This window comes from Candidatus Babeliales bacterium (assembly GCA_041660205.1).
GTDB lineage: Bacteria > Babelota > Babeliae > Babelales > Chromulinivoraceae > JACPFN01.
Genome location: JBAZWT010000005.1, coordinates 1 through 43,259, shown reverse-complemented (window position 1 = coordinate 43,259; position 43,259 = coordinate 1). Strand labels below are relative to the sequence as shown.

Annotated in this window: 43 protein-coding genes; 20 read left to right on the top strand and 23 right to left on the bottom strand. The window is 36.2% G+C overall.

Translation table 11 applies throughout. The features are described from left to right. Positions 1-209: 209 nt before the first annotated feature. A complete protein-coding gene (locus WC747_02590) occupies positions 210-1,229 on the top strand; it encodes an MBL fold metallo-hydrolase (protein MFA5998878.1) in 1,020 nt (339 codons plus the stop codon). Positions 1,230-1,286: 57 nt separating this feature from the next. Here the strand turns inward: WC747_02590 and WC747_02585 are convergent, their stop codons facing one another. The 6 genes from WC747_02585 to WC747_02560 all read right to left on the bottom strand — a co-directional run bounded on the left by WC747_02585 (position 1,287) and on the right by WC747_02560 (position 6,095). Continuing rightward, the gene (locus WC747_02585; GenBank protein MFA5998877.1) at positions 1,287-1,733 is read right to left on the bottom strand and encodes a hypothetical protein; all 447 of its coding nucleotides are present in this window, start codon (positions 1,731-1,733) and stop codon (positions 1,287-1,289) included. Positions 1,734-1,799: 66 nt separating this feature from the next. Further along, the gene (locus WC747_02580) at positions 1,800-2,714 is read right to left on the bottom strand and encodes a cysteine synthase family protein (GenBank protein MFA5998876.1); all 915 of its coding nucleotides are present in this window, start codon (positions 2,712-2,714) and stop codon (positions 1,800-1,802) included. A gap of 25 nt (positions 2,715-2,739) precedes the next feature. Then, on the bottom strand, positions 2,740-3,687 hold the full coding sequence (locus WC747_02575) for an ATP synthase F0 subunit C (protein ID MFA5998875.1): 948 nt from the start codon (positions 3,685-3,687) through the stop codon (positions 2,740-2,742). 6 nt (positions 3,688-3,693) lie between these two features. Further along, positions 3,694-4,452, bottom strand: a complete 759-nt coding sequence (gene atpB / locus WC747_02570; GenBank protein ID MFA5998874.1) for a F0F1 ATP synthase subunit A — start codon at positions 4,450-4,452, stop codon at positions 3,694-3,696. Positions 4,453-4,479: 27 nt separating this feature from the next. After that, on the bottom strand, positions 4,480-4,743 hold the full coding sequence (locus tag WC747_02565) for a hypothetical protein (protein ID MFA5998873.1): 264 nt from the start codon (positions 4,741-4,743) through the stop codon (positions 4,480-4,482). Continuing rightward, the gene (locus WC747_02560; protein ID MFA5998872.1) at positions 4,740-6,095 is read right to left on the bottom strand and encodes a hypothetical protein; all 1,356 of its coding nucleotides are present in this window, start codon (positions 6,093-6,095) and stop codon (positions 4,740-4,742) included. The genes WC747_02565 and WC747_02560 overlap by 4 nt, the downstream gene beginning before the upstream one ends. Positions 6,096-6,235: 140 nt before the next feature. Between WC747_02560 and WC747_02555 the strand changes: the two genes are divergently transcribed. Further along, the gene (locus WC747_02555) at positions 6,236-6,847 is read left to right on the top strand and encodes an L-threonylcarbamoyladenylate synthase (GenBank protein MFA5998871.1); all 612 of its coding nucleotides are present in this window, start codon (positions 6,236-6,238) and stop codon (positions 6,845-6,847) included. 131 nt (positions 6,848-6,978) lie between these two features. Then, positions 6,979-7,626: a hypothetical protein gene (locus WC747_02550; protein ID MFA5998870.1), complete on the top strand. Its 648-nt coding sequence runs from the start codon at positions 6,979-6,981 to the stop codon at positions 7,624-7,626. Between the two features lie 4 nt (positions 7,627-7,630). Here WC747_02550 and WC747_02545 read toward each other — a convergent pair whose 3' ends face one another. The 5 genes from WC747_02545 to WC747_02525 form a co-directional block, all read right to left on the bottom strand. Next, entirely contained in the window at positions 7,631-8,311 is a 681-nt protein-coding gene (locus tag WC747_02545) for a prepilin peptidase (GenBank protein MFA5998869.1), read from the bottom strand. A 3-nt stretch (positions 8,312-8,314) separates the two neighbouring features. Continuing rightward, positions 8,315-8,701 (bottom strand): ribosome-binding factor A, encoded by a 387-nt coding sequence (locus WC747_02540; protein ID MFA5998868.1) that lies wholly within the window; start codon positions 8,699-8,701, stop codon positions 8,315-8,317. After that, complete coding sequence (gene rpsU, locus WC747_02535) at positions 8,701-8,922, bottom strand: 30S ribosomal protein S21 (protein ID MFA5998867.1); 222 nt, start codon at positions 8,920-8,922, stop codon at positions 8,701-8,703. Before rpsU ends, WC747_02540 begins: the two co-directional genes overlap by 1 nt. A 127-nt stretch (positions 8,923-9,049) precedes the next feature. Continuing rightward, positions 9,050-10,789: a hypothetical protein gene (locus WC747_02530; protein ID MFA5998866.1), complete on the bottom strand. Its 1,740-nt coding sequence runs from the start codon at positions 10,787-10,789 to the stop codon at positions 9,050-9,052. A 15-nt stretch (positions 10,790-10,804) separates the two neighbouring features. Continuing rightward, positions 10,805-12,007, bottom strand: coding sequence for an amino acid permease (locus WC747_02525; GenBank protein MFA5998865.1), 1,203 nt, complete (start codon positions 12,005-12,007; stop codon positions 10,805-10,807). Positions 12,008-12,130: 123 nt separating this feature from the next. On the opposite strand from WC747_02525, the gene WC747_02520 reads away from it, so the two are divergent. Beyond that, positions 12,131-12,382, top strand: a complete 252-nt coding sequence (locus tag WC747_02520; protein MFA5998864.1) for a hypothetical protein — start codon at positions 12,131-12,133, stop codon at positions 12,380-12,382. A 77-nt stretch (positions 12,383-12,459) separates the two neighbouring features. After that, on the top strand, positions 12,460-13,263 hold the full coding sequence (locus tag WC747_02515) for a hypothetical protein (GenBank protein MFA5998863.1): 804 nt from the start codon (positions 12,460-12,462) through the stop codon (positions 13,261-13,263). A 29-nt stretch (positions 13,264-13,292) separates the two neighbouring features. On the opposite strand, the gene gltX is transcribed toward WC747_02515, so the two are convergent. Beyond that, on the bottom strand, positions 13,293-14,714 hold the full coding sequence (gene gltX, locus WC747_02510) for a glutamate--tRNA ligase (GenBank protein MFA5998862.1): 1,422 nt from the start codon (positions 14,712-14,714) through the stop codon (positions 13,293-13,295). Between the two features lie 330 nt (positions 14,715-15,044). Between gltX and WC747_02505 the strand changes: the two genes are divergently transcribed. The 7 genes from WC747_02505 to metG all read left to right on the top strand — a co-directional run bounded on the left by WC747_02505 (position 15,045) and on the right by metG (position 24,649). Next, positions 15,045-18,002 carry a BamA/TamA family outer membrane protein gene (locus WC747_02505; protein ID MFA5998861.1) on the top strand — a complete coding sequence of 986 codons (2,958 nt, stop codon included), beginning with the start codon at positions 15,045-15,047 and terminating at the stop codon, positions 18,000-18,002. A gap of 124 nt (positions 18,003-18,126) precedes the next feature. Next, a complete protein-coding gene (locus WC747_02500; GenBank protein MFA5998860.1) occupies positions 18,127-18,873 on the top strand; it encodes a hypothetical protein in 747 nt (248 codons plus the stop codon). Next, positions 18,870-19,961 carry an ABC transporter ATP-binding protein gene (locus WC747_02495; protein MFA5998859.1) on the top strand — a complete coding sequence of 364 codons (1,092 nt, stop codon included), beginning with the start codon at positions 18,870-18,872 and terminating at the stop codon, positions 19,959-19,961. The genes WC747_02500 and WC747_02495 overlap by 4 nt, the downstream gene beginning before the upstream one ends. A 21-nt stretch (positions 19,962-19,982) precedes the next feature. Beyond that, positions 19,983-20,837, top strand: coding sequence for an ABC transporter permease (locus WC747_02490; GenBank protein ID MFA5998858.1), 855 nt, complete (start codon positions 19,983-19,985; stop codon positions 20,835-20,837). Positions 20,838-20,839: 2 nt separating this feature from the next. After that, the gene (locus WC747_02485; protein MFA5998857.1) at positions 20,840-21,619 is read left to right on the top strand and encodes an ABC transporter permease; all 780 of its coding nucleotides are present in this window, start codon (positions 20,840-20,842) and stop codon (positions 21,617-21,619) included. Positions 21,620-21,633: 14 nt separating this feature from the next. Further along, the gene (locus tag WC747_02480) at positions 21,634-22,707 is read left to right on the top strand and encodes an extracellular solute-binding protein (GenBank protein ID MFA5998856.1); all 1,074 of its coding nucleotides are present in this window, start codon (positions 21,634-21,636) and stop codon (positions 22,705-22,707) included. A 10-nt stretch (positions 22,708-22,717) separates the two neighbouring features. Next, positions 22,718-24,649 (top strand): methionine--tRNA ligase, encoded by a 1,932-nt coding sequence (gene metG, locus WC747_02475; GenBank protein MFA5998855.1) that lies wholly within the window; start codon positions 22,718-22,720, stop codon positions 24,647-24,649. Between the two features lie 65 nt (positions 24,650-24,714). On the opposite strand, the gene WC747_02470 is transcribed toward metG, so the two are convergent. The 7 genes from WC747_02470 to topA all read right to left on the bottom strand — a co-directional run bounded on the left by WC747_02470 (position 24,715) and on the right by topA (position 31,481). Beyond that, positions 24,715-25,143: a hypothetical protein gene (locus WC747_02470; protein MFA5998854.1), complete on the bottom strand. Its 429-nt coding sequence runs from the start codon at positions 25,141-25,143 to the stop codon at positions 24,715-24,717. After that, positions 25,118-25,303 carry a hypothetical protein gene (locus WC747_02465; GenBank protein ID MFA5998853.1) on the bottom strand — a complete coding sequence of 62 codons (186 nt, stop codon included), beginning with the start codon at positions 25,301-25,303 and terminating at the stop codon, positions 25,118-25,120. Before WC747_02465 ends, WC747_02470 begins: the two co-directional genes overlap by 26 nt. Positions 25,304-25,338: 35 nt before the next feature. Continuing rightward, positions 25,339-26,721 carry an Npt1/Npt2 family nucleotide transporter gene (locus WC747_02460; protein ID MFA5998852.1) on the bottom strand — a complete coding sequence of 461 codons (1,383 nt, stop codon included), beginning with the start codon at positions 26,719-26,721 and terminating at the stop codon, positions 25,339-25,341. Between the two features lie 103 nt (positions 26,722-26,824). Continuing rightward, entirely contained in the window at positions 26,825-28,207 is a 1,383-nt protein-coding gene (locus WC747_02455) for an Npt1/Npt2 family nucleotide transporter (protein MFA5998851.1), read from the bottom strand. Between the two features lie 136 nt (positions 28,208-28,343). Continuing rightward, positions 28,344-28,859 carry a type I DNA topoisomerase gene (locus tag WC747_02450; protein MFA5998850.1) on the bottom strand — a complete coding sequence of 172 codons (516 nt, stop codon included), beginning with the start codon at positions 28,857-28,859 and terminating at the stop codon, positions 28,344-28,346. A gap of 6 nt (positions 28,860-28,865) precedes the next feature. After that, on the bottom strand, positions 28,866-29,201 hold the full coding sequence (locus WC747_02445; protein ID MFA5998849.1) for a hypothetical protein: 336 nt from the start codon (positions 29,199-29,201) through the stop codon (positions 28,866-28,868). Positions 29,202-29,216: 15 nt separating this feature from the next. After that, complete coding sequence (gene topA / locus WC747_02440; protein ID MFA5998848.1) at positions 29,217-31,481, bottom strand: type I DNA topoisomerase; 2,265 nt, start codon at positions 31,479-31,481, stop codon at positions 29,217-29,219. Positions 31,482-31,793: 312 nt separating this feature from the next. On the opposite strand from topA, the gene WC747_02435 reads away from it, so the two are divergent. From WC747_02435 to WC747_02415, 5 genes are read left to right on the top strand one after another with little or no spacing between them, the layout of a single operon-like run. Next, complete coding sequence (locus WC747_02435; GenBank protein ID MFA5998847.1) at positions 31,794-32,753, top strand: VWA domain-containing protein; 960 nt, start codon at positions 31,794-31,796, stop codon at positions 32,751-32,753. 15 nt (positions 32,754-32,768) lie between these two features. Beyond that, positions 32,769-33,767 carry a VWA domain-containing protein gene (locus WC747_02430; GenBank protein MFA5998846.1) on the top strand — a complete coding sequence of 333 codons (999 nt, stop codon included), beginning with the start codon at positions 32,769-32,771 and terminating at the stop codon, positions 33,765-33,767. After that, a complete protein-coding gene (locus WC747_02425) occupies positions 33,764-34,822 on the top strand; it encodes a tetratricopeptide repeat protein (GenBank protein ID MFA5998845.1) in 1,059 nt (352 codons plus the stop codon). The genes WC747_02430 and WC747_02425 overlap by 4 nt, the downstream gene beginning before the upstream one ends. Beyond that, on the top strand, positions 34,803-36,647 hold the full coding sequence (locus WC747_02420) for a BatD family protein (GenBank protein ID MFA5998844.1): 1,845 nt from the start codon (positions 34,803-34,805) through the stop codon (positions 36,645-36,647). The genes WC747_02425 and WC747_02420 overlap by 20 nt, the downstream gene beginning before the upstream one ends. 25 nt (positions 36,648-36,672) lie before the next feature. Next, a complete protein-coding gene (locus WC747_02415; protein MFA5998843.1) occupies positions 36,673-38,004 on the top strand; it encodes an amino acid carrier protein in 1,332 nt (443 codons plus the stop codon). 54 nt (positions 38,005-38,058) lie between these two features. On the opposite strand, the gene WC747_02410 is transcribed toward WC747_02415, so the two are convergent. After that, positions 38,059-38,829 (bottom strand): pseudouridine synthase, encoded by a 771-nt coding sequence (locus WC747_02410; protein ID MFA5998842.1) that lies wholly within the window; start codon positions 38,827-38,829, stop codon positions 38,059-38,061. Positions 38,830-39,033: 204 nt separating this feature from the next. Between WC747_02410 and WC747_02405 the strand changes: the two genes are divergently transcribed. Then, the gene (locus WC747_02405; GenBank protein ID MFA5998841.1) at positions 39,034-39,561 is read left to right on the top strand and encodes a hypothetical protein; all 528 of its coding nucleotides are present in this window, start codon (positions 39,034-39,036) and stop codon (positions 39,559-39,561) included. Between the two features lie 28 nt (positions 39,562-39,589). Continuing rightward, positions 39,590-40,024 carry a hypothetical protein gene (locus WC747_02400; protein ID MFA5998840.1) on the top strand — a complete coding sequence of 145 codons (435 nt, stop codon included), beginning with the start codon at positions 39,590-39,592 and terminating at the stop codon, positions 40,022-40,024. On the opposite strand, the gene WC747_02395 is transcribed toward WC747_02400, so the two are convergent. Further along, entirely contained in the window at positions 40,021-40,467 is a 447-nt protein-coding gene (locus WC747_02395; GenBank protein MFA5998839.1) for an EVE domain-containing protein, read from the bottom strand. The genes WC747_02400 and WC747_02395 overlap by 4 nt on opposite strands. 146 nt (positions 40,468-40,613) lie before the next feature. Here WC747_02395 and WC747_02390 point away from each other — a divergent pair, with 146 nt between their 5' ends. Further along, positions 40,614-40,832: a hypothetical protein gene (locus WC747_02390; protein ID MFA5998838.1), complete on the top strand. Its 219-nt coding sequence runs from the start codon at positions 40,614-40,616 to the stop codon at positions 40,830-40,832. A gap of 97 nt (positions 40,833-40,929) precedes the next feature. Here the strand turns inward: WC747_02390 and WC747_02385 are convergent, their stop codons facing one another. Next, on the bottom strand, positions 40,930-41,727 hold the full coding sequence (locus WC747_02385) for an ABC transporter permease (GenBank protein ID MFA5998837.1): 798 nt from the start codon (positions 41,725-41,727) through the stop codon (positions 40,930-40,932). A gap of 178 nt (positions 41,728-41,905) precedes the next feature. Beyond that, entirely contained in the window at positions 41,906-42,604 is a 699-nt protein-coding gene (thyX, locus tag WC747_02380; GenBank protein MFA5998836.1) for an FAD-dependent thymidylate synthase, read from the bottom strand. Positions 42,605-43,259 lie beyond the last annotated feature (655 nt).

Below are 43,259 nucleotides of genomic sequence, written 5' to 3'. Positions count from 1 at the left end.
GTAATTAACTATAATTCCGATGATAAATCTAACGACAAAAGTGCCTAGGATAAAAATTAAATTTGATTTTCGATATGTATTTGTTTACTCTTAAAGAGTTCATTTGTTTAAATTATTTTAGAAATTAAGCGTAACCTCCATTTCCCCTATCCGTGATATTTATATCTGGGTGGGGGGTTTTATTTCACTCCCCAATTAAAGGCCTTTTGATGAAACGAATGTATCCAGAGCGTAGTTATGGAAAGTTTGTTTGCTCTGATGGATTGAATCATGAATGGTTTATACCTGTCCTTAAAACGCTTGTTCATTCGATTAAAGTTTGTTTTTTTAATCAAGAACTTACGCAAGATTTAAAAAAAATCGTATTAACTCCTTCATTTCAATCACGCAGTCAAGAACCAGTGGTCACATGGCTGGGCCACTCAACTTTTCTTATCCAGGTTGGTGGAAAAAATATTTTAACTGATCCTATTTTCGGATCTCTTTCTTTAGTGTTTCGTCGCATCGTTCCATCGGTAGTTCAGATCCAAGATTTACCACAAATTGACTATGTACTTATTTCGCACAATCACTTTGATCATATGGACAGTCAAGCTCTGTGCGATTTAAAAAGTAGATTTCCAGACATGAAAGTTTTGGCACCAATGGGTGATAAAGAATGGTTTGATAAACACCAGTTTTTGTATGCTTCTGAGCATATGTGGTGGGATGAAATTATTGATGACCTTAATCCAAATGTTAAATTTACTTTTTTGCCCGCAAATCATTGGTCTCAGCGAACTTTATTTGATAAAAACAGATCGTTGTGGGGCAGTTGGATGGTGCAGGCAGAAGACTTTAAAATTTATTTTGCAGGTGACTCGAGTTGGGGTTCTCATTTTGAACAAATTGGCAAAGAATTTAAAGATATCGATGTAGCACTTTTACCCATTGCTCCTGGTGAGCCTCGTTCATGGATGAAAAGTTCACACATTAATGCTCGTGAAGCTGTTGAGGCTTTTGTTAAGTTAAAAGCAAAAACATTTATTCCAATGCATTGGGGCACATTTCATTTAGGATTTGATGATTTTCATACTCCTATATCTCTCTTAAAGCAGTCATGGCATGAGTTTCGCGCTGAGCTAAAAGATAAAAACTTAAACGTCATGAAGTTTGGTGAAATGCTTACAGGTCTTAAGCAACGCATTGTCTTCACAGTGCAGCAAAGTATCAAAGAAATTTCTTTATAATCCATTTTTAAAAAATCTTATAAAGTCTGCAAGTTGTGCGAGACTTTTTAATGTAATTTATTGAATTGAGCAGCAACAGCAGCATGAGTCTGATGATTTTTTAATCTTATTCATAAGTTCAATAAAATCTGGATAAGCAATCTGTTTTACTATGCATATGTTTTGATTTTGCTCGGCATAGGCATTAGCAAAAGTTATATTTACGTTAACCATGCAATGGTTGTCATTTGCTTGTTCTGTTTGTGTAATAACAACGGTATCTTTATCTTGAGAAGCTTTTGATCGAGATTTTATTAATTCTGCAGTTAGATAATTAGAGCCAAAATGTTGCTGACAGAGATACTCTTTAAGTTTAACTTTTTCTCTATCTAAAATTCTTGAATTTATATCTTCAAAAAAGGTCGTCTCATCGCCTAAAAGTCTTGAGTTTTCATTGTTGTTTTTCATTGCTTGTGTATTTGTACTCAGAAAACATAGGCTTATTATAAAAAACAAACACTTCATACCAAACTCCTTTTTTAGATTTTGAACGTATTTTTGAATTTCTTAAGAAGTAATAACACAAACTTATTATTTAGCGTAAAAGCCTTTAGATAAATAAGCGCGGCCTGAATCACCAAAAATAATGACAGCAACATCAGTTGGCTTCAGTCTTGGAGCGTAGGTGTAAGCTGCATAAGCAACAGCGCCACTGCTTGGCCCAACTAAAAATCCATGCTCATGAGCTAATTTTTTCATCATATCCATGCCCTGTTCATCTGTTACTTCGATAAATTCATCAATAACTGAATTATCAAGAACTAAAGATTCAGAGTCAACGCCCATGCCTTCAAGTTTGTAAGGTTTTGGATTACCCTTCGTTGATCGGTATGAATTTGCCGCATCAACACCAATCACTTGAATATTTGGATTCATTTCTTTTAAATATTTTCCAGCGCCACTCACTGTTCCGCCAGTTCCCGCAGCTGCAATTAAATGTGTAATTTTTCCTTCTGTTTGTTTCCAAATTTCAGGACCAACGCCATAGTAATGTGCTGTTGCGTTTAAAGGGTTGCAATATTGATTTGGCATATGAGAATTCGGTGTTTCTTTTTGAAGTTTCACTGCTTGGGAGTGGTAACTATTTGGATCTTCAAGAGATGGTCCAGAAGGAAACGTGAGGACTGTTGCGCCATACGCTCTGATAGTATCCATTTTTTCTTTGCTGTGCTTGTCTGTTGAGCAAATGATAACAGGATATCCTTTGATAGCTCCAATGAGCGCCAAAGCAATTCCATGATTGCCTGATGAGGCATCAATAATGGTTGTGCCTGGTTTTAAAAGTCCTTGCTTTTCTGCCCACTCTATCATGTACAAAGCAGATCTGTCTTTGATGCTGCCACCTGGATTTAAATATTCTAATTTTGCATAAATTGAACCTGGAGAATTTTCAAATATTTTAACCAGTAACGTATCGCCGATAGATTGAAGTAGAGAATTTTTCATGTGGACCTTTATGCAGAGTAGTTTATTAATAAATCAACATCATAATTGAGATCAGGAGACCGTAAATAGCAAATGAATCAATCATTGCCAGAGCGAGCATCGTAAGCTTTGAAAGAGCTGGATACTGTTCAAGACGCAATGCAATTTGGCTGCATGCGGTAGCTCCAGTTCTTCCAGAGTTTATACCAGGAAATAAAGTGCTCAGTCCCATACAGAGTGCGGCAGCAAAAAATTGCCAGCCTTGAAGCGGTGACAGAGGAACTATTTCTTGGGTCAAAATCATCAATGAAATAAGAAGTGAAAAAATTACGGGTGTTTCAATAATTGCTTCGCTAATGAAGGTAAAAGTTATTATTTTTCCGTAAGCTTTTTTGTTAACGCCAAGAGCACTTACTGCGGCAAATGCAAACAAACTAAGTCCAATGGATGGCCCAACGCATCCAAGTCCAATACTTAGTCCGCCAGAAAAAAGCTGCATAGCCTCATTAAAAGTCGTTATTATTGGTAGTTTTGCCTTAATCATAAAAGCTACCAGAACACCGAATATGTTTGGTGTCATGATCAGTGTTTGAGTAATGAGCATGATGTTTAATATTTTGGTTTGAGCGAATGGTTGCCGCGCTAGACTTGAGCATGCTGCAATCGCTGGAAATGCTGATGCTATACCGGCACACAGTCCCGAAATTCCTACAGCAAGTGCGATGCCTGCTACGCCAAAGTTAGTAAAATATGGGTCAAGCATTGGAGTTGAGTTATTTATTAAAAGAAGTGACATTAAAAATCCCATCAACGCAGCAGTTTCAGTTACCGCTGTGCCGATGATGCATATTTTTGTAATATGGTTAGCCGATGATGGTTGCATCTGCATTGCGCGCAATGCTTGCCGACCAATAAGTCCTTGGCCAATGCTAGTACCAATGGATGAAAGTATCAACGGGATAATAGAAAATAAAAAGTAAAGTATGTTTGTCATAGTTTTTTACGGAATTATATCGAGATTTGTAGCATCTTGCTCTTCATGAAGAATTTCCATTGATAGGTACGTTGTCGTCAGCATGGTAAATACAAATGCCTGGATCAAGCCTTCAAAAATTCCAAAAAGTAAAAGCATTATGATGTTTGCCCCTGAAACAAGCCCAATTGTTTGCAGTAAAGCTGATCCGGAAAGTATTCCTGAATACAATGAGCTGATGATAAATCCTCCATAAATATTTCCATACAATCGAAACGATAAAGAAATAAGTGAAGAAAAAAGTCCAATGACATGAAGTGGAAACATGAGGAAGAATGGATCAAAATAACCCAAAATGTAATGTTTTATTCCTTTTGCTTTGATTGCATTGAAATGAACATACAGCAGGGCAATAATGCTAAGGGCAAATGTTGTATTTAAGTCTTTAGTTGGTTCTTCGCACCAAGGAATTATCTGTATCGTGTTACACAGAAAGATAAAAGTGAACAGTGATCCAATGAAAGAAAGATGCCCAATCGGGCAAGATCTAATTGATTGAATGAGTAAATCTTGAAATGCTTTTACGTACTGCAAGACTGCATATCTGACAAGACTATTTTCGTTTTTTAAGCATCGAGAAATATAAAAACCTGCAATCATGATCAAGCTAAGAATAATCCAGGTGTCGATTAAAATTTCTGATTTTAAAGTCCAAAAATCTCCATGAAGACCAAATTGAGAAAATGGCTTCCATGAATGGTCAGGTAAAGCATTATGATTATGCATGATTATCTCTTTAAATGGTTCGCAGAGCTACATTTTGTATGCTAATATTCCTACGCTGCATAGGTAAGATGATACAAACAATATAGTCAGAAGTATAGAGTTGCTTGCAACAAATGTTGAGATCGTATAAAAAAATAAAATTAACAGTGAAAAACGCAGCAGAGTAAAGATAAAATCATATGTTGGCTTGTTGTAGGTAAGTACGTATTTTTTCCCGACAAATAGCAGAGAGCCATAGATAATTCCGCTCAAAATCGTTGCGATACTCATAAAAAAAATATTTGAAATCATAAATTATTGCCTTGTGCAAGCTTTAAGTACTCAGAAATAATTGCTTGAGATCCTGCAATGACGAGCAGATCATTTTTATCTGTTAATTCTGCAGAGATTTCTTGAAATGCTAGTTGAAAGTTGTGATGTTGAGCTGTTTTTATTTTGTTGTATTGTGCCAAACTTACGAGATGGGCAATATCCCAAGGTGTGCCCATTTTTTCGCCAACAATAGTTGGAGTGCTGTAAAAGCTAATGGTCCCTGAGAATTTTTTAAAACATGAATGAAATAGTTTTATAAATTCATTCTCATCACATTGCTCTTTGGTGCTTCCTACAACAAAAAAGATATTTTTAAACGAGTGTTGATAGTTTAAGAGTCGTATGCCTAAAAATAAATTGCTAAAGGCATCCAGGTTGCTTGCATTGTCGAGCAAAATAGTTTTTTCTTTTTCGTGAATTATTTGAAATGTGTTTGGGATTTCATTATTAATTGATTGCCAAAATTGGCTGGAAGAGAGATGTAAGCTTTTTATGTTTTTAAGGTCTATCGAAGTTGTCGTTGAGCCAGTTGCCTGATTTACCGAGATCTTTTCTAAATATATTTGAATGATTCGATCTGCCAGTGCAGCGCTTCTGCCAAACAATTGTTCAAATGGATAAGCGAGTGGAGCGACTTTTCTTATAGGCATAACCCAAACACCATTTTTTTGTATGGTTCTTTGTTCCATGGTAAGTAAAGACAAGGTGCTTTGATTTGCGGAAATAACATGAGTTTGATGCGATATATGATCAATAATGCTATCAATTTTTTGATGTACAGACTCTTGTGAGTTTTGCACAATGCGAGAAATTCCCAAAATAAATGGAGTGCAGATCGTGACAGGATCACGGTCAAGCATGTCTTCTTGTTCAAAAATAGCGAGATCAACTTTTTGATCGTCAAAGTAAATTAAAGCCATGGCAGTTAAAATATCTTTACTTGAAGCATTAATTTTTAATTCACGAGCAAGATTAATAACTTGGTTTGCGAGATCTGTAAATGTTTCATTTGAAATCTTAGTGCTATTTACAGCAAAACGTTCGTTATAATGCATAAAATGTGGAGACGAAAAAGTTCCAATTTTTATATTTTTCGTTTTTGATATCTTTTCAAGATAATGAATGGTGGTACTTTTGCCGCTTGTTCCAGCAATGATTACAGAGGTTAATTTTTTAGAAATATTGCCCAACGCTTGGTCTAATTTCTGCATGACGCTATGAGGACTTTTTTTCCAGTTAGCATTGAAATATGCAATGACTTCGTTATATGTTTTTTGGGGGTAAAGTAAGAGACCTATTTTTGTGTGAGATATTGGATTAATCTGAGACATTGTTTAGATTCTCCGTCAGGTGAAGTTTTTGCAAATTCTATAAAAAACACAAAACTAATTATTTCTATACACTATAAATTTGCGTGCTTAAAAGTCAATCTTGAATCTTGAAAGCGCTTTTAATATAAGGAATTTATAACATGATCCATTGGAACGATAAAGAAAGTTTAACGACTATTCAAACGGCGTTGGACCAAGATAAAATTGTACTAGCTTCAGGCGATACGGTACTTGGTTTATGGGGTAAACTGACTCAAAAATCTTTTGAGGTTCTTAACGAGTTAAAGCAACGATCTGACAAACCGTATTTGATAGTTGTCGGATCAGCTCAAAAAATAAAATTATTTATCGATCAGCCTTTGTCTGAAAAATTAGAAACATTGATAGCAACGTGTTGGCCTGGTCCTGTGACTTTGATTTTTAAAGCTCGATCAGATCTGCCGTCATGGATGGTAAGTCAAGATAGAACAATTGCTCTTCGGGTACCTGATCATGCAGGGTTGTTACATCTTTTAAAACATTGTGATGGTTTGTTTTCCACGAGTGCCAATGTGCATGGTCTCCCTGTGCCAGAATCGATAAGTGCTGTTGACCAGTCATTGATTGATAAAGTTGCTGTTGTTTGTTTGGACAGAGATCATGAAACCTATGGCCAAAGCCCTTCAACTATTCTTGATTGCTCAACAGGAGACATTCGTGTTGTGCGACCAGGAGCTTTTTCGATTGATGTTTTACATAACCTTATTGGCTAATTTTCTTTTATTTAAAATGAAAACTGTTGAAATTGCTCATCTTTTAAGTGTAATCTTATGGCAATGATTAGCTTTGATACGTCATTGCCAGGCTTTACTGACCAGGCACTACTGAAAAATGAGGGGGAATTGTGGGGTTACGAAAAGGGTTACATTTAAGCTTACTGCTCTTTGTCGGTGTTGACATTGCAGCAGCTCCAATGGTTCAGAAAATAGTTAATAATACCAATGTTGGGTTTTTAATTGTGGAGCATAGTGACACGTCAAGCTGCTCACTGCAGGGCCGTCGTAAAGTAATTGCGGCTCGCAGTACCTTTACCGATTCTTTTTTACTTGAACCAGGCAAGCCAAGCTTAGTACTAAGGCCTATTTATTATTTGGATACAAAAACAAATAAACCACTATTTTTTGCCGATGTTGATCGTCAGGAAATTCCTATAAAACTGCAGGCTGCTTATGATATTTGGAAGATGGAAAAAAATAGCAGTAACAAAGTTAAAAGTCCAAAAGCATGGCTGCATGATTGGATAGGACTTGATCTTTCAGTTACGCCACACGAGGTTGAAATTTTAGGGTATTTGGTTAACTTGTCTCGCGTTCGCGTTGAAAACAACAAAAAATCACACGTGCAATGGTTGAGCTTTTCCAAAGGAATCTTTTCAAAGCTTGTTCTAGAACTTGATATTAAGCAGCATCATCTCAAGGGAATTTCTGCAACAATTAAAGTACTTCATGGCGAAGGTGGTTTTTGTTCAGATGGCGTTGTGCTTCCATCATAAATCCTTAGACGATACTTGCCAAAATCCATTGTTCAAACAAAACAAAAAGCATAGCGCCGACAGCTAAAAATGGCCCGAATGGAAGCATTGATATTGTTTTACGTGACCAGAGCATGTAACTACATCCTGCCAGTGTGCCGAGCATTGAACTAAAAAGTATTGTGAACCAACATCCAAGCAGTCCTGCAAAAGAGGCTATGAATGCAAAAAGTTCTAAATCTCCTTGTCCTAGTCCGTCATGTTTTTTGATCAGATAAAAGATTTTATTGATTGAAAATAGAAAAAGATAAGCAGCTGCAGCACTTACAGCGCTTTCAAAAGGCGAGATCGGCAGGTAGCCCGCGTAACTTAAATATATCCCGACTGGTACTGCATACAGCGATACAAAGCGTGAAATAAGCATGTGTTGTATGTCTGTGTAAATAGAAATAGTTAAAGCGGAAAAAAAGAAAAAATATACAGGAAAAGAAAAAGAGTTGTTGAGCCAGAGTTGCATAAAAAAGGACATAGCCAAGCAATCAATCCAATAATAATTGAATGGTGGTTGTTTGTTTATAAAAGAAGAAAAAGATATTTGGGAGCGAGGTCCGCAAACAAGTTTGTGAGCAATAATTCTAAGAATTGCTGTCCAAGGCCATAAAAAAAGTATAAACACATAAAAATTCCACGAAGGAAATAGATACATGACCTATTCCTGCGTGGAATTTTTATTAAAATCTTTTTTGACTTGTTCTATGATCGTCTCAATGCGCTGTTGCTTGTCAAATTGCTCATCGAATGCAAATTTTAGCTCAGGTGTGTAACGAGCGTCTAGCGCTTGCGCGATACCTTTGCGAAGGGACGGTTTGTATAAAATCAAACGTTTGTTTTTTTCTTTAAAAGATTCGATACCGTTTGGATCGTAAAAGTATATAAAACACATACCTTTATTCTTTGAAAGTTCAACGCGGTTAACAAAAAGTCCACCAAGTTCAGTATCTTCTAAGGATAACTGATGCAGCAGTCTAGATATTTCTCTGAGAAGCAACGACTCTTTTTGAGAGCGTTTAATTTTTGAAACGTTTGTTCGATCCATTATCTTTTGATGATCAACTCGCCACGACTAGCAAGTAGCATGAGGTTTTGTTTGATCGCTCTGATAAGACGTTTACGTTTTTTTTGTGTCGGAGATTCAAAGTACACAACACGTTTCATATCTCGAACAACGCCTTCGCGTTCAATTTTCTTTTTAAGCTGACGTAACGCTCGATCAATGTTACTGGTAACCAGAACTTTAATGTTTGCCTTTTTTGCCATGTGAAACAGCCGCCTTACGATTTTTATGATGAAACTTATTGTTTTAGGATACGTGGTTTTCTGTGAAATGTCTAGACTTAAAAAGCTGCGCTTGCAAAGCAACGCTTGCCCTGGAAATCCTTCTTTTTTAAAACAGGAAGTTTACAGAGCCAATCAGCCCAACAGGGTAGTAAGCATTTCGAGGTGTAATTGGTTGTTGCCATGCGAAACTTAGCTGCATTCCTGGCTGAATATCGAAAGAAAGACCAGCGTTAAAAAATTGAGCCCGCCAGTCAGATTTACACTCTAAAATTTCAGGTATAAAATATTGCGCTTTAGCTGAGTCGCAGACCGTAAAGCAATCTTGACGATGTTCGATAATTTCATACACAAACCAAAAGTTAACATGTGGTAAAAATTGATAAGCATCCATCATTGCTTTGAAGTGTCCGTTTAAGCCAGGCTGAGTGCGCACATTGGTTGAAAATGGGTATAAAACTCGTTGTAATTTGTGTGTTGGGAAAGGCTTATTACATTCTGTTCTTGGGAAGAAATAAGTTACTCCGCCTTCAAATCCCACTTCTATAGATTCTACAAAGTCAAAAGTCATTCCGCCAGCACCACAAATAGAAGCGTGGCCATTGTTACCAAAAGGAAGACTGAGTAGATTTGTATAATCAATTTTTTTTGCTACAGGAGCTGTTCCAGCTACATAAGCATACGGTGTAAAGATCATATCTGGCCACTGATTTCCATCAATGTCTTTGGTGTAAGCGTTTCTGTCGTAAGGATATTTTACGGTTAAGAAAAATCGGACATCTTCTACGCTGTACTCATCGAAAGAGCAGATGCCTTGGTTGTGTCCACATGTTGGATTTAAAATATTTTCAAGGTTATTAGAAATTTGAGAATCGAATAAGGCTTGGGCGTCTGTGTTTGGAAGTGATGAAACTGCAGCATTAGCGACGTTTAATGAACTATACAAAGATGAAAGTGGGGTCCCTGTGCCAGTTGCAGGTATGTTTGGAACTGCTGATAGACTGTAGGGGCCAAAATTGGTTTGTCCTACTCCAGAAGTCTGAGTTGTGTAAGCCGTTAAAAATTTTTGTTTTATGTTTGCAACGCCTGATTGAATGGTAAGTCCAATACAGTCACCCCAATTAAAGTTTAATTCCCATCGAAATCCTTGTTTTCTATATTGAATAGGCATAGAAAATGCACCAAAGTACATAGTATCTCGAGCCAGTGAAGCTTCATTAAAAATACTAGGACAACATGCAGCGCTTGTGCTGTTGTTGAATATAAGAGCAGGTTGTGTAGCACAAGTAGGAGTAGTTGTTGTACAAGTATCAGGTGTGCATTGTGCAGCATTTCCAGAAAGTACCATAGCTATATCTTCTAAGCATTCTGGTAATCCAAAGTTTGTAATTGACAGACAGGTGATATTAGTTGGAAGACCATCTTCTGGATCAGTTCCGGTGACTGTTGGAGGGTTGGCCCAGATGCTATTTCCATTGTTTGGATTTTTTCCTAAAAAGAGTCCCATGGCGTACATCGTTCCACGGAAATCACCCATTTCAAAACCATTCTGAGGTGTGCCGCATTCAGAGCCGTAGGTATTACATCCAGCATATCCATAAGCTGTGTTAGCACCCTGGATAAATCCACTAAAGTTTAACCCAAAGGATCGCCGTTTAGATGGAGTTTCATTTTTCATGCGTGCTTGTTTTAAATCAAGAAACTGACTGTTGGGTGGCATCATGCTGTCGTTTGCAGAAAAAATAGGTGCCGGATCCCAATGTTGTAGGGTTGTTAGTCCGTACATTGTAGAAATAGAAAAAAAGCTAAGAGCAATGATGGAATATTGCAGCGTCCGTTTCGTGATCATATGAGCTCATCCTTTTTAATGGAACCACGTTATAAGATTTTTTACGAGTGCTTCTCCAGCTACTGCAAAAATAATTAAAGCGGAGATCAGGCCCAATACTGTAATATAATTTTGCCCTGATTTCCATTCACTTTTAAGTTTGAGCAGAGGAATGATAGTAGTAATAAATGCAAAAAGTATAAAGGTATCAGTTAAACTAAAAAATGTTTTAATGTCTGTAATTGTTAAGCACATAAACAGAATAATAGATCCACCGATAATAACGCATGTTTTTGAAGTAGGTTTGAGGCGATTGATACTCTTGTTATTTAAAACTTTAAAATAAGACAACATAAACTGGCTTGAAGACCAGAGCATAGCGTGGATGGTGCCTAAAATTGCAAAAAGAATTGAAACGCCAATTGATCTAATGATCCATGGATGATTTGGAAAAACTTGGATGAGTGTTTGTGGAATGGTGATATCTGGAAGAAGAAGGAACACCTCTTGTGGAATTCCTATTAAAATAGATCCAATAAAAACAAAATAGATTATACCAACAAAAAGTATTGTCAGGCGTAATGCTTTTGGAACATTTTGCTCAGGATTTTTCATAATATTAAACAGTGAAGCGATGCTTTCAAATCCGAAAAGGCCAAATACTGCAACTTTAGTTCCTGCTAGTACGCTACCAAAGCCGTATGGCATAAATGGAAAAAGATGAGCTGTATTAAAATTGCTCAGGCATAAAGCGCTTGTCATGGTGATCGCGTAGAGCGTGAGCGATAGTAAAAAATAAATCCCCATGCTTGAAAGTTTCATGCCAAAAACGTTGAGCGCAATGAGTAACCCAACTGTTAAAAGATTTATCATTGTTAAAGATATTTCTGGAAAAAATGCTTGTATGTACATTCCAGCTATTTTAGTTAAAAGACCCATAGCAATTAAAAGACCAATGAGATATGCGCCAGCTGCCATAAGGCCGAGTGTATGACCGCCAGCTTGTTTGGCATAGTTATAAAAAGAACCTTCTTGAGGGTAAAGATATGCAACTCGAGCAAATGATTGAGCGATAAACCAAACAGCAGCGAATGCTAAAAGATAAGCCAGAATTCCTGCTGGACCAATTTTTGAACCAAGCAAAGAAGTCGTGCTAAAGATTCCAGCGCCGATCATTGATTTCATTCCAATGGTGACAGCGGTATTGATGCCTATTTTGCCTTCGTTGCTTGTGGTCATGTAGTTTCCTTTTCATACAAAACTAACTTAAAATTCTACAAATTTGAGTTGATATGGTAAGGTTATAACATTGTAGTATGCTACAAACAAGTTTTAAACCAAGTTCTTAAAAAAAAATAACTTATGCAATATTCTTTATACTTTCAAGCACATGTTAAAAAAGAGTTATGCTGGATCGTTAGCTCAACGCTAAGGTTTACAGAGTATGTAGCCTTTGATCGTACCCTGGACAAAGATCAAAGCCTCTTTGAGTTTTTTGTAGCACCAGATTTGCTAGATGTTTTTTTAGATGTTATGCATAAACTTATTGAGCAAGGTATTGTTTTTGATCTACAGCAATTGCCCAATCGCTTCATAACTGGTCAAAAAAAATAACAACTCTTCCAAATAAAATATAAAATTTCATACATTAACGCTTAGAACTAAAAAGCTAAAACAGAGGAGCATATTTAATGTTAAAAGTTAATATCTCAATGGTTCTTGTTATTTTTTCAAGTATGCAAAATAATGTACATGCATCACTGGTAGCTTTAAACTCCGCAAATCCTCGTGAGCTAGGCTTTAGACATGATATTACTCTTGAAGAGCTTGAAGAATTAGATTTAGCCCTTGCTGAAATTTCTCAAGAAACGCATGATTCAGGATTCAAACAGTCTTATCGATATTCAGAATTCAAACAGTCTTGTCGGAGCCTTGAGCTTGATGATTGCAATGTAACTTCTGATAAGTTTAAACAAGCTTACATTTATGCCATAGCAAATAAGAAGATAGATAAGTCATTGTTGAAATTGCCATGGCACAGATATGTACAAACAGAAAAGGTGATTAATCTTTATAACGATATAGATAGGGCTCAACTATATTTTATTAATTTTTTTACACAGCAAAGTAAACTTGTTAAAAAACTGAGATGTATCAATGAGCAGAGAGTGCATGGGCGCGAAATTTCTAGAGAAGATGAGATTGTGCTTTCTCAAACACTAAGAACTGTACCGCCAGAGGCATTAGCATTGATTGAAGATGATCTTTTTAACACGTTGACCCCTGATAACATTCGTTGGTTAACGATAGATCAGCTTTGTATGTTATCTAAAAAGAAAATTGAATCAATAACAGGTGATTTAAGCAAAAGAGCAAGCTTAAGTGATTATCAATTTCAAGTGTTGCAATCTAATCCACATTATAGTGGTAGCAAAATATCAGCTCCTGTTCTGACTATGCTCCAGCTGGAAGTGATCAAATTCTTTGAGTCATAAGTGTTAAAATAATTACAGACGAAAAGTAATTATAACTGCTGCTTAATTCGTGCAAAAAATTCTTTTGCTCCCAGGCAGATAAACAAATCATTAATTTGCATACCCTTTGGGCTGCCTGTCAGCAATGTTCGAACTGTGCCAAACATCTCTTTATCAGCGACTCCAGCTTCTTTGCTCTTTGGTTTGATGTTTGATAAGAATTGATCCCACGTCGTAGTTACAGGCTCACTTTTTAAAATATTGCATAATGAATCGATTTTTTGCGATTCTATGATGCCACTGAGTGTTTCGCGTGTGACGTTCGGTTTTTCAAAATAAAATTTCAACAGCTCAACACTATCGAGAAGCGTTTGTAGATCGTTTTGAACTAATTTAATCAAAAGAGTTAATTGCTCATCTGAAATTTTTGAAAGATCATATTGTTTTGCTAAAAATGGTTTGCATAGTTGAACTAATTTGTCCAAGTCATAACCAGCAATCCATTTGTGATTCATCCATTTTAATTTTTCAACATCATACTTGATTTGGCTCGCGCCATGAAGATGATCGAATTTATAGGTTTTTGCCAATTCTTCCAGAGACATGATTTCTTGCTGGAATGACGCACCTAAAATACCAAGATAGTTGCATACTGCTTCTGGTAAAAATCCTTGATTTTCAACGTCGTCTAAAGAAAAGCCTTTGTCCCGTTTAGAAAGTTTTTTACCTTCTTGGTTGCACAAAATCGGCAAATGCCAAAAAGTAGGAAGTTTGTAATCTAATGCTTGATACAAAACGGTTTGGCTTACGGTGTTTGATAAATGTTCTTCACCTCGGAAGACATGAGTCATTTCCATTTCACAATCATCAATGCAGTTTGCAAAAATGAAGGTAAATGTTCCATCTTCACGAGTTAAAGGGAAGTCTGAAAAGTGTTGTAGGTCAAATTCTAAGATGCCACGAGCAAGATCCTTAAAAGATACTTTTTTGGAACTATCTACTTTCATACGCCAGATGTACGAAGTTTTATCGTTAAGCTTTTGTGCAGCTTCTTCTTTTGTCAGTTTTAAACAAGTGCCTTCGTAACGAGGAGCTCGTTTCATAGCAATTTGACGATTTCTACGTATCTCAAGTTCTTCAGGGGTACAAAAACAACGATAAACGAAATCTTTTTCATAAAGCTTGTCTAAGTGTTTTTGATAAGTATCAGATCGTTGTGATTGAAAGTAAGGACCAAAGTCTCCACCAACTTCTGGGCCTTCAGTGTACGTAAGTCCGAGCCAGTTTAAATGTCTTATGATGTGATGCGTTCCGAGTTCAATGTTTCTTTGTTGGTCAGTATCTTCGATACGTAAAACAAATGTTCCATTGTTTTGCTTGGCAAAAAGATAGTTGAAAAGCGCTGCTCTGACATTTCCAATATGCATAATGCCTGTTGGAGAAGGGGCGAATCGGGTTCTTACTGAGTTCATAACACCATACATTTTAAGGTTTACACATTATTTTTTTAGCATAACAGAATTTATATGAATGTTGAGAGCAATATTGTTTTTATCCCTCGATACATCCGACTTCGCCAAGGCTACGACGGATACTCGGGACGAACGACTAGGGAAGAAATATTACACACTTTCACCATCCAGTCGTTTGTCCCGATCCATTCTACGCATGCTTTTTCCCACTCGTCGTTCGTCCCGAGTGTTTTGCTTTAGCAAAAAGTATCGAGGGATATAAAAAGCTTCCAAAACATGGTATTCTGGTTACAAGTCAAATAAATATACGAGCTACGTGGAATCATTTTTGTGTACAATTTTCTTTTTTTCTTCCTCTTCTTTTTTAGTTCATTGCAAGCATCAGATCAGGCAGGTTGTAAAGATCCATTCAATGAGATTGGCGATTTTGTTTGCTCAATTGACGGTTTATCAGACCTCTTTCGCCGTGACATTGATCAATGTTTGCCCGATGAAATATTTGTTCAATCTATAAAATATTGTATCGATACCAGGTGTGATTTTGATGAGCTGGCGTCAGTGTCCGGACTAAAGAGTCATGCAGTTATGACTAAAAAAGATATAGCTGTGGCCCTTTTTTACCTCAAGCAGATGGGCACGTTTAAAGATATTAATTTGAAAATATATCGTAAGGACGCAACTAGTTATCATTTTGAGCTTTATTTGGTGAAGCATTTTACGCTATCTCGTTTAAACGTTTCTGGTTTGTTGCATGGAAAAGATCGTTATAAAAACGCGTATTTAATTGATATCGGTGACCATTTTGATCAGCAAAAGCACTATCATTCCATAGAGGCTATGAGAAAAATATTTCATGAGTTGGGTTATTTTCATGCGCAGCTGGTAGACAATGTTGTAAAGCATGAAAAAGAAGCTTGCGTCTCTGTCGATATCTATTTAAAAAAAGGACCAAGGTTTAGTGTTGATAAAGTTACTTTTAAAGTTGATGGTGCTGCCCGTATCACTCAGCTTGAAACTGAAAAAATATATCAAAAAATTACGAATGTATGCTGTGACAAAATACGCTTAAAGTCTTACTCGCAAAGTCTTGTTAAAAATATGTGCAGTAAGATTAAAATCTTGCTTGAAAATCAAGGTTTTATGGTTCTTGATATAGGCGTGCAAGAAAAATTGCATATGGATAAAAAAGCGGTAGACGTTGAATTTGTTATAACGATAGATAGAAAAAAAGAATTTGTTTTTGTGGGTAATTCTTTTTACAATCACCAGCAGCTTTTAGATCATTTACTGCTGTATGGAAAATCGGCATGGCATTTTCCTAGCTCTGTAATCAGTGATGAAATCGTGCAGCTTTACAAAAGCAAAGGCTTTTGGACTGTGCGTGTTTCTGTCCGCGAGGAGAAAGACAAGGTTTTTTGTATTATTAACGAAGGTAGCAGGATTCTTATTTCATCTGCTTATCTTAAAAACAATGGTAATTCTTCTGCCGCATCTTTAATTAAAGCTGCTTATTTTCAACCGTTAAAGGCAAAGTTCTTTGATAAAGAAGTTGTGAAAAAAACTTTAGAGCAGCTTGTTAAAATCTACAGACAAGCAGGATATTGGGATGCAAAAATTGTTAAAGAAGATTATATAAAAGGCAAAAAAGATCATACTCGTGATTTAGTTTTGACCATTGACGAAGGTCGCAAACGGGTGATGGGAGACGCCAATATTCCTGGATACCCAGACATAGAGCAGCAATTTCTTTTGGTTTGGCTCTGTCAGTATCATAAAGGATTTGATAGTTCTTTACTTCTCGAACAAAAACAATGGCTTACTCGGCATTTACGAAACAAAGGTTTTCTTAAGGTTTCTGTAAGCTACGTCTTGCACAATTGCATTTTGGATGACGATCAGTGCGTAGTTGATGTTACGTGGAACATATCGCTTCAAGAGTCTGAGGTGAAATTTGGTAAAACAATAATTCTTGGAAATAGCACAGTTCCGTACACTTCAATTATGAGGGAAGTTTGTTATGAGCCTGGTGAAAATTGGGATAAGCAAAAAATTGAACAAACGTTAAAGAATCTTAGGGCGCTGCATATTTTTGAGTCAGTTCAAATATATCCTAGCAAGGACGTTGACGAATTTTTGTGCAAACCGATATTTATGAAATTAATTCATGCTGATCGATATGAGATTCGCACTCGTTTTGGTATGCAGCAAGTAGGAAGAAACTTACAACTTTCAAGAGGTTTTACGTACAAACTTGGCGGAAGTCTGTGTGTGAAAAATCTTTTTAACATAGCGGATCAATGTACTTTGGCTGTGGATGTTACTAAGTTTTATAGAAATACGACAGCTTGCTATGAATTTCCATGGTTATTTGAAAGAAGGATTCGTTGCCAATTTAAGATGTATGATTCTTTTTATGAGCAGCCTGTGTACATAGGAAGTAAAAATTCATTGTACGGCGCCACTCAGCAAGGATTTTTATGGAATATGACTCATGCTTTTTCAGCGTTCACCGTAAGCGGATCAACGGGACTTGAATTCATGGGAATTAAGCAAGCCGATCAACCTTGCTTGGGCAGCATCATTGATTATGATCCTGAGTTGCTCGGTAAAAAACCAGCCTACATATTTTTTGAGCCAAATATAGTTTGGCAAAAGTTAGACGCAGTCATGAATCCTCGTAGCGGACATTTATCATTTATTTCTTGCAAAGGTATGTTTGATTTAGATACAAAAACAAGCTTTTGCAAATTACTCGTAGAACACTCTCAGTATTTTTCTTTTTTTGATAAAGCTGTACTGGCCTTACGGCTGCGAGGTGGTCATGTATTTAATCGTTGTTTTAATCAGATCATACCCATTGAAAGATTTTATTTAGGTGGTCAGTCTTCAATTCGAGGATATGAGCGTGATTATTGTCCACCGTTTGGACTTTTGACTGAGCCCATCTATGATCAGCACGCAGGACTTCCAGCGTGTGCAAATAATATTTGGCGTTATGCTCCGCAAGGGGGCAGGACCATGTTTAACATAAATACTGAGGTGCGATTTGGAATTTATAAAAATTTAGGCGGAGCTATTTTTAACGATATGGGAGCTTTGTTTAAATATAGCGTGAGTGATGAACTACGAAGTGGACCGGATAATTTCTTTGCCGGCTCTGGATTTGGGCTTCGTTATGAAACACCCATTGGCCCACTTCGTTTTGATGTCGCTTTCAAATGGAAACGCACATGTCCAGACTTTGAATCACTCTGCGTTTGGTACTTAACTCTAGGCCAGGCATTTTAGGAATATTTTCTTTTTTTTTAAAATCCAGTACAGTTTTTGAGCAATGATTTTTTATAGCCAAAAGCTATCATGTTGTTATACTAAAAAAACAGTAATATGATCAATTTTTTATGGGGACAGATCGATGTCATTGGAAGTCAACAATAGCTGTTTAGATGCTAAAAATATTTCGAAAAAATCAATTTGGGACATCTTTTCCCATGAGTTAATGCACCACCTCCCGTACGGGACTCTTTCAGTTGCGTGTGCCTTAATGCTTTTGAGCATGATTCATGTGTTTTTTACAGCAAGCATGGCAAACGCATTACCTCACATGCATGATCACCTACATGATCACTCAGGGTCATGTGGCATGAGTTCAGGCCTTGATATTTTATTTCATAGCTTTCACTTTACGCATATTTTATTTGCTGCAAGCGGTTCTATGGTAACATTTTACCGATATTCAAAAAACATTATGGCAGGTGTATTTATCGGTGTTGTTTCTTCATCGATTTTTTGTACGCTTTCTGACGTTTTGCTACCATATTTGGCGGGTGAATTGATGGGGGTCCATATGGATCTTCATATTTGCTTTAGAACAGAACTAGCAAATATTTTACCGTTCTTGTTTGTCGGTGTAATCAACGGGTTAATTGTTTCAAGATGGAAAGATGAACATTCTGAAAGTCACTCTGTGTCTCTTCATTTTTTCCATACGTTTATTAGTGCTATGGCTGCAATCTTTTATGCAATCGGCCATGGACTTGCTGGGTTCCATGAGTTTTTTGGTATATTTTTTATTCTAATGCTTATAGCCGTTGTCATACCATGCACTCTTTCTGATGTGGTATTTCCAATCTTATGGGCACGAATGGTGCAAAAAAAATGAAGGGTATTATTTTACAAGGAATTACCAAGTCTTTTGGAGACGAAGTAATTTTAGATAATATTAATTTAAAGATTCCAGGCGGCAAATTTTTTGCCCTTATTGGACCAAGTGGTTGTGGGAAAACAACTATTTTGCGCATGATTGCTGGTCTTGAAATCCCTGATCGCGGATCAGTTTTTTTAGGTGATCAAGACATTACTCATGTGCCGGTCAACAAGCGTAGCGTGAATACCGTATTTCAAAGCTATGCTCTTTTTCCTCATTTAAATGTATTTGATAATATTGCGTACAGTTTGCGCGTAAGAAATTTTTCTGCTGATTCGATTTTGCAAAAAGTTGAAAAAGTTATTCGCATGTTTCATCTTGAGCCTCATTTGTACAAGCAGATCAGTCAGCTTTCTGGTGGACAGCAGCAACGCGTTGCAATAGCTCGCGCTGTGATTAATGAGCCAGAAGTACTTTTGTTTGATGAACCACTTGCTGCGCTCGATTTGCGTTTGAGAGAAAAAGTTTTATTAGAACTTATTGAGCTGCAAGATCATTTGGGTACGACGTTTGTCTACATTACTCATGATCAGACAGAGGCTTTAACGGTTGCAGATCAGATGGCTGTGATGAATCAAAATGGAAAAATTGATCAAGTTGGAACTCCAAAAGAAATTTATGAACATCCAAAATCAGTTTTTGTTGCAAACTTTGTAGGTACAACAAACATCATTCAGGGTGTGATGGTACAGCATGGCGAGCAATGGTACTTAGATGTGGACAAAATGATTTGTATTTCTATTAAAGTACCAGAAGGCATGGAAGATATTAAGGTTGGAGACGATGCTTGTATTGGCGTGCGTCCCGAAAAAATAATGATTAGCAAATCAAGTTTAGAAGGATTCTCCAATAACTTATCTGGAATTGTTCAATCGATTGTCTATCAAGGGCGATTTACGCAATATAACGTCCGTCTACAAAATGGATATATGCTTCAAGTGTTTGAACAAAACGAAGAACATTTTGCCCGCGAGGTTATCGATTATGATGATCATGTGTATTTGTACTGGCAAAAAGATAATGTTGTGTTGTTGAAAAAATAACTTAAGAAATAAAGGGGCAAGGTGCGATTTTTAAAAAAAATAAGTAAGAGTGACAAGTCATTCTTTTTTATGGCTCCTGCGATAGCTTGGCAAATCTGTTTTTTCTTTTTACCGCTTTTGTTTGTTGTACAGTTAAGCTTTTGTTCAGATTTGTTTCAAAATGTTTCGCTTGAATATTTTGCTCAGGTTATAAAAACATCACACTTTTTTGTTATATTTAGATCTTTGCTGCTTGCAAGTATTACGGCGAGTTGCTGCCTGCTCATTGGGTATCCAGTTGCATACTATGTTGCTTTATGTGCTCCAGCTCGTATGAAATCAAAATTAATGTTTTTAATTGTTTTGCCATTCTTAACCAATTTGTTGGTGCAAGTATACGCTTGGTTTTTTATCTTAGAAAAGCATGGCGTTTTAAATAAATTTTTAAATTTTGTCGGCATTGACGTCGGTCATTTATTAAATAGTCAGTTTGCTATGTATTTAGTTATGTTTCATGTCTATTTACCCTTTATCATTATGCCGCTTTATTCTACTTTGGAAAAAATTAACATTCGGCTGATTGAATCCTCATTAGATTTGGGCGCTTCTTATTTTCAAACGTTTTGTAGAGTTGTTTTGCCATTGTCACTGCATGGTATTAAAACAGGATTTTTCTTAGTCTATGTCACATCATTTGGGGAATATGTTATTCCTTCACTTATTGCAGGACAAAAAAAATATTTTGTTGGTACGCTCATTTCGGAATATTTTTTCATTGGAAAAGATTGGCATGTTGGTGCCGCTTTTACCTGCTTAAGTTCAGCAACGTTTATAGTATCAATTTTAATCTGGCAAGTTGCTTTGCACAGGCTAGTTGATCGATTGCAAAGGGCATGAACATGTTTCATTCTATAAATTTTTCAAAAACGATGCTCGCAGTCTTTGTTGCATCTGTGTACATTTTTTTATACACCCCGATTATGGTTTTAGTATTGTATTCATTTAATCAAGGCGGCTTTCCTGATGCCTGGCAAGGTTTTTCGTTGCATTGGTATCAAGATTTATTCCAGTCAGAAGAAATTTGGCGAGCATTTCTCAATTCAGTTATTGTTGCATGCGTTTCGTCATTTTTAAGCGTGAGTATGTCGATACTTTTAGTGCATGGTGTTCGTCATTATAAACGCAACGTAGTTCCTTTGTTTTATGTTAATGCTTTAATTCCAGATATTGTGCTTGCAGTTGGAATGCTTTCATTGTTTTCATATTTGACGGTGCCTTTGGGGCTAACAACATTGATAGCTGGCCATACATTGCTTGGTCTTGGATTTTCTATGCCGATCATTAAAGGTCGATATGATGAATTGGACAAAAGTTTGATTGAAGCGTCTTTAGATCTTGGTGCTTCGATGCGATATACTTTTATTCATGTCATTGTTCCGTTTTTATATCCAGCAATATTAGTAGCTTTTTTGCTATCAATTATTATATCTTTTGATGATTTTTTAATTTCGTTTTTTTGTTCTGGTTCATCGGTTCAAACGCTTTCTTTGTATATTTTTTCTATGATTCGTTCTGGAATTTCTCCTGTGGTCAATGCGTTATCAACACTACTTTTGATAGGTAGTTGTTTTATGTTGTTTATTATGATGATGCTTCAGAGAAATTTATTTAGAGACTAAAAGGGTGGTGCGACGTGTTTTTAAAAAATTTATATCGATTACTCGCAGTTTGTTCGTGGATAGCAATTATTTACGGATTTTTAATGCTGCCGTATCTTTTTAAGGACTTAGAATCTAAGGAAAAGTCTTTACGAGTTTACACATGGGCGCACAGAATTGATGAATCAATATTGCGTGATTTTGAGAAAAAAACCGGTATCAAGGTTTACTTAAATTATTATGAAAGTAGCGAAGAGCTTCTGACTAAGCTTGAAATGATGCCAACAGCTGATTGTGATATCATGTTGCCATCGGGTTATATTATTGAGCCAATGATTAAAGCTGGACTGGTTAAAAAATTAGATAAATCTCGCTGTAGATTTATGAAAAAAATATATCCTGAATTTTTAAACATGTACTACGATCTTGAAAATGAATATAGCTTGCCTTTGTACTGGGATGTGTTTGGGATTGGTTATAATAAAAATATTGTTGATGACAGCACTATTTCGCTCGATATGATTTTTGACCTTAAACATGTTATCGGTGGTGAAATTGCAATGACTGAAGATGCTCGTGAGGCAATATTTTTAGCTGCAAGTTATCTAGGCTTGCCTTTAACTCATTTCTCAGATGATCAGCTTGAGCAGATATACCAATTATTGCACAAGCAAAAATCATGGGTTGGTTCATACACTGACTCGCAACAGGGATACTTTTTATCATCAAATACTTTTGCAGTCGTCGTTTCTGATCGGGAAACAATTTGCCGAAAAATGTTAACCAGTGATTTTATTAAATTTAGTCTTTTACCTACTGGATCGATGCTACGAACTGACAGTGTCGTCATTAGTGCTCAGACTCAAAAAGAAGATCTTGTGTATCAATTTTTAGAGTTTCTTTTTTCCTCGCAAGTTTTGCAGCATCATTGCCAAAAATATTGCATTTTACCAACGACGCGAGAAGTTTTAAAATCTTTGGACCAAAAATATATTGGCGTGGATAATTTATATCCTGGAACTGATGAATTTAAAAAACTTGTTGTGTTTAACCATGGACTCACTCAAAAAGAAATTAATGATTTTTGGATTAGATTTAAAGCTTCGTAAGAGACTTAATATGAAAACAAATAAATTTTATGTAACAACCCCTATTTATTATGTTACCGCTGCTCCTCACTTGGGATCGCTGTATTCAACACTTCTAGCAGATGTTGCAGCGCGTTACCATCGAATGATGGGTCAAGAGGTGTTTTTTTTAACAGGTACCGATGAGCATGGACAAAAAGTAGCTGAAGCTGCAAAAAAAGCTGATAAAAATCCAAAAGAATTTGTTGATGGATTTATTGAATCATACACTTCAATGTGGAAGCTGTATGAAATTGAATATACAAAATTTATAAGAACAACAGACCAGTACCATGTGCATGCGGTACAAACATGGATTTCTCGTCTGCTCAAACAAGGTGACATTTATAAAGGCGCGTACACTGGTTGGTACTGCACTCCTTGTGAAACGTTTGTAACTGAAAAAGATCAGAAAGATCAGAACCCGGGCTCCGCACAAGGCTTCGCCGAGGCAAGAGAAGTTACCTGTCCGTCATGCCTGCGACCAACGAATCAAATTTCAGAAGAATGTTACTTTTTTAGACTCTCGGCATATCAAGATAAGCTACTTCAATTCTTTGAGCAGCATTCTGATTTTATTACTCCTAAAGAGCGGTTGCATGAAGTCATATCTTTTGTAAAAGATGGCTTAAAAGATTTAAGTATTTCTCGAACTACTGTTTCATGGGGGATTCCATTTCCTGGCGATAGTAAACACGTTACGTATGTGTGGGCTGATGCTTTAAATAATTATATTACAGCTATTGGCTATGGCAGACCTGAAACTGAAAAAGACTTACATTTTTGGTGGCCTGCTGATTTGCAAATTTTGGGTAAAGACATTGTCAGATTTCATGCGATTTACTGGCCAGCATTCTTGATGGCATCAGGGCTTGAAATGCCTAAAAAACTTTTAGTTCATGGTTGGATTAAAGTTGGTGACGCCAAAATGTCGAAATCTTTGGGCAACGCAGTTGATCCTCGTAGCTTGGCTGCTTTGTATGGAGTTGATCAAATTCGTTATTATTTAACGCGTAAAATGGCTATCACTCAAGACTCAGAGTTTAGCATTGCCGATATTGAGCAATGCATTAATTCAGAATTGGCTGATGATTTAGGAAATTTACTCAATCGTTGTTCAACGCTTGCTGAAAAATATAGTTATACTACTATTCAAGGTTCGGCCTCATGGTCCCCTGAAAGCAAAAAGCTGCAAGAGCAATGTGCAAAAATGATTCAAGAATCTCTTTCTTTAATCGAGCAAGGATTTTTCTATCGTGCTGTTAATCATGTATGGGAATTTATTAATCATGTAAATTCTTATTTTCATGCGTCTGAGCCATGGAAGTTAGCTGCAGGCAATCCGGCAAAATTCCAAGAAACTATTGCAGCCACCGTGTACAGCCTGAGAGCTATTGCCGTTATGCTTTGGCCAGTGATGCCACAAAAAATGGAAATGCTTCTTGAAAGTATTGGGTACACATTGCCAGAAGATAAAGCAATGATAAGCGTCATTGAAAACGTGAATTGGAATGACTCTTTAACGATAAAAAAAATTGAAACACTCTTTAAAAAATACGAAAAAATTATGGAAGAAAAAACAATCCCAGCAGCTCCACAAGTTGAAGTAAATTATGCATCTATCGAAGATTTTGCAAAAATCGATCTTCGAGTTGGTATGATTTTCCAGTGTGAAATCGTTGAAAAATCAGACAAGCTGCTCAAGCTTCAAGTTGATTTTGGTGATTTTGGCAAACGACAAATTTTTTCTGGCATGAGAAAATATTTTACACCAGAAGATTTAATCGGTAAGCAAGCAGTCTTTGTAGTGAACTTTAAGCCGCGTATGATGATGGGTATGCCATCAGAAGGTATGATGCTTACAGCTGACGGTGCCTTGGTTACTGTTTCAAGCAGCATCCCTAACGGTGCTCAAGTTCGATAAATTGTAAATTATGTATATAAAAAAAATACCGTACTTTTTAATGAGTGCGGTATTTTTTTATAAAATTATTGAGGTAGTAAGTCGAGAAGTATGTTTGCTTTTTGAATTTGTGCAGTAACGCTATCTTGTGTGTTACTTATTTCTGCTGAAAGATTATATAAAATGCGATCGGTAGGATTATTTTTCCAATTTTGCAGTCGTGTTTGCATGATTGGAATTTGTGATGCAAAAAGTTCTGATTGGAGCTCTAATTCTTGTAATGTAGATTTTTCTATAGAATTCAATTTTAGTACATAGGCACCACGAATGCTCTGCGTGAGTACTTCTAATGTTTCTCTCAAGGAAATACCATTTTCTATATGTTGTATTATGATTTGATGCCGTACTTCGGGTTGATTTTCTGATGGCGACACAGAGCTACAAGAAATCAAAATAACAAACAACCTAAATAATATTTGAACATAAATATTATTTGTTAAGTTTTTTTTGAACATGTTGCGTTGTTGAATGTTGTAAGTGCTGAAAGTTAGATTTAATAAAGAATGAGTTTTTCATAAAATCATCTTTTTCTGCTTGATAATTATTGGTAGATGGTGCAGATGCAAAACTATATAATTCAACAAATAGGCAGCAGAATAATATTTTTTTAACCATGATAAACTCCTTTTTTAAGTTTTGCGATAATCTTTTTATTCTATGATTTCTTTATTTTCAATCAATTTAGCATTTTGAGCACCAACATAAATAGCTGCAACAATCCAAAATCCAATAACTCCAAGGCTGATGAGTGAACCATACATCATCAAATTTTGAATTGAAAGTACTGGATTATTTTCTACATTAAGCCAGCCGCCAATTTGCGCACCAGACATTTTTGCAGATCGTGACCCGAACATATCGATGATGCCTTTTGTTTTGAATTTAGCATCTTTGCTTGTTGGAATATACATCATTTCTTTTACAGGGTTATTGACTGCATAAGCTACAGCTTTTACAACGAGCATAGCACCAAACGTTGCCCATAATAAATGTATGGCTGATGGATGTGTAAGGTTGTAAAAACTATATAAACCAATGAGTGCAGCTGCAAAAGCTACTGGGTAAATTAAAAGACAAATTCGTGTTCCAAATTTTTTAATAGCATAGCTCGTGCCAAGTAGCGCAATGAAGAAAGCTAAAGTATTGATCGAAACACCATAAACACCCTTGAACCATTTAAACGTGATGTGATCAAAAATGACAGATGCTTGAGAATTCATTTGATATTCAACAATGGTTCCAGCAATTTCATAAAATGTTGAAACGATTAAAATGCCCATAAGGTATGGTTTGGTACATAAAAGTTTTAAACCACTTAAAACGTTATGAACTTTTGGTTTTTCAACAACGTCACTTTTCATTTCACTAGCAGGAACTGTTTTCATGAGATAATAAATCGTTGTGATAAAAAGACCTAAGCACACAACTACGATTGCGTAAAAAGGCCAGATCACTGTTGTTTTGATAAGTAAGAGCGATGATCCACCAATGGCACCAAATTGGCCTGCTGCAATAATGAAAGGGAATCCGCGCTTTGCTTGATCTGATGTTGAAGAACTTACGGTAAAAGACCAAAAAAGAGCAACTACTAAAGAACCAAAGCTTTCAGTAAACAAATATCCTAAGATACCGCTTGTTGCTAAAATAGTTCTGCCTAAATATGCATCACCATACATATGTTTGAAAAATAAAATTCCAGTCATGATGGAAAAAAAGATCATGTAAAAAGATGCAATGATGTACATCAATTTATGTTTTTCAACCATATCAACAAGTTTGCTGTAGATCATAACAAGAACGAGAACAAAAAGAGGAGAAATAGTTTTTAGGGTAGGGATCCACAAACGTCCAGCATCGTCAGCCCATCCAAGTGATGGCGGAAAAGCAAGTTTGTATAAAACAAGATCTTTAAGGAGCCTCATGAGCCAATATGTGCCGATAGTAAATATGAAAGCTAGCGCTAAGAAGCTGAACTTTCTCATTTCTTCGCGTTTGATGTCTGGATAAAAAAATTGGATAAATGTGGTAAACATGAATTAAAGCCCCTTAAATAAATTCCCTAACAAGAAAAACTCCGACATAAAGTATGCCGGAGTTTTTCGATACGTATCAAGTTTTGGATACAAACAAAGGATGTTATCCGATGATTTCGCCACTTTTAACAAGTTTTTGATTTTTGCTACCAACGTAAAAAGCAGCTAAGATCCATACACCAATAATACCAAGGCTGATAAGTGAACCATAAAGCATAAGGTTTTGAATTGATGCTAAAGGATTTCCTTTAACGTTCAAGAAACCACCGATTTGAGCACCAGAAGCTTTTGCTGATCGTCCACCAAGCATATCAATGATACCTTTAGCTTTGAATTTAGCATCTTTACTTGTTGGAATGTACATCATTTCTTTTACTGGATTGTTAACAGCGTATGAAACACCTTTAACAACCATCATAACGCCAAATGTTGCCCAGAAAAGAGTCATCGCTGTTGACAGACCACTTTGGTAGAATGCGTACAATGCAATGATACTAACTGCGCAGCTTACAGGATAAATTTGTAAACAAACACGAACACCAAATCTTTTGATAACAGCGCTTGTTCCTAAAAGAGCAAGAGCAAAAGCTAAGCCGTTTGAAGCAACACCAAAGATTCCCAAGAACCATTTGAATGTTGATTCATCAAAAAGAAATGACGCTTGTGATTTCATTTGGTAATCCATGATTGTTCCAGAAATTTCATAGAATGTTGAAACAACTAAAACACCAAGTAGATATGGTTGTGTAAATAAAAGTTTAATACCACCAAACATGTCTGGTTTAGATTTTTTTTCTTCTTTATCAGATCTCATTTGATCTGCAGGAGTTGTCGCTACTAAATAACGAATTGAAGCCATTAAACCAATTAAGCAACAAACAGCAACAGCAAATAGCGGCCATGTTGGAAGAGTTTTAATAAGCATTAAAGATGAACCGGTGATTGAACCGATTTGTCCAAGAGCAACGATGAAAGGGAAAGCTCTTTTTGCTTGTTCAGCTGTTGAAATACTAACAGTAAATGACCAGAAAAGTGCAACTAAAACAGAACCCAAAGATTCAGTTAAAAGGTAGTTGCAAATACCTGTGTATTTTAAAATTGTAGCACCAACAAACTCAGAACCATGAGCTTGCTGTAGATATAAAACAGTTCCGATTACTGCAAAGCAAACTGTATAAAAAGTTGCAATGATGTAGAACAATTTTTGTTTTTCAAACATATCGACAAGTTTTGTGTAGATCATAACTACGCCAAGAACTACGAAAGGTGAAATTGCTTTTGTTATAGGAGCCCATTGACGGCCTTCGTCTGCGTTGTAACCAAGAGAAACTGGGAACGCTAGTTTGTATAAAACTAAGTCTTTTAGAAGTCGTAGCAACCAGTAAGCACCGATTGTGAACAAGAACGCTACAGCTAACAATGAATATTTTTTTATCTCATCTTTTTTAATGTCTGGATAAAAGAACTGAACAACACCTGTGATCATAGAAAATTACCTTTCTTATGTAATTATTAAATTTTTATTTCTTATATTTGGAGAGGTGTAAATATTGACTATTTTTCCTATAAATAAAATAATAGTCCAAAAAATAGAATAACGAAAAATCTTAGAAAGTATAGTTTTAAGGCTTACTTTCATCTGTTCGAGCAAACTTTTTGCAGTTTTCGTTTGGGCATGAGAGCGTTATATTTCCATCTTTATCAGTTTTTTTAAGCATGTAGGGAAATTTGTCGCACTCGCTGCATGGACTATCTTGGATGTCTGAAAAAATTGCATAACGACATTCTGGGTATTTGTTGCAGCCCCATAAAGTTCCGCCACTCCATTTTCGTTCTTCTATGTACCCCGCGCACTGCGGGCAACAAAATGAAGCTTTTTTGCGCTGAATGTAGGTGCACTCTGGATAACCTGAGCATCCTACAAAATCGCCAAAACGACCATGTACTTTGCGCAGAGGCTTGTCACACTTTTCACATGATCCAAGAGGGCAGCGTTCTTTTTTTTGAGCAGATTTTTCAGAAGGCGTAGTTGTTTTTGCAATCGTAGGACTAACGCGCCAACAAACAATGCTTAAAATAGCCAGCGCTATGATTGCGACAACTGACCATACAAATGTTGCTGATTTTTTTATAAACATAATTTTTTATTTATGGGATCGAGCTGCGCCGCCTGTTATCAAGCCTATACAAAATATAAGAAAATAATTAACTCCGTTATCTTCTATATGTGATTTTATTTCATCCATATCTTCTTGATGCATTCTTGTTTCAGAACGCTTAGTCTCATTTGTTTTTTTTGGAGTTTCACTTGCTTGAGCAGTTTCTTGTGGCTTTTCAGGACTAGTTGAACAATTTCTTAAAGCTATGAATGGTAACGTGCTGATCTGTGGTCGAGTTGCTCTGAACATGCTGTAGCTGTTTGCAGATGAAAAAACTAGAAAAGAGAAAAGTGCGAAAAATTTGAAATTCTTTTTGTTCATGAATGTTCCTAAGGATTAATTTTGTTCTTCCAATGTCACGGTGTGCTTACAATCATCTTGTGGACAGATCAGCGTTGTTTTTCCAGTGCGATCTGTTTTTTTGATCATGTAGACACTTTTGTTACATTTTGGACATGGAGTTTGCTCAATGTCTGAGAAAATCGAGAATTTACATTTAGGATAGTTTTGGCAACCCCATAATTTTCCACCGCGCCATTTGCGTTCAGCGATAGTTCCACCGCACAAAGGACATGGAAACGATGCAATGTTTTGTTTGATGTTTTTGCATTCTGGATATCCTGAGCATGCAATAAATTCGCCGAATCGGCCTTTCATTTTACGCATAGGTTTGCTGCATTTGCTGCAAGCTTCATCTAAAAGCGTTGGACCTTCTGTGTCCTCAGAAAGAACGATTGAACCATCATCTTTGCGTTCAAATTTACTTGTAAAAGTACATTTTGGAAAACCAGGGCATCCAAGGAAACTGCCATTTTTTCCAAGTCGTACAACTAATTTTCTTTCTTTGCATGTTGGGCATTCAATTTCAGTTTCTTCTAAAGTTTTTTTACCAAGCTTGCTTGTTTGACCTTTGAATTTTTCTAAATCTTTTTCGAAAGAGCCCCAAAATTCTTTTAGCAAAACATCACGCTCAAGTTGGCCTGTTGCAATTTTATCAAGATCTTCTTCCATGTGTGCTGTAAATTTAAGATCCATAATCTTAGGAAGATTTTCATCAAGCATTTCAGTTACTTTCATACCAAGGTCAGTTGGTATAAAACGTTTTTTATCGAGCTCGACATATTTTCGTGCCTGAATCGTGCTTAAAATAGTTGCATAGGTACTTGGTCTGCCAATTCCTTGTTTTTCAAGTTCTTTGACAAGCGTCGCTTCAGAAAATTTTGCTGGTGGTTGAGTAAAATGTTGCTTAGGGTCTAGCTTTTCAAGAGCTAATGGATCTTTTTCAGCAAGCCCATTTGGCAATTTAACAACTTTGTCGTCATCTTCTTCTTCTGTTTGATACGCTTTTAAAAATCCGTCAAACGTTAATGTTGACCCAGTAACTCTGAAGGTATATTTTCCAGCGTTAATGATAACTTGGCGTTGCGCATAGATGGCAGGTTTCATTTGTGATGCAACAGCTCGTGACCAGATAAGCTGGTATAATTTATAAATTTCTGCTGAAACATAAGGCCGTATGTCATCTGGTTTTAAACTCATGTCAATTGGTCTGATTGCTTCGTGAGCGTCTTGAGCACCTTCTTTTTTGCCATATAAATTTGGCTTTGAAGGTAAATAGGTTTTTCCCCACTCAGCCATGATAAATTCTCTGGCACCATCAATTGCAGTTTGAGATAGTCGCGTTGAATCAGTTCTCATGTAGGTAATAAGCGCTGTTGGAGCTTTTGGATCTTCAAGCGGAACACCTTCATACATGCTTTGAGCAAGTGTCATAGTTTTTTTAACTGAAAAGCCAAGCTTGTTAACAGCTGCTTGTTGCAAACTACTTGTGATAAATGGCGCTACAGGATTTTTGATACGCTCTTTATCAACAATGCTTTCAATGAAATAATTTGTATTTTTTAAATCGTTGACCACTTTAGTTGTTTCAGCTTCGCTTTTGAGCTCAGCAGCTTTTTTATTGATATGAGTCAACATTGCGTTGAAACTATTTTTTCCGTGATTGAAAGCACCTTCGAGAGACCAATATTCTTCAGCCTTAAAAGCTCTAATCTCTTTTTCGCGCTGACAAACTATTTTAAGAGCTACCGATTGAACTCGTCCTGCTGAAAGTCCTTTAGCTAGTTTTCTCCATAGAATCGGAGATACTTCGTAACCAACCCAGCGATCTAAAACTCGACGCGCTTGTTGTGCAAACACTTTAGGAAGGTCAACTTTTGAAGGATGTTTAATTGCGTCAACAATTGCTGACTTAGTGATTTCGTTAAAAGTGATACGGTGAATTTTATCTTCGGGAACAAACTTTTTAATTTCTTGCTCCACGTGCCATGCAATGATCTCCCCTTCACGGTCAGGATCTGGCGCAAGATAGACTTCATCAGATGATTTAGCTGCTTTGACAATTTCACTGATGACTTTTTCTTTATCTTTAATTGTAACGTACTCGAGTTGAATACCATCATTTTCCATGGTGATTCCAAGACCTTTTGAAGGAAGATCTTTAATGTGTCCAACGGTGGACATCACTTTAAATTCATTATCAAGAAATTTTGTAATGGTTTTGATTTTTCCAGGTGATTCAACAATGAGCAGTTTTTTCATATCGTTCTAGTTAAAAAGTGAAGAGAGATTTGATGTGTGCTTTGACGTAGTTATTTGTATAGATAAAGGATTTTGTCTGATAAGTCAAATCTCAGGCTTAAATTTTTATTTTCTTTGTGATACTTTTAAACAAAATTTGAATATAGATTTAACAGATCTCCTTTGGAACTATGAGAGTTTAGCTTTTTGAAGTAATTTTGCTCACTTAGGTGTTAATTTTATCAGCAAGCTGAGGTTTCATAAGAAGTATAAAAAATAAGGATTGTTGCCGTGGCTACCTTTTTTCAATTCGCTTACCAGGTGCCTTTGATTGTGAGCCTTGCGTTCTTAGCGTTCATAATTTTTATTCGTTATAAATGGTATCAACCTACGCTTTATGTTTATCCACTTGCTGATTTTTTACAAAAGCGCGGACTTCAGGCTTCATCACTACCTGCAAAGTTTTTCTTTTGGATTCGCTTGATCAGTTTAGTGCTGATGGCAATTTTGATAGGTAAGCCGCAATTTGTTGACTCGAAATCCAAAATTACTGTTGATGGAATAGATATTGTTCTTGTACTTGATGTCTCAGGAAGTATGAATTTCTTTGATGATATTAAAGATCGTCGGTCTCGTTTATCGGTTGCAAAGCAAGAAGCATTAAACTTTATAGATAAAAGACAAAATGATGCAATAGGACTTGTTATTTTTGGTCGGTATGCAATCGCTCGATGTCCGTTAACGCTTGATAAAAATATTTTAAAAGAGATTGTCAGTGATTTAGAAATTGGGCAGCCAAGCCGTGATATGGCCGATGGCACCATGCTTTCCCAGGGACTTGTAACTGCAGTTCGAAGACTGCAAACAACAAAATCAAAAAGTAAAATCATCGTGCTGCTTACTGACGGTGAACCGTCACCTGGAGATCTTGATCCTAAAGATGCCTTACTCGTTGCTAAAAATATTGGTGTAAAAGTTTATACGATTGGCATTGGTGGTGACCAAGGAGGACTTATCGATGATCCTGTTTTTGGAGTTCGGGTTGCTGGAATGCCGCTTAATAAGTCTTTGCTCCAAAAAGTTGCACAAGAAACGGGTGGACAGTTTTTTGAAGCAAAAAAACCACAAGATTTAAAAATGATTTATGACAAAATTGATAAACTCGAAAAAAAATCATACGAGACTGAATTGTATAATAAATATCACGATTATTTTATGCCTATTTTGTGGTGGGTGATAATGTTGATAAGTTTTGAATTGTTTGTAGCAACATGGGTTTGGTTTATTGTATAAGAGGATAAGTAGAACATGCAAAATATTCATTGGGCTGGCTTACAAAATATTTCTCTGGCCATTGTTTTAACATCTATCGTTTTAATATTTTTACTCATTCGTTGGTTTAAGACTATGCGAGCACTTGATCGTTTAGCTTTAAAAAAATGGCGAGATCTTTTGGTGAAAAATGCATCACTCACGCGTCGCGTGATTAAAACAGCACTATTTTTTATAGGCTTTTGTTTTTTAATGCTTGCTTTGCTGCGACCACAGTGGAATAAAAAAGATGAGATTGTTGAGCAAGAAGGTCGTGATCTTTTAATAGCAGTTGATATTTCTCGCAGCATGCTTGCCCAAGATGCCAAACCGAATCGATTAGAATTCGTTAAAAAAAAGATTAAAAAACTACTTTGTAATTTATCATGTGAGCGAGTGGGCTTACTTCTTTTCTCTGGTGAAACAGTACTGCAATGTCCGTTAACTACTGACTACTCAGCGTTTTTTATGTTTTTAGATGGGCTTGATGTTGAAACAATTTCTTCGGGCACGACAACCATTGAAGGAGCTTTGTCCCGAGCTATTTCGGTATTTGAGTCGATGCCAACAAAAAAAACAAAATTAGTGTGTCTTTTTACAGATGGTGAAGATTTTTCAACAAATCTTGCAGGGGTAAAAAGCAAAGCTGAAGAGCAAGGTTTGTCTGTTTTTACCTTTGGAGTTGGAACGTCTCGCGGGGCACCTATTCCGATAGTTAATCATAAGGGTGCGTGCATTGGATTTGAAAAAGATGACAAGGGTGCCATTGTTATGTCGAAATTAAATGAAGAAGTTTTAAAAAACTTGTCAGAGCAAACCGGTGGAAAATATATCCGCATGGTCGAGTCTGATGATGATATTAAGCAGTTTATTTCAATTGTTCAGTCTTTTGAAAAAGACAGTTTAGAGGGAAGGTCTGTTTCGAGATTTCAAGAGCAGTATCCCTATTTTATTGCGGTAAGTTTTATATGTTGTGCTGTGGAATGGTTATTATGAAAAGATCTATTATTTTTGCAACGTTGTTAAATTCATGTTTTATTCATTCAAATTTTATTGTTGATAGTTTATCGAACTATCGTGGTAATCATGCTTTTGCCAAAAAAGATTTTAAACGTGCTCAAGCGGAATACAGCAAAATTCTTGAGAGCAGTCCATACGATCCTGAGGCAAATTATAACGTTGGCTTATCTTTATATAAACAAAATCGATTTGAAGATGCTCAGCATTATTTCGATCGCGCAGAGCAGTCTGCTGGTAAAAACAATGTACTGCTAGAGCAAGCATTATTTAATGAAGGTAATGCATACGTGCAGCTTAAAAAACTTGAGAATGCATTGAAATCGTATGAAAAAGTTTTGGAAGTAAATCCGAAAAATCAGCAAGCTCAGCAGAATATAGATATTGTTAAAAAAATGATGCAGCAACCACCAGACCAGCAAGATCAAGATAATGGATCCGATGATCAAAAAGATGAAAATCAAAAAAATAAAGACGGAAAACAGAAAAAAAATAAAAAGGATCAGCGATCGAACGATCAGCGATCGAATGATCAACAATCAGATGATCAAGACTCAAGTGATCAAGATTCTGACGATCTAGACCAGAAAGAAAAGCAAAAACAGGAAAGCAGCAAGCAGAAAAAACAGCAGGGTAAAAATAACAAAGGGGATGAGCAAGATAATCAAGCTGATCAGCAAGCTGATGAAAATGATACTCAGGAAAATAAAGATCAGCAGCTTGAAAAGTCCAAGAAGCAAACAAGAGATGGAAAGCAAACACAAAAAGAAAAACAACAAGAACAGTCCTTACAAAAATCACAAGAGCAACAAGATCAGTTTAATGACCAAGATGAAAAAGGCAATGCTGCAGAGCTGCAAGATGAACTTGCAGAGCAGGTGGAAGCAAAGCCTGAAGATGATGATCGCTTAGATAAACGTAGTGCACTTGTGATGCAGAAAATGTCTGAGCATGAAGATAATTTGCAAAAACAAATATTGAAAATGAATGTTTCAAAATCGGGAGCGGCAAAATATGGACAAAAAAATTGGTAAAGCGCTAGCATACTCGTCACTTTTTTACGTACTAGTTTTATGTGGAGAGCTTTTTGGGCATGATAAAAAGATACATATACAGATGTATGACATGCAAAAAAATTTGGTTAACCAAGTAGAAGCTGGTGTACCATTTTATCTTTACGTGAAAGCAGAGAATTTTGAAAATGCTCAGGAACCAAAAAATCTTTCTGAGTTCCAACATTTTCCTATGTCACCATGCGGCACTCAGCAAGAAATTTCATTTATTAATGGACAACAAAGTAAAAAAATTACGTTTATGTATGTTGTAACTCCTGAAAAAAAAGGCTCATTTTCTTTAGGGCCTATAGAAATTCAAGACGGTAATGGCGACAGCGTTTTTTCAGAAAAAATAAAAATAGAAGTTGGTGACGGGACAACTATTACTCCTGCTAAGCATCATAAACAGCCATACGTGCTACACGCAGCTATTGATAATAAGTCGGTGTATGTTGGACAAAAAGTAAAACTGCTCATTCGTTTTTGCTACCAAGATCAGTATCAACAATTAATGCTTTCTGATTCACAGCTTAATAATTTTCATCGTGGATTTGTTTCCGAAAGTTCGCAAAAAGGATCTACTAAAATAGGTAATGAGCAGTATGACCATGAGCAGTGGATGATGGAACTGTATCCGGAAAAAACTGGTACGTTAACAATTCCTATGTTTCAAGCTGCGTTTATTCCTGCTTTAAAATATCAAAGTGGTTTTGGTTCAGTGTTTGGATTTAGTATGCAAAGCGCTGTTCGATCAAATCCAAAAACGCTAGAAGTTAAACCATTGCCCCGTAGTAAAGAATTTAAAGACGTGACTGCAATTGGAACTTTTGACAGTTGCGTTTTTGAATTGCAGCAAAAAAAGGGAGCGGTTGGGCAAGGTTTGGTTGCAACTATGGTTATCCGTGGAGATGGAAATCTTGAAATCATAAAAGCACCTGAATTAAAACTTCCTGATGGTCTGAATAGCTACCAAGGTAATAGCACAACAGAGCGTTTAAGCGATGAGCAGTCTAGTAAAAAATTTGAATGGATTATTCAAGGTGATAACGATGGAACATTTACTATTGAGCCTCAGAAGTTTGCGTATTTCGATCTTAGCTCACAAACATATAAAACCCTTAAAAGTGATAAAGCGTTACTGACAATTACTGCTGCAGCGCCAGTGGTATCGGATACAGTGCCGTCAGATAAAAAAGAGCAGGCGTCTGGCATCGTAAAAAAATCTAACGTAGAGCAACCGTATGTTTTTAAAGATCATGAAATTAATTTTATTAACCAAATTTATTTGAACCAAATGAGTTTGAATCAAACGAGTTTAGGTAACATGAGCTTGAATCAAAAGGTCGGGTTGCAATCTTTAATCTATCGGCTGCTGACATGGATAATTATATTGATGGCAATACTAGCTATCTTAGTAGGAGCGTTCTGGTTTTCTGAACCTTATGTACGCAACTGCTTTTGGATGCAATCTTTATATTTTAAATATTTATTTAAAAAAAATTATCGTAGCCAGAACACCTTAGCTTTATATCACTTGTTTGTTACGTTGGGGAAGTTTTATGGATTTGATCTGCTGGGAGATGAGCTTGCACAATGTTTTGTAGCGTTGAAGTTACCGCCTGACGCATGGCAAAAATGGCAACAATTTGTACGCAAGATGCTTGCAATAAATTTTGCAGGAGCTCAAAGCTCCCAGCAAGAGAGCCAAGAGGTATTTTTGCTTGCGCAGTACTGGTTTTACATCATACTTTCTTGTTGCAAACTGCAAAAAAAAAGTTACCCTGATAAAGGTATAATGTCTTAAATTGATACTTTCTGATTGGATTTTTATGATTGACCAGTTATTTGAAACGCTTGACGCGGTAGAATCGGTTTTTTGGACTTATGGTGGAGCTCCAGCGCTTTTCATATTTGGATTTTATCTTTCATATAAATCACGCTTTTTTCAAATACGTCAATTTCCTGAAGTCATAAAAATTTTTAAAGCATTCGCAACAGAAAAACAGGATGATACCAGTCGCGGTGTTTCTCCGATCTATGCATTCTTTACTTCTATTGGTGGTTGTATTGGTGTTGGAAATATAGTTAGCGTGTGCATTGCAGTACAACTCGGTGGTCCTGGAGCTGTGTTTTGGATGTGGATAGCCGCTATTTTGGGAATGCTTGTTAAGTATGGTGAAATTTATTTAGGTGTAAAGTTTCGCATTAAAAATAATGAAAATAGTTATACCGGTGGACCGATGATCTTTCTGCAGCATGTTCCTGGTGGAAAAATTCTTTCACGCATCGCCGCTGTGCTTATTTGTTTGTACGGTATTGAGCTCTACATTTTTAGAACAGTCACTGAAAGTTTATCAGTTTGTTGGAATTTAAATGAGTACGTAGTCATATTTACGTTATTGTTTTTAGTTGTTGGAATCGGACAAGGTGGAGTTAAAATCGTTGGTCGATTGTGCGCCGTCATTATTCCTGTGTTTTTAGTGGGATACACGAGCATGGGTATGTGGGTACTAATTGCCAATGCTGCAAAAATTCCTGCAATGCTATATTCAATTTTTGCTCATGCATTCTCTGCTCATGCTGCCATTGGTGCATTTGTTGGAACAAGTAGTAACGTTATGCTTTCTGTTCGTCATGGCGTGCAAAGAGCTTGTTACACTGGTGATATTGGTGTTGGGTATGCATCAGTTGTTCATGCAGAAACTAAAGAAGCAGTTCCTGCAAAACAAGCAATTTTTGGTATTATCGATATTTTTCTAGATTCATTTATTGTTTGCACCATGAGTTTGTTTTTGATTTTGCTTACTGATACATGGCATCAAAACATTCATGTAAATGTTATGGTCGCTCAAGCTCTTTCTAAAACGTTTCCATTTGTTTTTGCTATATGGCCACTTTTTATTTTCTTACTTGGATATTCAACGTTGATTGCGTTTTTTGCAGCAGGTCGTCGTGCCGCAACGTTTTTATCTCCACGGTATGGAGCACAATTTTTTGTAGCACTTGCAACCTGTGCATTTATAATATTCTCATTTGTAGGTACATCGAACAATTGCCAATCAATGATGGCAATTGTTGGAGCATTACTGCTGATGATTAACTTGTATGGATTGTTCTTCTTGAGAGACGAAATTTCATTTGATTTGCGATCACATAAGTAAAAACAGTTTAAATAAAAAAGCCCGGTTTAGTTCCGGGCTTTTTTATGATCTATTTTATGCAACGACTTTTTTAACGGTCGGTTTTTCAACTACTTTTTTTACAGCAGTTTTTTTTACTTCAGAAAAATCTTTTTTAAGTTTTTCAACTTCTTTATCAGTAAGTGCTCTAAAGAATCCAACTTCCAAGCCTTTTTTAGTTAGGCCGGCAAAACTAGTTCTATCTAATTTTTCAACGAAATATCTAAGTTCTTTAAACAAACGTTTGATGATATGTTTTTTACCACTATGAATAGTTAACGTGACAATGTGTTTTGAATGCGGAGAAGTGTGTCGTGCGCTATCAACTTTCATAAAACCATCTTCAAGCTTGATACCTTTTAAAAGTTTATCCAGGTGCTCATCTGTTACCGGTTTATGAGTAGTAACTTGGTATGTTTTTGCGATGTTGAATTTTGGATGAGCCAATTTTTGGGTAAGATCGCCATCATTTGTCATGACAATCAGTCCAGTTGTGTTTCGATCAAGTCGTCCGATTGGATACAAACGTTCCGGAATATTTCTAAAAAATGCCGTAATGGTGTTGCGATCCTTCGTGTCAGATAGGGTACACAAAACATCTTTTGGTTTGTTAAACAAAAAGTATAGTTTTTGTTCAGGTAGAATCCGTTTGTTGTTTACTTTGACAGAGTCGTCTTCTGCAAGAGGATGGAATGGTTCAAGAACCACTTTTCCATTAACTTTAACAACGCCAGATTTGATCAGATCGGTAGCTGCACGTCGTGAGCAAACGCCTGATTGGGCAAGAAATTTACTTAATTTATTCATCGTAGTCATGTGATTTTATTTGTTTCGATTAATTTGAAGTGTTGTCTGCCATCGATTACAAGCCGCAAGAGCTAGGTTCTGCGTTTTTAGCTTGTAGGTTCATCTATATTTTGAGCCAACATCTTTTTTTAAATAAGGAAAATAGAGTATGTTATAAGTATAGTTTAAGTAGTTAAAAGAGTCAAAATTGAAAAAGGGTGATTTATGGTTTTAGGCAGGGTTTTCTTTTCATTGGTTGGGTGTTGGATAATGGTGGTCAAGCATATCCTGGTACTCAATCCATTGTATCTTTTCAAAGTTGCCTTTTTATGGTTCTTTCTCGCTTTTGCGGTGACCTATCTGTTTTTTTTACTGTGCCATATTAAAAACATGGTCCATGTCCGTCAGGACCTAGCAATCGAGCTATCGAAAAGTTTAGGGTTTGGTTTTTTAACTTCAACGGCCTTTTTTGCACTGTATGAATGTATTGTGTCCATGCTTTCAAAGTCTGAATTTTTTGCAATTCACAAATCTATGATTTTATCGATGAGCGTGATGAATAGATCTGATATGGCTTTTTATAAAACTATGAGCTTTATGATCGTTTTTACGAGTGCTTATTTTGCCTATAATTCTATTTCCTCGTTACTTGAGACTTGGTGCCAAAAAGCTGTTTTGGATCGATATGGCTTAAGCATTATGATGACTTCCTTGATCTGTTGGGGGTTTTTATGGTTTCTTGCTTATGTGTAAATAATTTTTATAGCAAAAAGGAGAGCTTATGATGACTGAACTTATTCAAGCGATATTTGATCAATTTTCTTTGAAAATATTATATGTAGCTACAGCTTGGTTTGCGACATTTGGATACGCTGCACATTTGATCACCGTGATGCTTTTAACACGACTACCCATGAAAGAATTATTACAACCAGTGGCGCGTTTGCATGCGATGACTGTTGTGGCAAGCTTCTTGCTGTCTCCTATATGCTTTGTTATAAGCTCAGGATTGATACAGGTTTTGTTTCCAGAGTTTGCTGTAGCTCAAGGACTACTGATATGGTTCTCTTTAAATATGATGCTATTTTCTACGTATTTTTTATGCTCTGTGTTTGTTTCGACCACCTGTAAACAATTTCAGTCAAGGCTTATAGCTGTGGATGGAGTTGTAGGGTTTTTGGGTTATTTTGTGCTAAAAGGTTTGGATTTACTTTAATACAATAAAATTCGATTCTTTTCTGGAATTACAATTGTGTCTGCAATGGACAGAAAATCTGTGCGTGGAATTTCAAAGATGGGTAACAGAAAAATATCCATCCAGTTTTCAGATTTAGGCAAAAAGCTTACTTTATCAATGAACTGTTTGGGATGTTGCGGATCGCACTTAAAGAATTCAACGTTTCGGCGCCAACGATCAGGGAATTGATTGCTTTGTGGGTATACACGATTATCGGTCACGCATGAGATCCCCGTAAATTTTTGACAGGTTGGTTCATCTTGCTCAAAGTATACAGTTGGTGAATAATATAAAATCCAATCACCAATATTCATGTGCTCTAGTGGCCCTTTTGGCCCCATGTTAATTTGGGTATATCCTTTATCTCGTACAATATCGACATGCTCTTGGGCGGCTTTTGATATCCAATAACGTCGCATCATTACCACTCTCCTTTTTTTTGAAGATAAAAATTATAGAGAGCCAAATGCAATGTTTTTTTACTTAGGTCGCAAAAAAGTAGATATTTTTTCTTCTATTGTTATGATTGAGTCGATATAATGACACCTTTTTTATTTGAGGAAATTTCATGAAAAAGAATTTTATTTTTACTTTAATCACTGTTTTATCTGTTGCTGGTTTGGTGCATGCAGGGAAAACAGATAATAATAAAAAAGTGCACACAACAAAAGTTAGAAAAAACGCTCGAGATTTAAAATTTAAACTATCGGATAACCCTGGTCAGTTTGGTGATACGCAGCATGCTATTTATTATAGCTACCCAATAAAAGCATTTAGCAATAAATAAAAACTCATAAAAAAAGCCTTGGATTTCCAAGGCTTTTTGTTTATAAACAATGTTTCAATGAATGGGTCCCCGTTCAAGCCGGGGACGACTTGATTGCCTAAATGCAATCAAGTCGCTTTTTAAGATTTTGAATCCCCAAATATCCAAACAGTATCGTGAAGAGCGTCAATGCACCAATGCACAGCCAGTATGGCAGTGAATCTGAAGGATCTAACGCTGCAGACCTGGCACCTTCAAGTGCGTAGGTGACTGGATTGAGTAAATTGATATAAGCCATTGCAGGAGAAATGTGATAAACAGTTTTCCAAGAAAACTGAAATCCTCCCAAAAACCACATGGGAAAAATTATTCGAGTCCACATGTTATCGAGGCCTGAATACATATCGGTGGTTATGCTTGCGATAAAAATTGAGAAAAATCCAAAAAAGAAAGATGCAACGGTGAGTAACAGATAAAATTTTACGTATGAAAGATCTACGAATGAATAATGATTCCAAAGCAGTAATTGCCCAACAGGTAAAACTAAGATAGCAGAACAAAGTGCTTGGTATGTATTTTCAAAAGCATATTTAGCAAAGGCTAACCATTGAGGCAATGGTAGGGTGAGTTCATATTGTAAATTACTTCCATCGTTTGAGATATCTGTTAAAAGTACATAAATACTACTTATGGATACAAAAAATGCGCATGAAATGGGCATTGTTGCAACCATAAAAGCACCAAAGTTTTTATCGAGTCCCATGCTTGGCATGACGTACGTAAAAACAACAATGTTTAAGATAGACCAAAGCAAATTATTAATTATTTTGTCTTTGATTCCTGGTGATGTGATTATAAAACTTCTGACTAAAAGCTGCCAAAGCGTTTGGTATTGTGAATTTTTAAGAGATGTCATGTATGTTCCTTACTTAATGTTTTTAGCTGATTATGCTTACACCTCAAGGTCGTTCGTCCCGAGTGAAATTGCAAAGCAATTTTGTATCGAGGGATAATTATTATTTACCCTTCGATACATTTTTCTTCGAAAAACACTCAGGGCGAACGACGGAGGGAATAATCCTTGTTTTCTTTTGTTACTCAATCCAACCCAGAGCTTGTGCAATCACTGGTAATTGCTCTATAAATATATTTTTGCAAAGTTGTGCGATTTCCATATGTTCTTTTTGTGTCCCGTTTGCAGTTCGTAATTCGATGTAATGAATCCATGATCGAATGCTACCACTCATGTAAATGCGCGCTGGCATAACTTCAGGTAAAACAAAACGAGCACATTCTTTTGCAATTCCAGCTTGCAGCATTTCTTTATACAAAGCCATAGAGTCTGTAAAAAGAGTTTTCATTTTTTCATTCCAATGATCTTTTTCTTCCTGAGTTAAGCCATCAATTGAATTTTGTCTATTTTTAAAATCTTGCATGCGAAGTTCAGGTAAAGGAATTTCGTCAACGAGTAGTGAATTGTCTGCATATCTTTGTGAAAATTGTTGAAAGGTAAATGTTCGATGACGTATCAACTGCATGCAAATAGCTCTGCTTGTTTCAATTTCAAGTGTCATGAAAGCTTGTTCAAATACTGACCAATGATGATGAGCAATACAATATTTAACGAGCCCTGCAAATTTTTCACTAGCTTGATTTGCTGGGTTGCTGACTCGAGCAATGTAAGCAATTGTTTTTTCTGCATCTGGTGTAATGGCTACAAATTTGACTGAATCGCCGTAGCAATAAAGTACAGATGTGAAAATTATGAGTGATAACTGTAATGTTTTTTTCATAAAATTACCTTTTTAAAATTTTTATAGATTCAAGCAACTAGCGCAACTCCTTAAATTTTTTGAGAAAATAGTTTTGAATAAAAACTTCCAAAAAATAAAGGTGTTGCTTGAAAAAACATACACGAATTAATACAGAAAATCGATTTGAAATTTATGAACTTAAGCGTTCAGGATTTAGTCTTAGAAAGATGGCAGAAACAGTTGGAAACAACCATCAACAATAAGTCGTGAATTGAAAAGGAATATTGGACAAAGAGGATATCGACCAGATCAAGCAAATGCTAAGGCTGATGCTCGAAAAAAGATATCTAAAAAGTTTATAAAAATGACATCAAGATATGGATCAGGGTTACCATAAGAGGTTTAGGTGTTTTTAATAAGATGTAATTATTTTATGAATAAAAAAACGTAAAAAATTATTTGCTAAGAGTAAGTTTTGTACTTTATAAAAACATTTCTAAAAAACAAACCTGCGGTTTTTTAAGTCGCAGGTTTGTTTGTCCGCCCAGCATGGGCGCGTCCTATAGGGACTGTAAATAAATAACCATTACATTTGGGGGCTGATGGTGTAGTTCCATTTTGCTGATGCACATACTTCATGGCAACGTGGTTTAAATGAAAATACTTAGGGATTACTCCGTCAGTATTTTCCTAA

Coding starts and splice junctions, on each gene's coding strand:
- WC747_02590 (MFA5998878.1), top strand. CDS start 210: ATGAAACGAATGTATCCAGAGCGTAGTTATGGAAAGTTTGTTTGCTCT.
- WC747_02585 (MFA5998877.1), bottom strand. CDS start 1,733: ATGAAGTGTTTGTTTTTTATAATAAGCCTATGTTTTCTGAGTACAAAT.
- WC747_02580 (MFA5998876.1), bottom strand. CDS start 2,714: ATGAAAAATTCTCTACTTCAATCTATCGGCGATACGTTACTGGTTAAA.
- WC747_02575 (MFA5998875.1), bottom strand. CDS start 3,687: ATGACAAACATACTTTACTTTTTATTTTCTATTATCCCGTTGATACTT.
- atpB (MFA5998874.1), bottom strand. CDS start 4,452: ATGCATAATCATAATGCTTTACCTGACCATTCATGGAAGCCATTTTCT.
- WC747_02565 (MFA5998873.1), bottom strand. CDS start 4,743: ATGATTTCAAATATTTTTTTTATGAGTATCGCAACGATTTTGAGCGGA.
- WC747_02560 (MFA5998872.1), bottom strand. CDS start 6,095: ATGTCTCAGATTAATCCAATATCTCACACAAAAATAGGTCTCTTACTT.
- WC747_02555 (MFA5998871.1), top strand. CDS start 6,236: ATGATCCATTGGAACGATAAAGAAAGTTTAACGACTATTCAAACGGCG.
- WC747_02545 (MFA5998869.1), bottom strand. CDS start 8,311: ATGTATCTATTTCCTTCGTGGAATTTTTATGTGTTTATACTTTTTTTA.
- WC747_02540 (MFA5998868.1), bottom strand. CDS start 8,701: ATGGATCGAACAAACGTTTCAAAAATTAAACGCTCTCAAAAAGAGTCG.
- rpsU (MFA5998867.1), bottom strand. CDS start 8,922: ATGGCAAAAAAGGCAAACATTAAAGTTCTGGTTACCAGTAACATTGAT.
- WC747_02530 (MFA5998866.1), bottom strand. CDS start 10,789: ATGATCACGAAACGGACGCTGCAATATTCCATCATTGCTCTTAGCTTT.
- WC747_02525 (MFA5998865.1), bottom strand. CDS start 12,007: ATGACCACAAGCAACGAAGGCAAAATAGGCATCAATACCGCTGTCACC.
- WC747_02520 (MFA5998864.1), top strand. CDS start 12,131: ATGCAATATTCTTTATACTTTCAAGCACATGTTAAAAAAGAGTTATGC.
- WC747_02515 (MFA5998863.1), top strand. CDS start 12,460: ATGTTAAAAGTTAATATCTCAATGGTTCTTGTTATTTTTTCAAGTATG.
- gltX (MFA5998862.1), bottom strand. CDS start 14,714: ATGAACTCAGTAAGAACCCGATTCGCCCCTTCTCCAACAGGCATTATG.
- WC747_02500 (MFA5998860.1), top strand. CDS start 18,127: ATGTCATTGGAAGTCAACAATAGCTGTTTAGATGCTAAAAATATTTCG.
- WC747_02495 (MFA5998859.1), top strand. CDS start 18,870: ATGAAGGGTATTATTTTACAAGGAATTACCAAGTCTTTTGGAGACGAA.
- WC747_02485 (MFA5998857.1), top strand. CDS start 20,840: ATGTTTCATTCTATAAATTTTTCAAAAACGATGCTCGCAGTCTTTGTT.
- metG (MFA5998855.1), top strand. CDS start 22,718: ATGAAAACAAATAAATTTTATGTAACAACCCCTATTTATTATGTTACC.
- WC747_02470 (MFA5998854.1), bottom strand. CDS start 25,143: ATGTTCAAAAAAAACTTAACAAATAATATTTATGTTCAAATATTATTT.
- WC747_02465 (MFA5998853.1), bottom strand. CDS start 25,303: ATGGTTAAAAAAATATTATTCTGCTGCCTATTTGTTGAATTATATAGT.
- WC747_02460 (MFA5998852.1), bottom strand. CDS start 26,721: ATGTTTACCACATTTATCCAATTTTTTTATCCAGACATCAAACGCGAA.
- WC747_02455 (MFA5998851.1), bottom strand. CDS start 28,207: ATGATCACAGGTGTTGTTCAGTTCTTTTATCCAGACATTAAAAAAGAT.
- WC747_02450 (MFA5998850.1), bottom strand. CDS start 28,859: ATGTTTATAAAAAAATCAGCAACATTTGTATGGTCAGTTGTCGCAATC.
- WC747_02445 (MFA5998849.1), bottom strand. CDS start 29,201: ATGAACAAAAAGAATTTCAAATTTTTCGCACTTTTCTCTTTTCTAGTT.
- topA (MFA5998848.1), bottom strand. CDS start 31,481: ATGAAAAAACTGCTCATTGTTGAATCACCTGGAAAAATCAAAACCATT.
- WC747_02430 (MFA5998846.1), top strand. CDS start 32,769: ATGCAAAATATTCATTGGGCTGGCTTACAAAATATTTCTCTGGCCATT.
- WC747_02425 (MFA5998845.1), top strand. CDS start 33,764: ATGAAAAGATCTATTATTTTTGCAACGTTGTTAAATTCATGTTTTATT.
- WC747_02420 (MFA5998844.1), top strand. CDS start 34,803: ATGGACAAAAAAATTGGTAAAGCGCTAGCATACTCGTCACTTTTTTAC.
- WC747_02415 (MFA5998843.1), top strand. CDS start 36,673: ATGATTGACCAGTTATTTGAAACGCTTGACGCGGTAGAATCGGTTTTT.
- WC747_02410 (MFA5998842.1), bottom strand. CDS start 38,829: ATGAATAAATTAAGTAAATTTCTTGCCCAATCAGGCGTTTGCTCACGA.
- WC747_02405 (MFA5998841.1), top strand. CDS start 39,034: ATGGTTTTAGGCAGGGTTTTCTTTTCATTGGTTGGGTGTTGGATAATG.
- WC747_02400 (MFA5998840.1), top strand. CDS start 39,590: ATGATGACTGAACTTATTCAAGCGATATTTGATCAATTTTCTTTGAAA.
- WC747_02395 (MFA5998839.1), bottom strand. CDS start 40,467: ATGATGCGACGTTATTGGATATCAAAAGCCGCCCAAGAGCATGTCGAT.
- WC747_02390 (MFA5998838.1), top strand. CDS start 40,614: ATGAAAAAGAATTTTATTTTTACTTTAATCACTGTTTTATCTGTTGCT.
- WC747_02385 (MFA5998837.1), bottom strand. CDS start 41,727: ATGACATCTCTTAAAAATTCACAATACCAAACGCTTTGGCAGCTTTTA.
- thyX (MFA5998836.1), bottom strand. CDS start 42,604: ATGAAAAAAACATTACAGTTATCACTCATAATTTTCACATCTGTACTT.